Origin of the sequence: Xanthomonas sp. WHRI 8932A (genome assembly GCF_035012785.1) — a bacterium.
Lineage (GTDB): Bacteria > Pseudomonadota > Gammaproteobacteria > Xanthomonadales > Xanthomonadaceae > Xanthomonas.
Genome location: NZ_JAYGQQ010000002.1, coordinates 460,100 through 517,770 on the forward strand (window position 1 = coordinate 460,100; position 57,671 = coordinate 517,770).

The 57,671-nt window shown below is 64.8% G+C and carries 40 protein-coding genes and 1 other RNA gene (2 of these 41 running past the window's edge); 27 read left to right on the forward strand and 14 right to left on the reverse strand.

The annotated features are described in order from the left end of the window. Nucleotides 1-292 carry the end of a TonB-dependent receptor gene (locus tag VC212_RS04795; RefSeq protein ID WP_323514564.1) on the forward strand. It extends 2,285 nt beyond the left edge of the window, so the window shows 292 of its 2,577 coding nt (coding positions 2,286-2,577); its start codon lies off the left edge, out of view; it ends in the stop codon at nucleotides 290-292. A 56-nt stretch (nucleotides 293-348) separates the two neighbouring features. Here the strand turns inward: VC212_RS04795 and VC212_RS04800 are convergent, their stop codons facing one another. The 8 genes from VC212_RS04800 to VC212_RS04835 all read right to left on the reverse strand — a co-directional run bounded on the left by VC212_RS04800 (nucleotide 349) and on the right by VC212_RS04835 (nucleotide 13,057). Continuing rightward, on the reverse strand, nucleotides 349-2,076 hold the full coding sequence (locus tag VC212_RS04800; protein WP_323514321.1) for an ATP-binding cassette domain-containing protein: 1,728 nt from the start codon (nucleotides 2,074-2,076) through the stop codon (nucleotides 349-351). Between the two features lie 152 nt (nucleotides 2,077-2,228). Then, nucleotides 2,229-5,102: a type 2 lanthipeptide synthetase LanM family protein gene (locus tag VC212_RS04805; RefSeq protein ID WP_323514320.1), complete on the reverse strand. Its 2,874-nt coding sequence runs from the start codon at nucleotides 5,100-5,102 to the stop codon at nucleotides 2,229-2,231. Nucleotides 5,103-5,108: 6 nt separating this feature from the next. After that, complete coding sequence (locus VC212_RS04810) at nucleotides 5,109-5,294, reverse strand: DUF6229 family protein (RefSeq protein WP_055850733.1); 186 nt, start codon at nucleotides 5,292-5,294, stop codon at nucleotides 5,109-5,111. A gap of 154 nt (nucleotides 5,295-5,448) precedes the next feature. Beyond that, nucleotides 5,449-6,717: a multifunctional CCA addition/repair protein gene (locus VC212_RS04815; protein ID WP_323514319.1), complete on the reverse strand. Its 1,269-nt coding sequence runs from the start codon at nucleotides 6,715-6,717 to the stop codon at nucleotides 5,449-5,451. Between the two features lie 933 nt (nucleotides 6,718-7,650). Further along, nucleotides 7,651-10,587, reverse strand: a complete 2,937-nt coding sequence (locus tag VC212_RS04820; RefSeq protein ID WP_323514318.1) for a valine--tRNA ligase — start codon at nucleotides 10,585-10,587, stop codon at nucleotides 7,651-7,653. Nucleotides 10,588-10,789: 202 nt separating this feature from the next. Beyond that, nucleotides 10,790-11,215 carry a DNA polymerase III subunit chi gene (locus tag VC212_RS04825; protein ID WP_057673282.1) on the reverse strand — a complete coding sequence of 142 codons (426 nt, stop codon included), beginning with the start codon at nucleotides 11,213-11,215 and terminating at the stop codon, nucleotides 10,790-10,792. Nucleotides 11,216-11,222: 7 nt separating this feature from the next. Continuing rightward, on the reverse strand, nucleotides 11,223-11,585 hold the full coding sequence (locus VC212_RS04830; protein ID WP_115512566.1) for a hypothetical protein: 363 nt from the start codon (nucleotides 11,583-11,585) through the stop codon (nucleotides 11,223-11,225). Further along, nucleotides 11,585-13,057 carry a leucyl aminopeptidase gene (locus VC212_RS04835; protein WP_115552985.1) on the reverse strand — a complete coding sequence of 491 codons (1,473 nt, stop codon included), beginning with the start codon at nucleotides 13,055-13,057 and terminating at the stop codon, nucleotides 11,585-11,587. The genes VC212_RS04830 and VC212_RS04835 overlap by 1 nt, the downstream gene beginning before the upstream one ends. A 107-nt stretch (nucleotides 13,058-13,164) precedes the next feature. Here VC212_RS04835 and lptF point away from each other — a divergent pair, with 107 nt between their 5' ends. The 3 genes from lptF to VC212_RS04850 are packed head-to-tail and all read left to right on the forward strand — an operon-like array spanning nucleotide 13,165 to nucleotide 15,681. Beyond that, nucleotides 13,165-14,247, forward strand: a complete 1,083-nt coding sequence (gene lptF, locus VC212_RS04840; protein ID WP_055850748.1) for an LPS export ABC transporter permease LptF — start codon at nucleotides 13,165-13,167, stop codon at nucleotides 14,245-14,247. After that, complete coding sequence (lptG, locus tag VC212_RS04845) at nucleotides 14,244-15,350, forward strand: LPS export ABC transporter permease LptG (RefSeq protein ID WP_055850750.1); 1,107 nt, start codon at nucleotides 14,244-14,246, stop codon at nucleotides 15,348-15,350. The genes lptF and lptG overlap by 4 nt, the downstream gene beginning before the upstream one ends. Before the next feature lie 37 nt (nucleotides 15,351-15,387). Continuing rightward, the gene (locus tag VC212_RS04850; RefSeq protein WP_323514317.1) at nucleotides 15,388-15,681 is read left to right on the forward strand and encodes a hypothetical protein; all 294 of its coding nucleotides are present in this window, start codon (nucleotides 15,388-15,390) and stop codon (nucleotides 15,679-15,681) included. A 355-nt stretch (nucleotides 15,682-16,036) separates the two neighbouring features. On the opposite strand, the gene VC212_RS04855 is transcribed toward VC212_RS04850, so the two are convergent. Further along, on the reverse strand, nucleotides 16,037-16,504 hold the full coding sequence (locus tag VC212_RS04855) for an RDD family protein (RefSeq protein WP_323514316.1): 468 nt from the start codon (nucleotides 16,502-16,504) through the stop codon (nucleotides 16,037-16,039). 380 nt (nucleotides 16,505-16,884) lie between these two features. Next, nucleotides 16,885-17,856 (reverse strand): site-specific tyrosine recombinase XerD, encoded by a 972-nt coding sequence (gene xerD / locus VC212_RS04860; RefSeq protein ID WP_055851414.1) that lies wholly within the window; start codon nucleotides 17,854-17,856, stop codon nucleotides 16,885-16,887. 735 nt (nucleotides 17,857-18,591) lie between these two features. Here xerD and VC212_RS04865 point away from each other — a divergent pair. The 19 genes from VC212_RS04865 to VC212_RS04955 all read left to right on the forward strand — a co-directional run bounded on the left by VC212_RS04865 (nucleotide 18,592) and on the right by VC212_RS04955 (nucleotide 46,973). Continuing rightward, entirely contained in the window at nucleotides 18,592-19,395 is an 804-nt protein-coding gene (locus tag VC212_RS04865) for a DsbC family protein (RefSeq protein WP_055850758.1), read from the forward strand. A gap of 436 nt (nucleotides 19,396-19,831) precedes the next feature. Next, nucleotides 19,832-23,881 (forward strand): phosphoribosylformylglycinamidine synthase, encoded by a 4,050-nt coding sequence (purL, locus tag VC212_RS04870; RefSeq protein WP_323514315.1) that lies wholly within the window; start codon nucleotides 19,832-19,834, stop codon nucleotides 23,879-23,881. A 1,170-nt stretch (nucleotides 23,882-25,051) separates the two neighbouring features. Further along, nucleotides 25,052-25,225, forward strand: a complete 174-nt coding sequence (locus tag VC212_RS04875; protein WP_161964619.1) for a hypothetical protein — start codon at nucleotides 25,052-25,054, stop codon at nucleotides 25,223-25,225. Nucleotides 25,226-25,280: 55 nt separating this feature from the next. Further along, nucleotides 25,281-25,517: a hypothetical protein gene (locus VC212_RS04880; protein ID WP_323514313.1), complete on the forward strand. Its 237-nt coding sequence runs from the start codon at nucleotides 25,281-25,283 to the stop codon at nucleotides 25,515-25,517. Between the two features lie 560 nt (nucleotides 25,518-26,077). After that, nucleotides 26,078-32,665: an ESPR-type extended signal peptide-containing protein gene (locus tag VC212_RS04885; protein ID WP_323514312.1), complete on the forward strand. Its 6,588-nt coding sequence runs from the start codon at nucleotides 26,078-26,080 to the stop codon at nucleotides 32,663-32,665. Between the two features lie 233 nt (nucleotides 32,666-32,898). Next, nucleotides 32,899-34,782, forward strand: coding sequence for a S8 family serine peptidase (locus VC212_RS04890; protein ID WP_323514563.1), 1,884 nt, complete (start codon nucleotides 32,899-32,901; stop codon nucleotides 34,780-34,782). A gap of 129 nt (nucleotides 34,783-34,911) precedes the next feature. Beyond that, on the forward strand, nucleotides 34,912-36,639 hold the full coding sequence (gene gspE, locus VC212_RS04895; protein WP_055850769.1) for a type II secretion system ATPase GspE: 1,728 nt from the start codon (nucleotides 34,912-34,914) through the stop codon (nucleotides 36,637-36,639). A gap of 181 nt (nucleotides 36,640-36,820) precedes the next feature. Then, complete coding sequence (locus VC212_RS04900; RefSeq protein ID WP_115561277.1) at nucleotides 36,821-38,038, forward strand: type II secretion system F family protein; 1,218 nt, start codon at nucleotides 36,821-36,823, stop codon at nucleotides 38,036-38,038. Between the two features lie 227 nt (nucleotides 38,039-38,265). After that, complete coding sequence (gene gspG / locus VC212_RS04905) at nucleotides 38,266-38,697, forward strand: type II secretion system major pseudopilin GspG (protein ID WP_055850775.1); 432 nt, start codon at nucleotides 38,266-38,268, stop codon at nucleotides 38,695-38,697. Between the two features lie 9 nt (nucleotides 38,698-38,706). Then, the gene (locus VC212_RS04910) at nucleotides 38,707-39,213 is read left to right on the forward strand and encodes a GspH/FimT family pseudopilin (RefSeq protein ID WP_055850779.1); all 507 of its coding nucleotides are present in this window, start codon (nucleotides 38,707-38,709) and stop codon (nucleotides 39,211-39,213) included. Further along, on the forward strand, nucleotides 39,210-39,626 hold the full coding sequence (locus VC212_RS04915) for a prepilin-type N-terminal cleavage/methylation domain-containing protein (protein WP_055850781.1): 417 nt from the start codon (nucleotides 39,210-39,212) through the stop codon (nucleotides 39,624-39,626). The genes VC212_RS04910 and VC212_RS04915 overlap by 4 nt, the downstream gene beginning before the upstream one ends. Then, nucleotides 39,623-40,258 (forward strand): type II secretion system protein J, encoded by a 636-nt coding sequence (locus VC212_RS04920; protein WP_115527069.1) that lies wholly within the window; start codon nucleotides 39,623-39,625, stop codon nucleotides 40,256-40,258. Before VC212_RS04915 ends, VC212_RS04920 begins: the two co-directional genes overlap by 4 nt. Beyond that, entirely contained in the window at nucleotides 40,255-41,106 is an 852-nt protein-coding gene (locus VC212_RS04925; RefSeq protein WP_323514311.1) for a type II secretion system minor pseudopilin GspK, read from the forward strand. The genes VC212_RS04920 and VC212_RS04925 overlap by 4 nt, the downstream gene beginning before the upstream one ends. Further along, entirely contained in the window at nucleotides 41,103-42,224 is a 1,122-nt protein-coding gene (locus tag VC212_RS04930; RefSeq protein WP_323514310.1) for a PilN domain-containing protein, read from the forward strand. The genes VC212_RS04925 and VC212_RS04930 overlap by 4 nt, the downstream gene beginning before the upstream one ends. Next, the gene (gspM, locus tag VC212_RS04935) at nucleotides 42,208-42,864 is read left to right on the forward strand and encodes a type II secretion system protein GspM (RefSeq protein WP_323514309.1); all 657 of its coding nucleotides are present in this window, start codon (nucleotides 42,208-42,210) and stop codon (nucleotides 42,862-42,864) included. The genes VC212_RS04930 and gspM overlap by 17 nt, the downstream gene beginning before the upstream one ends. Continuing rightward, nucleotides 42,854-43,651, forward strand: coding sequence for a type II secretion system protein XpsN (xpsN, locus tag VC212_RS04940; RefSeq protein ID WP_323514308.1), 798 nt, complete (start codon nucleotides 42,854-42,856; stop codon nucleotides 43,649-43,651). Before gspM ends, xpsN begins: the two co-directional genes overlap by 11 nt. Next, nucleotides 43,648-45,987 carry a type II secretion system secretin GspD gene (gene gspD / locus VC212_RS04945; RefSeq protein ID WP_323514307.1) on the forward strand — a complete coding sequence of 780 codons (2,340 nt, stop codon included), beginning with the start codon at nucleotides 43,648-43,650 and terminating at the stop codon, nucleotides 45,985-45,987. Before xpsN ends, gspD begins: the two co-directional genes overlap by 4 nt. After that, complete coding sequence (locus VC212_RS04950; protein ID WP_323514306.1) at nucleotides 45,984-46,823, forward strand: glycosyltransferase; 840 nt, start codon at nucleotides 45,984-45,986, stop codon at nucleotides 46,821-46,823. Before gspD ends, VC212_RS04950 begins: the two co-directional genes overlap by 4 nt. A gap of 58 nt (nucleotides 46,824-46,881) precedes the next feature. Continuing rightward, a non-coding RNA gene (locus tag VC212_RS04955) (sX9 sRNA) lies at nucleotides 46,882-46,973 on the forward strand. Nucleotides 46,974-47,446: 473 nt separating this feature from the next. Here VC212_RS04955 and VC212_RS04960 read toward each other — a convergent pair. The 4 genes from VC212_RS04960 to VC212_RS04975 form a co-directional block, all read right to left on the reverse strand. Next, the gene (locus VC212_RS04960; RefSeq protein WP_115514459.1) at nucleotides 47,447-48,175 is read right to left on the reverse strand and encodes a UTRA domain-containing protein; all 729 of its coding nucleotides are present in this window, start codon (nucleotides 48,173-48,175) and stop codon (nucleotides 47,447-47,449) included. A 105-nt stretch (nucleotides 48,176-48,280) separates the two neighbouring features. Next, nucleotides 48,281-48,856: a nicotinamide riboside transporter PnuC gene (pnuC, locus tag VC212_RS04965; protein ID WP_323514305.1), complete on the reverse strand. Its 576-nt coding sequence runs from the start codon at nucleotides 48,854-48,856 to the stop codon at nucleotides 48,281-48,283. A 331-nt stretch (nucleotides 48,857-49,187) separates the two neighbouring features. After that, nucleotides 49,188-51,359 carry a TonB-dependent receptor gene (locus VC212_RS04970; RefSeq protein ID WP_323514304.1) on the reverse strand — a complete coding sequence of 724 codons (2,172 nt, stop codon included), beginning with the start codon at nucleotides 51,357-51,359 and terminating at the stop codon, nucleotides 49,188-49,190. 47 nt (nucleotides 51,360-51,406) lie between these two features. Further along, nucleotides 51,407-52,564: an aminoglycoside phosphotransferase family protein gene (locus VC212_RS04975; protein WP_323514303.1), complete on the reverse strand. Its 1,158-nt coding sequence runs from the start codon at nucleotides 52,562-52,564 to the stop codon at nucleotides 51,407-51,409. Nucleotides 52,565-52,919: 355 nt separating this feature from the next. On the opposite strand from VC212_RS04975, the gene VC212_RS04980 reads away from it, so the two are divergent. The 4 genes from VC212_RS04980 to VC212_RS04995 all read left to right on the forward strand — a co-directional run. Further along, entirely contained in the window at nucleotides 52,920-53,759 is an 840-nt protein-coding gene (locus VC212_RS04980) for a glycosyltransferase family 2 protein (protein ID WP_115512548.1), read from the forward strand. 131 nt (nucleotides 53,760-53,890) lie between these two features. Then, on the forward strand, nucleotides 53,891-54,919 hold the full coding sequence (locus VC212_RS04985; RefSeq protein WP_323514302.1) for a hypothetical protein: 1,029 nt from the start codon (nucleotides 53,891-53,893) through the stop codon (nucleotides 54,917-54,919). A 13-nt stretch (nucleotides 54,920-54,932) separates the two neighbouring features. Further along, nucleotides 54,933-56,840 carry a glycosyltransferase family 2 protein gene (locus VC212_RS04990; RefSeq protein WP_311239514.1) on the forward strand — a complete coding sequence of 636 codons (1,908 nt, stop codon included), beginning with the start codon at nucleotides 54,933-54,935 and terminating at the stop codon, nucleotides 56,838-56,840. Nucleotides 56,841-56,886: 46 nt separating this feature from the next. Next, nucleotides 56,887-57,671, forward strand: partial view of a hypothetical protein gene (locus VC212_RS04995; protein WP_323514562.1) — the 5' portion only. It continues 511 nt past the right edge of the window; 785 of the gene's 1,296 nt are visible here — the first part of the coding sequence; the start codon lies at nucleotides 56,887-56,889; its stop codon lies off the right edge, out of view.

Sequence of the window (57,671 nt, forward strand, 5' to 3'; positions counted from 1 at the left end):
CAACATCAGCCCGTACTACGAGCAGGGCAAGTGGAGTGCGCGCGTCAATCTGGGCTGGCGCTCGGAGTACTTCACCCAGATCGGTCGCCTCAACGGTCAGCAGATGACCGATGCGTTCACTCAGGTGGATGCATCGTTCGGCTACCAGGCCACCGAGCGGCTGCGCGTGGCGCTGGAAGCCACCAACCTGCTGGACGAAACCTACTTCAGCTACATCGGCAACAAGAACCAGCCGTACTACATCTACAAAAACGGCCGCTCCTTCATGCTGAGCCTGAATTTCAAGATGTAAGCGTTACCGCCGGAGCGGTTGCTGGAGCGCCGCCGCTTCGTTCGGTGTCGGCGCTTTCAGCCATTGGTGCCGTTATGTTGTGTCTGCAGACGATAGAGCTCTGCATAGGCGCGGCCGTAGTGCATCAGTTCCGTGTGAGTGCCCTGCTCGATTAATTGGCCTTCTTTCAGGAAGAAGATCCGGTCCGCTTCACGCACGCTGGCCAGACGATGGGTAATAAGCACCACGGTGCGCCCGCGGCCAAGTTCGCGCAAAGACTGAAAGACGACATGTTCGGCCTTTGCATCAAGAGGTGCAGTGGGTTCGTCCCAGATCACCAGGGGCGCATCGCGAAAAATGCCGCGCGCTACTGCAAGTCTCTGCCATTGACCACTTGATAGATCATGGCCACCAATGAACTCACGCGACAAAAGGCAGTTCCAGCCGCCGGGCAATTCCCCTATCACGTCAATTGCTTGAGCGCGTGCGGCTGCCCGATGCAGGTCTTCATCCATGGGGTCGTGACGTGAAGGCTGGCCTAGGCGGACGTTTTCGCGAACGGTGCCTGGCCAGCGCAGTGGATGCTGCGGGACGATACTTACCCGTTCGCGTAACGCATCTATCTGAAGTTGGTGGAGTTCGAAGCCATCCCAGCGGATCGTGCCGCTGGTTGGTCTATAGAGTCCTGCGATCAACTTGGCCAAAGTAGTTTTTCCGGAGCCATTTTCGCCAACCAATGCAACCGTCTGTCCTGCTTGAATACACAACGAGATGTCGTTCAGTGCAACACGTTCACTCATTCCAGGATAGCGGAATCCGACATCCTCCAGCACGATCTCATTCGGTTGTAGGGCGGGTATCACGCTGCCACCAATGGTGTGGTTTGCCATCGCCAATGCAAGAAAGTCGTGATAATCGTCTACATAGAGCGCGCGTTCCGAGATCTCGTGCAGCATGCGCAGGCACTGAGCGAATGCACTGGTTGTGACCTGGATGGCGACGACGGCAGTGCCGGCTAACGCCAGATTCAACCAGCCAGCATGCAGCATGGCGGCGAGGCAACCGAAGGTGAGTAGCAATCCAACTGCCGATAGCAGGCGGCCCCGCAATAGCGTTCGTGCTTCCAGGGTTGCCTGGGTAGTCAAATGCTCTTGTAACGGAATCGCACTGCGCCGATGTTGATCGAGGACGTAGTCCTGTGCCTGGCATGCGCGAATCTCCGCCGCTGCATCGCGCGATGTGGCAAGCTCGGAGATCATCCGCGCATGCCTGGTCAGCGCGATCGTCTTGTCCATTCCTGAATAGTGCAGCCTTGCCGCGGCAAGCGCGGCCCATCCCTCCGGGATGAAGGCCATCGACATGGCGAGAAGCAGCAGCGGATGCAGCCACAGCAAGGCGAGCGAGGCGGCGACAACCGACAGTAGCGCCGACAACGCTTCCGACAAGCAGACGGTCACACGCTCGATATGCAGCGCGCCGCGGTCGCGCGCGCGTTGCATACGATCGAAAAAATGAGGATCGTCGAATGCGGCCAGATCAATAGACAGGCTTGCAGCCAGAATCTGGTCGTCAGCCAGGTGCCGTACCTTGGGCACCAACTGCGCTTGTGCGGACAGACTGGCGGCGTGTGCACCGACTTTTAGCAAATGCGCGAGCAGCAATAAGGCACCGACAGGCAGGAGCTGCGCACCCCAATCTGCTGCAGAAACGCCAGAGAGCAGTACCGTCAACACCTGTCTGAGCAGTAGCAATCCCCATACCGAAGCTGCTGCCGACAACAGCTGGCTGGCGACAAGCAGACGCATGGCAGTTGGCGCAGCTTGGCGAGCGATACCAACGACGGGTCGGATTGCTCTGGTGAGTCGCACTAGGATCGCTCCCAAGTCCTGGGAGGAAGCGTCATCTGCGATACGCCAGTAGGGGCTCTGAATCTGTCCGGGATCGTGTGCCATAGACGTTAAATCTCCAGTCCTCCCTGTAGCAGAATCGATGGCACGCGATGCTGCGGATGCGCCCTGAGCAACTGATAGGCGATTCCACCCAGGCCAGGCATCAAGCCGGGGGATAGGGTGTCGCGCAGTAGTCCGCAGCATGCGCCATGTTCTTCAATACTGGTCAGCACGCTGCCCAGTAATTCGGTCGCCATTTCGCGGTGTTTCGCCGGTTGCAGACGCGCGGCTGTATCGAACAATTCCCATGCGCCAAGATCACCGTGGCAGGCGCAGTGATTCCATCCCAGCCCTTGGCGGCGTGTTGCGTCAGTGGCGATGCGCAGGACTTCGCGGGTCCGCGTATGTGTCAACTGTGGATCAAGGTCTGCGTGTGCAAGGCCGATTCCTACCGCACCGTGACACCACGCAGCGGCGGTTGGATTTCCAGCCAGCATACGTAGATCGCGCCAGTTGCGATGCGCATGGTCGTAGAGGCCATCCTCGAAGGCGAACGCCGCCTGCGCGCATTCGGTATGCAGCTGGCACCCGGTGGCTCGTGCAAGCTTGGTCAGCGCCCAGCCGATTCCTGTTACACCATGGGCGAAGCCGCCGACACCTTCGGGCCAACGGGTGTGGACCCAGTGCATGGCTTCACCATCGCGCGTTCCCGCTTCGCATATTCGGTTGCCGAGCAATACGGCCGTTTCAAGATGACGCTGGTCTTGGGTATGTCTGGCCAACGCAAGCATTGGAACGATCGCACCGGCGCAGCCGGTCAGGATATCGAAGACCTGGTCGGCCTGTGCTGCATCCGGAAGCTCCTGCGCAAGCGCTATCGCATGGTCCAGGGCCGCTTCGATACCGAAATCCGCAAGCACTAGATATGCCCAAAGCTGCGACCCCAGTCCGATGTACCCGCCAGGCGGCAGTGGGCGGAAGCGGATTCCATCGCGCATGAGCCGGCTCCGTTTTGCATCACCCATAATCATCGTGGTGATGCACGCTTGCAGGCAGTGCTCGATGCCATCGACCGGATCGGCACGGCCTTCGGCAGATTCCCTGCGGTAGGCCGCGAGCAACATCGCCATGCCGGCAATACCGTTGTAAACGTCTGGTCCGAGCGGCTGCACCGACCAGCCGTTGGCTGCCAGTACCGGTGCCAGCCACGCAATGCTGCCGTCCTTGCCGATGACCGCATTCCCGACCAGTTGACGCATGAGCACGCAGAGTTGCTGCCGCCGCCTTTGCTCGGCGTCTTCCTGTTGAGGTACCGCGGGCAATAACGAGCGGTCTTCCGGCATCCAGCCATCGTTGACGAATGCACTGATGAGCGACGCCTGGATCACTTCACGCTCAAGTGCGATGTCGGCATTGCGCCAATCGGCCAGTGCGTTGGCGATCAGGTTATCAGCGATCTTCCAGCGGGTATTTCCTGGGCCTGCTAGGCAGCCATCGTCGGTAGTCGCGGAGAAGTACGGGATGTCACCGCTTAGCAGATCGTCGATCTCGGCGTTGAGGACATCTGAATCCTTGGGCACAGATCCCATATTGTCGGCCATGCGCAGCATCAATGAGTAGGCACGCTGGCGTGCCTGTTCGGGATTGTGCAGCGACACTGGATGCCAAAGCATGCGGCCGATTTCTGCATAGGTTTCGGTCGGCCGCGCGACGAAGCGAACGACGCATCCCGCGAATCCTTCCAAATGCGGTCCTAATGCAGCACGGGCATCCATTTCTTGAAGTAACTGCGTCATTTCACCAAAGCCGGCCAACACGTCCGGCCAATAGCGTGCAAGCTCAGGGCGCGCATTCGGGAGATTCTGTGTCTCAAGCGTTCCGCGTGTCTCGCCAAGCCCGATGCGTGCCTTGTCCGTGCCTGCATCGATCATTTCAGGTCGTGCTATCTCTGGCTGTTGGCCGGGTATTGAGCCCAGTGCAGAATGATCCGCACCACGCCATCCAAGCCCGGTGGCGCGGCTAGGCAGCATCCCGATGTTGGCAGCGGTGCCTGCGATGGTGGCGGCAACACGATCCGCCGCTTCGCCAAGACCTGACGCAGGGGCAGGCAGACGCGGTGTAAAAAGTGTCTCGCAGTCGATGATGGTCGGTGCGGACCCATGTGCGATGAGGTTGCCTGCGTGCAGATCGGTGCCTGCAAGTAACCGCATGACCGCCAGCCAGTGGCCGCTGGCGCGATAGAAATCCCGCTGCGCGGAAGGTGTGTCTGCTTGCCGATGAGTGACGAATTCCACCCAGCCGTAGTGACCGCAATCGATGGCGTGGGGTACGTGCATGTTGGTTGCAATTTTCTCGCCTAGCGCTTGGACAAATTGTGCAAGTGCCAAATCGATTGCGACCGACCTAGGTTTGTAGACCAGGGGACCACCAGTGCAACGTACCAGCACCACGCTCTGCCCACCGCAATGGCTGTCGCCCGCTCCGAAAGTGACTTCTAGCAGCAAACCGCAAGTGGCATGCAGTAAGGTCGGCAACAGATGCCGGTCGTTGCACCATCGGTTCGCAAACATGAGCGCTGCGGCGCAGCGATGTGAAACTAAAGTATCGACGCGTTCTGCCAGCCCGGGATAATGCGGGGCCAATGACTGCCAGTAATCCGGCTTGCAAGTCAGTTGCTGGAATGCGGTCCAACGCTCTTCAGCGCTATCGCCATCGAGTCGGGCATTCACCCGGGCGGCATTCAGTTCCAGCAACAACAGACGGGTAAGTTTACCGTGGAGTACCGCCAACAGTGCTTGACGCGTTGCAGTGAGGATGGCCTCGCGTTCCACCTGTTGAAGTGCGACAACCTGGGTGAGCTGGACTGCCAGTTTCTCTAGGGGTGACGAAATCAGGCAATCCAGCGACGTGCCAAAGTCACCGCCTTGCTGGCCGGAGACCATGCCGCCTCAACAGCACTGGAAGGTGGCTGACCCTGTACAAATCGTACCGCACTGCTCGGTGACCGCGGCTGCCTCGCACACGATGTCGGCCTCCGCATAGGCACCGCTGACGAACAACGGACCGGCGGGATTGTCATCGCCGGCATGATTACGCCAATAGTCCACCAGATTGTTCCCAGTCTCTTCGCTCATGAGCAGATCCTTTGTCTTGAAGTGAGATGCGACATTTACGGTGCGGCAAACATGAAATTTCGGCACGAATACTAGATGTATTGATCCTTGAGTAATTGCGTGCAGATGCTGCCGCTTTCCGATGCTATCCGTGAGAGGGTTTGAAAACTGATACTTACGTCTGAAAATAGCCGCCATGATTGGCGGATTCGCCTCGGCCAGATACACGCGCCTGTGCAATCGCGGCGATGCGCGCCTTCGTCAGGGCCTCGCCGATTTGCGGGCCTTGCAAGCCTTCGGCGGCCAGGTCGCGTGCGTTGATCGCCAGGGCGGCGGCATGCAGGCGTTGGAGTTCGGCGCCTTGCGGGTATGCGGCGTCTTCGCTGCCGAGCCTGCCGCGCTTGTCGGCCTCGCAGACCAGCGCCAGTTGCGCGATGCGCTCCGGTCGACGAAATGCATCACAGCGCACCAGTAGTTCGTGCAGCGTGCGGTCGCGCAGTTCCGCCAGACGATGCACGTTGAGGTGCTCGCGGCAGGCGATGACGGCGAGCTGGCGATAGTCTTGCGGCAGCTTGAGCCGTTCGCACAGCGCCTGCAGCGGCGCAACGCCGCGCTGTTCGTGCATCACATGGCGCGGCCATTCGTCCGGCGGTGTCAGCGCCTTGCCCAGGTCGTGGGTCAACGCGGCAAAGCCGATCAGCGCGTCGCCAGGTGCCAGCCGCGCAGCCATGTCGCTGACCATTTCCTGATGGATGCCGGTATCCACTTCCGGATGAAATTCGGCACGTTGAGGGACGCCATACAGCGCATCGATTTCCGGCAGGATGACGCGCAGCGCATCGGTGTCGTGCAACGTGCGCAAAAACGCAGAGGGCTGTGCGCACGTCAGCGCACGACGCAGTTCCTGCCACACGCGTTCGGGCACCAGGCTGTCCAGCTCGCCGCTGGCGGCCATTTCGCGCATCAGTGCGGCAGTGTCCGGTGCGATGCTGAAACCCAGCGGTACCAGCCGTGCCATGAAGCGCGCCGCGCGCAAGACGCGCACGGGGTCTTCGACAAAGGCCGGGCCTACGTGGCGAAGCACGCGCGCTTGCAGATCGCGGGCACCGCCGTACGGGTCGACCAATGTGCCAGTGTCTTCGTCGCGCGCCATCGCGTTGATGGTGAAGTCGCGGCGCAGCAGATCTTCTTCCAGCGTCACCGACGGATCGGCATCCACCACAAACCCGCGGTAGCCGCGCCCGGATTTGCGCTCGGTGCGAGCCAATGCATATTCCTCGCCGCTGCGTGGATGCAGAAACACCGGGAAGTCCTTGCCCACCGGTTTGAAACCCTGTGCCTGCATCTGCGCCTGGTCGGCGCCAACCACCACCCAGTCACGGTCGCCGGCGGGTTGGCCAAGCAAGGCATCGCGGACTGCGCCGCCAACGAGATAGATCTTCATCGCTCCATGATGCCCGATGCGGTGCTTGCGTCGAAACAACTTGCGGCGAGTCCTTGGGGGAGTCTGCTTGCGTGTGGTACCAGGCAGGGTGCCGTTACGTAGTTCCTGGCGTCTGCAAGCGATTGCTGCAGATGGATGATGCGCAAGGCGTCTGGTCTGCGGGTTCGCTGCAGGGCCCTTGCCTGCGCACCATCGCGGGACACGCTGCAAGTACGTCCATGTAAGCTCTTACGCGGCATCCATGCCGCGTAAGGTCCCGCGACGGTGAGCGGGCAAAGGCCAGCCGTGCAGGTCGGTGTGCATGAGTGAGCGCTGCAGAACGTCGCTCTGCGGACCATTGGGGCGTTTTAGCTCTATCTCGCCAGTTCTGCGGCCACACTTGTCGAACGTGATAACGCAGCAAACCGCAGCAGCCCCTGGCACGACCTCGCAGCAATTGCTCCTCGTCCAAGCGCCGACCAACGTCATGATGCGGTGTCCTTGCCGCTTGCGGGACCCTGTGGCGGCATGGATGCCGCTACGGAGCCTCCATGGACGGATTCACGGCGTGTCCCGTAAGCGGTGAGGGCATCGCGCCCTCGACTAGCTGGAGCATGCCGCGCCGAAACTATGAGCCGCGCTCATGTCAGCTGTAGGATGCAACGTCGCGACGACCGAGCTGCGGGTTCGCTGCAGGGCCCTTGCCCGCCCACCATCGCGGGACACGCTGCAAGTACGTCCTTGTAAGCTCTTACGCGGCATCCATGCCGCGTAAGGTCCCGCGACGGTGAGCGGGCAAGGGCCGGTCACGATGGTCGGTGTGCACCATTGAAGCAGTGCATGATTTCATCGATCTGAGCGATACGCGCCGCGCCCGGCTAGGTGCCGCTGTTGAATCGCCGTTTGCACGGTGCGTGACCTTGCAGCTGCAGCGCATCTGGACGTTCCGCTGCGTCAGATCTTGGCGCGTTGTTCCCGCAGACCCGTCAATTGCACAGTCCAATCGTTCAAGCGCGCACGCTCTTGCTCGACGACCGCCGCCGGTGCGTTCTGCACGAAGGTGGCATTGCCAAGTTTGCCGTTGCACTTGCCGATCTCGCTTTCCACGCGCTTGATCTCCTTGTCCAGACGGGTGCGCTCGGCCTCCATGTCGACCAGGCCTTCCAGCGGTACTAGCAGGGTGAGTTCGCCCACGATGGCGGCAGCGGCTGGCGGGGTGTCCTGGCCGGCGTCCAGCCAGTCGATGGCTTCGAGCTTGAGCAAGAACGCCAGCTGCGATGCGAAGCGCGATACCCGCGTGCGGTCGTCGGCGGTGCCGGCCTGCAGCAGCAGCTGCACCTGCTTTGAGGGCGGCACGTTCAACTCGCTGCGTACGCGCCGCAAGGCCGACACCATCGACTTCAACCATTCGACATCGGCGTCTGCGCTGGCGTAGCTGCTGGTGTCCACGTCGCCGACTTGCGGGAACGTCTGCAGGGAGATCGTCGCGGTGGTGATGCCCAGGCGCGGAGCGACCTGTTGCCACAGCTCTTCGGTGACGAACGGGGTGAGCGGGTGCAGCAGGCGCAGCAGCGATTCGAGCACGTACAGCAGGGTGTGGCGCGTGCTGGCGGCAGCGTCGTTGTCCTGCACGGCACCGTTGAGCGCAGGCTTTGCCAGCTCCACGAACCAATCGCAGAAAGCATTCCAGGCGAATTCGTACAACGACTGCGTCAGCAGGTCGAAGCGGTAGTTGGCGTAATGCGCATGCGTTTCCGCAGTGACCTTGTCCAGCCGCGCGAGAATCCACTTCTCCGCTTCGGTACGCGGTTGCGGCACACCGGCAAAGCGCGCGCCTTCAGTGTTCATCAGGACAAAGCGCGTGGCGTTCCACAGCTTGTTGCAGAAATTCTTGTAACCCTCGGCGCGGCCCAGGTCGAACTTGATGTCACGACCATGGGTGGCGAGTGCGGCGATGGTGAAGCGCAGCGCGTCGGCGCCGTGGGCGATGATGCCGTCCGGGAATTCGCGACGCGTGGCTTTTTCGATCTTCTCGGCCATCCGCGGTTGCATCAGCCCGCTGGTGCGCTTGGCGACCAGGTCCTCGATGCTGATGCCGTCGATGATGTCCAGCGGGTCGAGCACATTGCCCTTGGACTTGGACATCTTCTGGCCCTGCGCATCGCGGATCAGGCCGGTGATGTAGACATCACGGAACGGCACCTGCCCGGTGAAGCTATCGGTGGCCATGATCATGCGCGCCACCCAGAAGAAGATGATGTCGAAGCCTGTGACCAGCACGCTAGAGGGCAGATAGCGCTCGAAACCGCGCTCGGCCATCGCATCGGCATCCGGCCAGCCCAGCGTGGAGAATGGCCACAGCTGCGAGGAGAACCAGGTTTCCAGCACGTCGCTGTCCTGATGCAACGCGATCTCTGTGCCCAGGCCGTGTTTCGCACGCACCTCGGCTTCGTCGTGGCCGACATAGCACTTGCCTGCGTCGTCGAACCACGCCGGAATGCGATGCCCCCACCACAGCTGACGGCTGATGCACCAATCCTGGATATTCTCCATCCAGTGGCGATAGGTGTTGATCCAGTTCGGCGGCACGAATTTGATCTGGCCGCTTTCGACCAGCTCCAGGCCACGCTTGGCCAGCGCGTCCATCTTCACGAACCACTGGTCGGTGAGATACGGCTCGATCACTTGGCCGGTGCGGTCGCCGCGGGGTACCTGCAGTTTGTGCGGCTTGGTTTCGACCAACAGGCCCAACTCTTCCAGCTCCGACAACACCAGCTTGCGTGCGTCGTAGCGATCAAGACCCCAGTATTTTTCTGGTATTCCGATATCCCCGGCCATATCGACAACATCAAAAACGCGCCCGCTGTTTTCAGCGGGATTAGATGTCGTCTGATTCATGTGCCAATCGGCAGCCGAATTGCTTACGATTTTTGCTTCTTTGGTCAAGATATTGATCAACGGCAAGTCGTGGCGCACACCCACCTGGTAATCGTTGAAATCATGCGCAGGCGTGACCTTGACCACGCCGGTACCGAAGGCGCGATCGACATAATCGTCGGTGATCACTGGCACTTGCCGGCCGGTCAGCGGCAGCACGATGCGCGCGTTGTGCAGTGTGGCGTAGCGCGCATCGTCCGGGTGCACCATCGCCGCGGTATCGCCCAGCATGGTTTCCGGACGCGTGGTGGCCACCACCAGGTAATCGCGGGTTTCGCGCAGGGTCTCATTGCCGTCGGCGTCGTGCTCGACGTGTTCGTAGGTCACGCCATCGGCCAGCGGGTAGCGGATCGACCACAAAAAACCGTCTTCTTCGACGTTTTCCACTTCCAGGTCGGAGATGGCGGTCTTCAGCACCGGGTCCCAGTTGACCAGCCGCTGGCCGCGATAGATCAGGCCCTGCTCGTACCAGCGCACGAAGGCTTCGTTGACCGCTGCCGACGGTTGCGGGTCCATGGTGAAGGTGCTGCGCGACCAATCGCTGGAGGTGCCCAGGCGACGCATCTGGCGCTCGATGATGTCGCCGGATTCGGCCTTCCATTCCCACACCTTGGCGATGAAACCGTCGCGCCCGAGCGAGTCGCGCGTTTCGCCGTTGCCTTCCAGCGCCAGATTGCGCGACACCACCATCTCGGTGGCAATGCCGGCGTGGTCGGTGCCCACCTGCCACAGCGTGTCGAAGCCGCGCATGCGGTGATAGCGCACCAGCGCATCCATCAGCGTCTGCTGAAACGCGTGGCCCATGTGCAGCGTGCCGGTGACATTGGGCGGCGGCAGCAACACGGTGTACGGCTCGCCCTTGCCGGACGGCACGAAGTAGCCGGCCGCCTCCCATTGCGCGTACAGGCGCGATTCGAAGGAAGAGGGTTCGTAGCTGGAGGCGAGGGTGGTCATAGTGGGGCGGGGATTCGTTGATTCGGGATTTGGGATTGGTTGCGTCATGGGGCCGGCGAGAATCACTGGCAATCCACTCATCAACGTCGGCGGTGGTGTTGTGGAGCGAAGATCGGCGATTCGGGATTCGTCGTTGGGTGCAGTCTTGGGATGCGCAAAAAATCCGCTTTTACCAATCCCCACTCTCCAATCCCCGCCCCACTCACATATCGTATTTGGTCAGTTCCAGGCCCAGGGCCTTGTACTGTTTCCAGCGTTCGCGCAGCGGTTCGCGGGCGGCGGGATCGGCGGGCACCACTTCCAGCACGCGGTCGCAGGCGCCCAGGTACGGGTCGTCGCGCAGGTTGATCACCAGCGGGCGCGAGGGCGCGGCGAACTCCGGCGCGGCGATCAGCACCGGCGCCAGTTCGTCTTCCTCATCGGTGCCGGCGATCTGGTGCGGCACATAGGCTTCGTCGTCGAACGCCCACAACAGGTCATCCAGCGCCTCGGCCTGCGCGGCATCGCGCGCCAGGATCAGCGTGGACAGGTTGGCGTCGTTGGCCTTGCGCGCCAGCTCGCAGACCAGCCGCAGCGGTTCGTCGAGGAAGCGCGGTTTGGCGATCAGGTAGAAATCGGCACGGGGCATGGGAAGGTCACGAAACAGAAGGGAAAACGGATTCAGCGATAAACACGCCGAGCATGAACAGCAGGCCGGAGGCCAGTATCGCCAGCACGAAGCCGCCCATTGCACGCAGGCGCCGGCCCACCGGCCGCGAGCGATACAGATAGATGGGGATGAACACCAGCCAGGCCAGCACCATCCCGATGTTGATCCACGTCGGGCGGTGAAAGCCCTGCCGGCGGCTGTCGGCCGCCAGCCAGACAAAGATCAGCGCCAGCAATAGTGCAAACCGCAGCAGATCGCTGCCAGTGCCGGTCCAGCCGGGCAGCGCGCAGGTGGCCCCGTCCGCCAGGGTGAACCCGGCGATCAGGGCCAGCGCGGCGCGCGGTGACATCAGGCCGCGCGATCCAGCAACCACTGCGTCAACAGACCGACCGGGCGACCGGTGGCCATGCCGCGCTTGCCTTCGTCGCTGGCCACGCCGGCGATGTCCAGATGCGCCCAGCGCTGGTTTTCGGTGAAGCGCGACAGGAAGCAGCCCGCGGTGATCGCGCCACCCCAGCGGCCGCCGATGTTGTAAACGTCGGCAAAGGTGGAATCCAGCAGGCCCTGGTATTCGTCCCACAAGGGCAGGCGCCAGGCGCGGTCGAACACATGCTCGCCGGCGGCCAGCAGTTCGTTGGCCAGGTCGTCGTGCTTGCTCATCAGGCCGGCAGTCTGGTGGCCCAGGGCCACCATGCAGGCGCCGGTCAGCGTGGCCACGTCCACCAGCGCTTCGGGATTGAAGCGCTCGGCGTAGGTCAGCGCATCGCACAGGATCAGGCGGCCTTCGGCATCGGTATTGCCCACTTCGATGGTCTTGCCGGACATGCTGGTGATCACGTCCGAGGGACGATAGGCATTGCCGTCGATGGCGTTTTCCACCGCCGGCACCACCACCACCAGATTGATCGGCAGCTCGGCCTTGACCGTGGCCACGAAGGTGCCGATGACGTTGGCGCCACCGCACATGTCGTACTTCATTTCCTCGATGCCGCCCTGCGTCTTGAGATTGACGCCGCCGGTATCGAAGGTGATGCCCTTGCCGACCAGCACATACGGGCGCGCGTCGCCGCCGCCATTCCACTTCAGCACGATCAGGCGCGGGCGGTTGGCCGAGCCGCGCGCCACCGACAGCAGCGAGCCCATGCCCAGCGCTTCCATCTGCGCCTCGTCCAGGATCTCGGCTTCGGCACCGGCGTACTTGCCGGCAAATGCGGCCGCGGTGTCGGCCAGGTAGGCCGGGGTGCAATAGTTCGGCGGCAGATTACCCAGCTCGCGGGCGAACTCCACGCCCTCGGCGGTCGCAATGCCCACGGCCAGCGCGCGGGCGTCGTCGCCGGCGATCGCAAGCGTGGTCAGGCCGGTCTCGTCGACCTTCTTTTTGCCCAGCGTGGCGGTGTAGCGATACGCCGCATGGTCGCTGACGATGACTGCCTGGCGGATATTCCAGGCCGCGTCGCGGGCCTTGACCGGCAGTTCGGTGAGGGTGAGCAGGGCGGTGCCGACGGCGCCGGTCTTCAGCGCGCGGGTCGCATCGCCGATGGCCTTGAGGTAGGGCGCCACGCCGAACTTGGCGGTCTCGCCCAGCCCGACCACCAACACGCGCGGGGCGGTCACGCCGGGCAGGTCGTGGACCAGGGTGGTGCTGCCGGTCTTGGCAACCACGTCGCCGCGTGTCACCAGGGCCGTCAGGCGGCCCTGGCTGGCGCTGTCCAGCGCCTGCGCGGCGGGCGACAGGGTCTTGTCGGCGAACACGCCAACCACGATGCAGTCGACGGCGGCGCTTGCCGGCGCGTCTTGGTTCAGGGTGAATTGCAGGGCCATTGATCAGATTCCGTAGGCAAATCCGTACAATCGCGGACTGTTTACGCCAACCTGATTAGGCTGGCGGCGCCGCGAACGAATCCGAGAGTTTAAAACAAGCCCACCCTATGCCGAAGCTCGATCGATATCTGCTTAGCGATTTCACCCAGAGCTTCCTGGCCACCTTGATCGTGCTGCTGGTCGTCAGCGTCGGCGGTGTGCTGGTGGATATCCTCGGCAATATCGCCGATGGCCGCATCCCAGCGCGCTTGCTGCTGTCTCAGGTGGGCCTGCAATTCGTGGCCTATCTGCCGATCATCCTGCCGCTGGCGTTGATGCTGGGCCTGTTATTGGCGCTGGCGCGGCTGTACCGCGATTCAGAAATGGCGGTCATTACCGCCATTGGCGTCGGCCCCAGGCGCATGTTGCGACCGATGCTGATGCTGGTGGTGCCGGTGGTGATCATCATCGGACTGTGCTCGCTGTGGCTGGGTCCCTGGGCCAGCCGTACCGCCGAAACCATGCTGGAAGACGCCAACCGCAGCGTGCTGATGGCTGGCCTGGAGTCGGGCAAGTTCACCCCGCTGTCCGGCGGTGGCGTGGTCTACCTGACCACCATCTCCGCCGATGGCAAGGGCCTGGGCAAGGTCTTCATGCAGCGCCAGAAGGACGACCGCATCGATGTGGTCACTGCCCAGCGCGGCGCGATGTTCTTCGAAGGCAAGACCGACCGTTACCTGCGTCTGGAGGATGGCTATCGCATCGAAGGCCCGGCCGCCGGCGACACCCTGGACTACCGCTTGATGAAGTTCGCCAGCAACGACGTGGCCTTGCCCGATCGCACCCGGACCCACGACGCCAACGACCCGGAAGTGATGTGGACCACGCAGCTGCTGTCCGATGAGCGTCCGGCTGCGCGTGCGCAGTTGCACGAGCGCCTGGCGCCGCCCTTGCTGGCGCTGGCCTTCGCGTTGCTGACCCTGCCGCTGTCGCGCAGCGCGCCACGGCAGCAGCGCTACGGCCGGATCATGCTGGCGTTCCTGGCCTACATGGTGGGCACCAATCTGATGATCGTCGGCACCCAGTGGATCGCCAACGGCAAGACCCCGGCTGCGCTGGGCTTGTGGTGGCTGACGCTGCCGCTGCTGGCGGTGGCGGTCTGGGCGTATGCACGCGATGGCCGCGTGCGTCGGCCGAGGGCGAACGCATGAGGCTGACCCCGCGGGTCCATGATTGGTACGTCGGTCGCGTGGTGTTGTTCACCGTGCTGCTGACCTGGGCGGTGCTGCTGGGTCTGGACCTGGTCAATGCCTTCGCCAGCGAGGCCAAGAACATCGGCCAAGGCAGCTACAGCTTCGGTCACGCGGTGGCCTTTGTGGCCTACACCGTGCCGCGTCGCGCTTACACCTTGTTCCCCACCGCCGCAGTGATCGGTGCCCTGATGGGCCTGGGGCAGCTGGCGGCCACATCCGAATTGACCGCCTTGCGCGCGCTGGGCGTGTCGCGCAAGCGCATGTCCGCCTCGGTGGTGGCAGCGATGGCGCTGTTGACCGCGAGCATGGTGATCAGCGGCGAAACCGTCGGGCCATGGGCGCAGAACCAGGCCGACACCCTCAAGGCCAGTGCCCGCTACAACAACAGCATGGCGTCCTCGCGCTATTCGGGCCTGTGGGCACGCGAAGGCGACACCTTCCTCAATGCGCTCAGCGGCGAAGAAAAGCTGCTCGACGGCGGCGGCACCGCGCTCGATCTGCACGATGTGCGGCTGTATCACCTGGATGCCAACGGCAGGCTGCAACAGCTGACCTACGCCTCCGTGGCCGAGCACCGCGATGGCCGCTGGACCTTGCGCCAGGTGCGTCGCGATACCTTCCAGGAACGTTCGGTGCAGCGCGAAACCTTCCCCGAGCTGCCATGGCAATCGCAGCTGAGTCCTGCGGCGCTGGCGGCTGGATTGGCCAAGCCGCGTAATCTCTCGGCGCACGAGCTGGAGCAGAGCATCGAATACCGTCGCCGCAACGGACTGGATGCGCGCGATTACGAAGATCAGTACTGGAGCCGCTGGTTCTACCCGCTCAACGTGTTGGCGTTGTGCATGGCGGCGATTCCGTTCTCGTTCGGTTCGCTGCGCAGCGGCGGCCTGGGCAAGCGCCTGTTTTTGGGCATCTTGTTCGCCCTCGGCTTCTGGCTGCTGCAGCTGTTCTTCGGCCGTATGGCGGGCGCGCTAAAGCTGGATTACCGCATCGCCTACGCACTGCCCCCGATGGTGATGCTGGGCGTGTCGGCGTGGTTGTTCCGGCGGCGCAGTAGTTGAGGTGCGCCGGCTGAGTCTGACCGGATTGGCGATGTGCGTGACGTATGCGGCGCTGACCGCGTTCTGTCTGCGGTTGGCGCACGATCCGGAGGTCAACTACAAGACCCAGCTGGTATGGCAGCAACTGCCAGTGATGTCGCAGATGATGATTGCGGACGCTCTGGGCCTGACGCGCTTGCCTTTCGAGCTACCCTGGGCTGTGGCCTATGTGCTGATGGTGGCGCCCATGCTCCTGGCGCTTTACCTGTTCGGTAGCGTGCTGGAGAGCACCTTCAAAGATTATCGCGCGATTTCGAAGGGCGCATCCAAAAAGGATGAGCGCGGACACTGAGATTCACACTCTTGCGCCGCCCATGCGGCTGTAATGCGACCGCGATTAGCAGAACTCGCACAGTCCGGTCCGTCGCCGCCTACTCCACATCCAACTATCAGGCTGGTGGCTCAAAACGTCGCAGTGGCCTGGTGTCAGTTGCGTGATCATCGTGCCCTGCGAATGAGGCGTTGTGCCATGACGTGGCGTGTGACATTCGGTACCACGTTGTGCCCGCTGACATCGGAATTGCTAGGAAAGCGTAGCGAGAATGCTCATGTGGGTGCGGACGGGCGCGGTCAGACCCTAAGCGTACGAGTGGTCCATGCCACACCAAGCACAGGCCGCGCCAGCATGGTGGCGCGCGCCGTAGCTTTTAGGCTTTGGGTCTGACCATTCGCTGCAATCTGGTTGCGCTTGCGCGGTCATGCCAGGTCAGCCGATCGCGATCGACCAACGCCCACCAGAATCCGAGTCCGCCCAGGGCCAGCGATAGCGTGCCTACCGCATAGCGGATCCACAATGCACGCCAGGAGGCTTGCGGGCCGACCAACCGTAGCCGCCAAGGACGCATGCCCAGGGTCTGGCCGCCGCGTCGCCAGCTCACCGTGGCGTACCCGCCGGCGGCGGCCCAGCAGCACAGCCAAAGCAGCCACTGCCAGGCACTGAACGGTGCGATGTTTTCGCGTGCGGGATGCCCGGCCAGGGTGAAGCCGAGCGTGAAGCCTGAGGAAATCAGCATCCACAGCGCCAGCACTGGCCAGGCGTCGTAGCACATGGACAGCAGCCGCCAGTGCAACAAGGCAGCTGGCCGTGGGGAATCGGATGCGGCGATCGACGTCATGGCGCGAGCATAGCTGGCGCCAGCGATCCGGCAACGCCGCGGTGCAGTAACACTTCCAACCCATCCAGTCGCGGCGTCTTGATGTCCAGCAGCACGGCGTATCGAACACGCGGCGGCCGATGCTGGCTGTGGTAACGGCAGAACGGCTGCGGCCGGTGTTTGGAGTTGGCTTTGATGCTGTTGCCGGTGCGGTGGAGGTTCTTCGGCAGATGTGCGGATTGGCACGTCTCGCGTTACCACGTCGCGCCTGCGTTTCGGGGCGCCCTTGGATGCGGCGGGTTTCTCGGCTACGGCGTCGCGCCCGGGTGCGCTCCTACGTGTGTGATGTGTGCGGATGGATGTGTCGTGGGCGCGCGCGATGGGTCTGCCGGCAACGTTCGTTAACCGCGTGGGTGATGCGTGGCATGCAGCTTCTGCAGGTGCTGCCTGGCCACCAACGTGTAGATCTGGGTGGTCGACAGCGAGCTGTGGCCCAGCAGCATCTGCAGCGCGCGCAGGTCTGCACCATGGTTGAGCAGGTGGGTCGCAAAACTGTGTCGCAGGCCGTGCGGGCTGACCGTTGCCGGGTCGATGCCGGCCACCGCCGCATAGCGTTTGACCAAGGCCCAGAAGTGCTGACGGCTGGGCGGCTGGCGTGCTGCATCGATGAATAGCGGCACCTGGCCGTCCACCGCCGCCACGGCCTTGTGATCGGCCAGCAACGGGCGTGCCTCGTGCAGATAGCGCTCCAGCCAATGCTGCGACTCTTCGCCCAGCGGCACCAGGCGTTCCTTGCTGCCCTTGCCGGTCACGCGCAGCACGCCCTGGCGCAGATTGACGCCCACCGCCGGCAGATTGACCAACTCGCTGACACGCAGCCCCGCGGCGTACATCAACTCGAGCATGGCGCGGTCGCGCAGGCCAAGCGGTGTCTGGATATCCGGCGCCGCCAGCAAGGCCTCGATCTGGGTTTCGGTCAGCGCCTTGGGCAGCGAGCGCGGCAATCGGGGTGGATCCAGCAGGGCGGTGGGGTCATCGCTGCGCACGCCATCGCGCAGGCACAGGCCGTAGAAGGCGCGCAAGGTCGACAACAGCCGGGCATTGCTGCGCGGCGAATATCTGGCCTCGGTCCGCCAGCGCAGGTAATCGAACAACACCGAACGATCGATGCCCAGCAAGCCGCCGCCGGCACCATCGCGCCAGCGTGCCAAGCCTTCCAGATCGCGCCGGTAACTGTCCAGCGTCTGCCGCGCCACACCTTGCTCGGCCCACAAGCGATCCAGAAAGCGCTCGATGGCGGCGGCATCGGCCGCCTGCACCGGCGGCAGCTGTTGGGTGAGTTGGCGACGTTCGGCGGGACTGCTGGCTGACATCGCCACAGCATAGAGCGTGCCGCGCATATTGCGAGGCGCCACGGTGGTGATCGGCCACCTATCGCCAGCGCGTGCCTTGCCGTATCGCGCCTAAGGGTTTGGCGCCCCCAAGGGCAGTCGCATACCGCGCCTGATGCTGCTCGCCAGCGTGGCGGCCAGCTCACGGATCGTGGCAAACCACACTCAGGACAACATGCAAAGGCACACCCGATCACATACGTAGGAGCGCACCCGGGCGCGAGGCCGTTGGCCAGGAAAAACCCGCCGCACCCAATCCCGCTCCGGTGCTCTCCAAGCGCTGCCTTGGCAGCACCAGCGTGACAAGCCCTACGTCTGACCTCGCAGCGCCATGGATCACGCACGTAGGAGCGCACCCGGGCGCGAGGCCGTTGGCCGGGAAAACCCGCCGCACCCAATCCCGCTCCGGTGCTCTCCAAGCGCTGCCTTGGCAGCACCAGGCGTAACAAAGCCCTACGTCTGACCTCGCAGCGCCATGGATCACACACGTAGGAGCGCACCCGGGCGCGACGGCCTTCACCGGAAATCCCGCCGCACCCAATCCCGCTTCAATGCGCCAAACGCTGACTTGGCAGTGCCAAGCGCAACAATCCGCTCGTCTGCACTGGAGGCGCCACGAACCCACCGGCCGGCGAACGAACAAACTGTCGCGGCCGCTGCCTGGCTTCATCCGCCCTGTGCGAGAATCCAATCACCCCGATTCCACTGGATGCGTGAATGTATCGTCTTGTTATCGCCGCGCTGCTGGGCGCGCTCAGCCTTACCGCCTGCGCACAATCGTCGCAGCCTGCGGCAAGCGCCGCCGGCGCCAAGCCAGCCGCCGCTGCCCCCGCCGCCGCGACTGGCAATGTGGATCAGCGCGTCGGCGCCGCCCTCAAGGCACTGGATCCGGACTTCAAGCCGGATTACATCGGCGCCGCGCCGTTCCCCGGGTTCCGCGAGGTGGTGGTCGGTGGACAGGTGCTGTACGTCAGCGATGACGGCCGTTATCTGATCCAGGCGCAGCCGTTCGACATCCAGAACAAGCAGTTTGCCGCTAGCCCGGGCCTGCTGGCGTACCGCCGCAAGCAGCTGGACACCGTGCCCAAGGCCGACCGCATCGTGTTCGCACCGGCCAACCCCAAGTACACCGTCACCGTGTTCACCGACGTGGAATGCGGCTACTGCCGCAAGCTGCACAGCGAGATCGGCGAGCTCAACAAGCAGGGCATCGCGGTCGAATATCTGGCCTTCCCGCGCATGGGCCTGGGTAGCCAGGACCACAAGGAAATGATCGCCGTGTGGTGCGCGGCCGACCGCAAGCAGGCCTTGACGGCGGCCAAGTCGGGCCAGCCAGTCAATGCCAAGGACTGCAAGAACCCGGTGTCGATGGAATACACGCTGGGTCAGCGTCTTGGCGTCAACGGCACCCCGGCGATCTTTGCGCCCGACGGCACCCAGCTGGGTGGTTACCTGCCGCCGGCGCAGCTGCGCGAAGCGTTGGAAAAGCGCGCCGTCACCACCGCCGGTGGCAGCCGCTAAGCTGGAATATGTGAGTCTGGCAGTAGTGGCGCGCCGGTAAGGCGCGTCGCCACGACGGGACACGCTTGAGGAAGGGCTGGATGCGCATGCATCCGGCCCTTCGTCGTTTTAGCGGCATTGCCGTGCGGAAAAAGGCAGTGGTCAGTGGCTGACTGGAGCGATGCCAGGCAAGCATCCAGCCTGGAAGCCGACTTCCAACTACCCAGACCCAGACCCAGACCCAGACCCAGACCACAGACCACAGACCACAGACCACAGACCACAGACCACAGACCACAGACCACAGACCACAGATCCCAATCCCCAATCCCCAATCCCCAATCCCCAATCCCCAATCCCCAATCCCCAATCCCCAATCCCCAATCCCCAATCCCGGCCCGCACCGACCAACCTCCGCTACAATGATCGGCCCCGTTTCTGACACGGTTCCCCGGACATGATGGTCCTCGAGGGCGCTTCCGCCCTTTCGCCGTTCCGCCGCGCTCGGCTCGAAACCCGCCTGCAAACCCTCGTCCCCGCGCTGCGCATTACCGGCGCCTGGCACGTGTATTTCATCCGCGCCGAGGCCGGGCAGTCGCCCGATCAGGCCACCTTGCAGCGGATCCTGCAGGCCGAAGCGGACCCCGCGCCGCGCGACGAACAGGCGTCCTCGCATTACGTGGTGCCGCGTCTGGGCACGCTGTCGCCGTGGTCGAGCAAGGCCACCGAACTGGTGCGCGGTGCCGGGCAGCCGATCCAGCGCGTAGAGCGCGGCACCCGCATCGATCTGGTCGGTTGGCCGGACGACGCAGCTACCAGGGCCGCCGTGGCCAAGCTGCTGCACGACCCGATGACGCAATCGCTGCTCGGCTCGGCCGCCGCCGCCGAGGCGCTATTCAACGTGCCCGACCCGGGCCATCTGCAGCGCGTGCCGCTGGATGGGCTGGAGCAGGCCAACCGCGACCTGGGCCTGGCCCTGGCGCAGGACGAGATCGACTACCTGCGCGAGCGCTTCGCCGAACTGGGGCGCGACCCGGCCGATGTCGAGCTGATGATGTTTGCGCAGGCCAATTCCGAGCACTGCCGGCACAAGATCTTCAACGCCAGCTGGACCATCGACGGCAAGCCGCAGGAACGCTCGCTGTTCCGCATGATCAAGCACACCCACCAGCAGACCCCGCAAAACACGTTGTCGGCCTATAGCGACAATGCGGCGGTGGTGGAAGGCGTGCCGGCCGCGCGCTATCGCCCGGATCCGGCCACCGGCCAGTACCGCAGTGAAGCGGTGCTGCCGTCGGCATTCGCCATTAAGGTGGAAACGCATAATCACCCGACCGCGATCGCGCCGTTTCCCGGTGCGGCCACCGGTGCCGGTGGCGAGATCCGCGACGAAGGCGCCACCGGACGCGGCGGCAAGCCCAAGGCTGGCCTGACCGGTTTCACGGTGTCGCACCTGCGTATTCCGACCCTGCCTCAGCCGTGGGAAGCGCCGCGCGCGCTGAACCCGCGCATGGCTCCGGCCCTGGACATCATGCTCGACGGCCCGCTGGGCGGCGCCGCATTCAACAACGAATTCGGCCGGCCGAATCTGCTCGGGTATTTCCGCAGCTTCGAACTGGCCGAAGGCCCGGGCCTGACCCGCGCCTACGACAAGCCGATCATGCTGGCCGGCGGCCTGGGCGCGATCGATCGCAATCAGGTCGAAAAGCTGCGCCTGCAGCCAGGCGATGCGGTGATCGTGCTGGGCGGCCCGGCGATGCTGATCGGCCTGGGCGGCGGTGCGGCCAGTTCAGTGGCCGCCGGCGATAGCGCCGAGGCGCTGGATTTTGCCAGCGTGCAGCGCGAGAACCCGGAAATGGAGCGCCGCTGCCAGGAGGTCATCGACCGCTGCGTGGCGCTGGGCATCGACAACCCGATCCGCTGGTTCCACGACGTAGGTGCAGGCGGCCTGTCCAACGCGATTCCCGAGCTGCTGCATGACTCCGGCGTGGGCGGCATCATCGACCTGGGCCGCGTGCTCAGCGACGACCCGTCGTTGTCGCCGCTGGAACTGTGGTGCAACGAATCGCAGGAACGCTACGTGCTGGGCGTGCCGCAGGTGCGTCTGCAGGAGTTTGCCGCGATCTGCGCCCGCGAACGCTGCCCGTTCGCCGCCGTCGGCATCGCCACGGCCGAGGAGCGGCTGGTGGTGGGATACGGCGTCCTTGACGCCGGGAATCGGGAATCGGGAATCGGGAATGGCAACGGCGCCACGCCGGTTGCCGACGCTGCTGCTTCAAACCATTCCCGATTCTCCAATCCCGATTCCCAGCTCCCCATCGACCTGCCCATGGACGTGCTTTTCGGCAAGGCGCCGAAGATGCATCGCGATGCGGTGCATCCGCCGGCACCACAGTGGCCGGTGTTGCAGACGGCGACGCTGGATCTGCAGCAGGCCGGTTTGCGCGTGCTGGCGCATCCCACGGTGGCGTCCAAGAGCTTTCTGGTCACCATCGGCGACCGCAGCGTGGGTGGCTTGACCGCGCGCGAACAGATGATCGGCCCGTGGCAGCTGCCGCTGGCTGACTGCGCGATCACCCTGGCCGGGTTCGAGACGTTTTCCGGCGAGGCGATGTCGATCGGCGAGCGCACGCCGCTGGCGCTGTTGAACGCTGCCGCGTCCGCGCGCATGGCGGTGGGCGAAGCGATCACCAATCTGTGCGCTGCTCCGGTGCAGTCGCTGGACAGCATCAAGCTGTCGGCCAACTGGATGGCCGCCGCCGGCCACGCTGGCGAAGACGCCTTGTTGTACGACGCGGTACGTGCGATCGGCATGGAACTGTGCCCCGCGCTGGAGCTGAGCGTGCCGGTGGGCAAGGACTCGCTGTCGATGCAGGCGCAGTGGGTTGCCGGGAATGGGGAATCGGGAATTGGGAATGGTGAACTGCCAGAGCCCTCCGCTTCTTCCATTCCCGATTCCCGATTCCCGATTCCCGGTGAAACGCTGAAAAGCGTTTCACCTGTGTCGCTGATCATCAGCGCCTTCGCGCCGGTCGGCGATGTGCGGACGCAGCTGACGCCGTTGTTGCGCAACGACGAAGAAAGCGAGCTGTGGTTGATCGGGCTGGGCGGGGGCAAGCAGCGTTTGGGTGGGTCGGTGCTGGCGCAGGTGTATGCCGACGATGCGGCCTTGCCGGCGTTCGGCGGCGACGTGCCGGATCTGGAGGACGCACAACGGCTGCGCAGTTTCTTTGAATTGATCCGCGATGCGCGCGAAAGCGGCCTGTTGCTGGCGTATCACGATCGCAGCGATGGCGGTGCGTTTGCGGCGCTGTGCGAGATGGCCTTTGCCTCGCGCCAGGGCCTGGATATCACGCTGGATGCGTGGGGCGACGACGCGTTCCGCAGCCTGTTCAATGAAGAACTCGGTGCGGTGGTGCAGATCGCCAGCGAAGATCGCGCCGCGTTTGCGGATCTGGTCGAACGCCATGCACTGACCGAGTGCGCGCAACGTATCGCGCGTCCAACCGGCGCGCCGCGCGTGCGGGTGAGCGGGCAGGGGCGGGTGCTGGCGGAATGGCGTTGGGAGGAGTTGTTCGATGCGTGGTGGTCGGTGACCCATGCCATGCAGAAGCTGCGCGACAACCCGGACAGTGCCGACGAAGAGCGCGCGCTGGCGCGCGATTTCCAGGCGCCCGGGCTGCGTCCCACGTTGGTGTTCGACCCGTCCGAGGATGTGGCCGCGCCGTTCGTGGCGACCGGCGCGCGGCCCAAGGTGGCGATCCTGCGCGAGCAGGGCGTCAACGGGCAGATCGAAATGGCCTACAACTTCGAGCGCGCCGGGTTCAGTGCATTCGATGTGCACATGAGCGACCTGATCGAAGGGCGCGTGGATCTGGCGCAATTTTCCGGCTTCGCCGCCTGTGGCGGTTTCAGCTACGGCGACGTGCTGGGCGCCGGCCGCGGCTGGGCCACCTCGATCCTGGAGCGCACCGCGTTGCGCGATGCGTTTGCCGCGTTTTTCGCACGTAGCGATACGTTCGCGCTGGGTGTGTGCAACGGCTGCCAGATGCTCAGCCAGCTCAAGGACATCATTCCCGGTGCCGGGCATTGGCCGCGTTTCTTGCGTAATCGCAGCGAGCAGTTTGAAGCGCGCACCGCGCTGCTGGAAGTGGTGGAGTCGCCGTCGATCTTCCTGCGCGGCATGGCGGGCTCGCGGATTCCGGTGGCGGTGGCGCATGGCGAAGGCCGTGCGGAGTTCGAGACTGCCGTGGACCAGGCCGCCGCACGCGTGGCGCTGCGCTTCATCGATGGCAACGGCGCGGTGGCATCGCAGTATCCGCTCAACCCGAACGGGTCGCCGGACGGCATCACCGGGCTGACCAGCACCGATGGCCGCGCCACCATCCTGATGCCGCATCCCGAGCGCACGCCGCGCACGGCAAACCTGAGTTGGCATCCGGCCGACTGGGGCGACGACTCGCCGTGGCTGCGCATGTTCCGTAATGCGCGGGTGTGGTGCGGTTGAGTGAGGTGATCCCGAGCCGCGTGCGCTAAGCGCGCGTCACGCGTCTCCCTGACGGCCGTGTGCAGCGATGCACACGGCCGTTTTCGTTTGTGCCCACGGTCTGATGCCACCGCGTCGCAAGGTGGCTGCGCGACGGTCTGGATGGATTGGGTTGCATCGCGCATCGCCATGCAGCGGTGCGGCGATGCTGTCGCTGAAAGAGGCGTGCACTCGGTGCGTTCTAGCCGGCTGCTGGCGCGTACGGGTCGGTCTATCCATGTGTTCCGGGCGGTGCGTTGCGGCAACGCGGCCCAGCAACTCGGCGATCGACACAGTGTCGCGCCTGGTCATGCCGACTTGGCTGTGCAGTCGCGGCTAGGTTTCGTAAAGACAATAACGTTTTCTTGAAGTAAATTTGAGGGTTGCTAGTTATTCGCATCAAAGGTTTTTTGCGTGCGTGATGCGCTCCGTATTTAGTTGTTTGGGTGTTCAATAAACTCATCTAGCGTTACGTCTTTAGTGTAAGCAGCACGTCTGTCACGCACTCGGAGGCGCTTATTTTTCAAGGTAAGTCTCGGTGAAGGGAGGCTGCTGCGCTCGATAAAACCTTGGCGTGACGCACGCAAATCAGGTGTGCGGTGGTCGGTTATCACACGCCCGGAAATGCTGAAGAGTAAGTGTTCAATGAGGAGTATCGAAAATGCCGAGGGTGGCCGCCCTCCGATAAGACGATGCATTATTCGATTATCTCGAACATGCCGGCGCGGGGCCGTCTGCCTGTGTGCCGCGGCCTGGTCGCTGCCATCTGCGTAGTGCTGGTGGGCAGTGCCATCACATTCACCGCAATGGCGCAGGCGCGTAGTCCGACGACGCCGTACAGCGTGGTCGATGGCTAACGTCTGTGTGCGCAGTGACCGGCTGTCGCTGACGCGTCGACGGGTTCGGTTGCCGTTGCGGTGGAGCCGGCGCTCTCGTCCAGCGCGGCGATGTTGGTCGAAGACGACACCGGCGTACTTCCATTCGTCGACGCGCGCGATGTCATTGCTCTTGGGGCAGCAAGCAATGCGCTTGCCGATGGCGCCAGCGCGCTGGGAGCGGGCAGCCCGGCATTGGCGCGCGATGCGACCGCGGTGGGGTGCAAATGCGATGGCGATCGGCACATCTGCAGTGGTGGTTAGCGGAGTTGCAACGGTGCACGACTACGACGCGTTCTGCTTTGTTGTCGGCAGCAACGAGCAAACCACCGAGGCCGCCGGTGTTGTGTCCAGCGCGATCGGTGGCGGTGCCAATGCGGTCGACGCGCTCATGACGGCAATAGTCGGCACCGGCGGTGACACGTGCGCTGCGGCGTTGCGACGCCGATGATCTGAACTGCAGGCAGGATGCCCAAGTCCTGCAAAACGGCACGATCCAGCGCGGCGTGTCCACTGGGGCCAGGACTGCGGGTGTGCTCACCTTCCAGGCGTCCGCAGGCCAGTTACTGAGCTTTCTCAGCGTCGGTGGCAGCGGGCAGGCGTCGCTGTATGGCGCACTGGGCCGCGCGCCCAGCGCCGACGACAACGACAACGCCTCCATGCGCAGCAGCACCAGCCAGGCATTGCGCTTCACCGCGCCGCGCGCAGGTTCAAACGTGAGGACGCCATCTTCGACGGCGTGAGCCTGCTGGAGCGCCAAGGAGCCGACGTCTGGCATCGATGCAGGGCGCGGTCGTCATTTCCTTGGCGCAAATGGATCCAGCGCTGCTAGCGGCGAAGCTGCCGGACAACAACGGCCGACACGCAGCGGGCTGACCCGTCATCTGACCTGCTCCTGGTGTGTTTTTGCGCAACCAAGCCCCTTGGCGTCTCGCCAGCGGGTTTTTTTGTCTGCAAAAGACATGGCTATTCAGCTTGGAAATGTCTTGAGAGACATGATCTAGGTCGCTGTTTTCCAAAGAATTATCAAAAATCTAATAAAAGCAAGCAGAAGTGTGACGAAAAGCACTCTTATCTTCGCTTTCTGTCAAAAACTTGACGCCAGATTTGACGGCTGTTAACACTTCGCGCAGTTCTATGGTTGGGTAGCGTTCACTTTTTGACTATCCAGGGTGCAGGCGCAAGCCGTCCATCGCCGCAAGGCCCATAGGCGCACAACCACGGGGAATCGCGTGGCCGAAAGGCCTTCCGAGGGTGGGCGCTCGCCAAAAACCAGTCCCAACAACTCAGGAGTAGTGCGTCGATGAATCGGATTTATCGCAAGGTCTGGAACAAGTCATTGGGTGTGTGGGCCGTGGCCTCGGAATTGGCCAGCGGTGACAGCACCGGAGCCGTTGCTCCAGCCTCGCTCATCGACCGCCGCCAAAGCCTGGCATTGGCCGCCGCCATCACCCTGGCGCTCGGCGGCGCCGGATTCGTCACGCCACTCCCCGCCAGCGCGCAATCGGTCGAAGTCGGCCGCGGTGCCTCCGCACCTGCCGCCAAGGCGACCGCCATCGGTGCCGGCAGCACGGCCAGCGCCACCGGCGCGGTCGCTACCGGTGCCGACAGCAGCGCCAGCGGTGTGAATAGCAGCGCGATTGGTCGCCAGACCAACGCCATCGGCGAAAACGCCGTGGCCATCGGCTACAACAGTTTTGTGCGCCAGGCAGGCGAAAACGGCGTGGCGCTGGGCGCCAATGCCGGCGTCACCGGTGCCAATTCGGTGGCGCTGGGCGCAGGCTCGCGCACGCACGAAGACGACGTGGTGTCGGTGGGTAGCGGCAATGGTCGCGGCGGCCCGGCAACGCGTCGCATCACCAACGTCGGTGCCGGCATCAACGCCACCGATGCGGTCAACGTGGCGCAGCTGCGCGACGTGGCCGATGTGGCCGAAGAAACCGCGCTGTTCTTCAAGGCAAGCCCGGGCGACGACAGCGTCGGCGCCTATGTCGATGGCAATAGCGCACTGGCCGCAGGCGATGCCGCCAATGCGATCGGTACCGCAACCACCGCGCTCGGCACCGGCGCCAATGCCACCGCTGAGAACGCGACGGCCGTGGGCGCCAATGCACTGGCCTCCGGCCAGAACAGCGCAGCGTTCGGCCATAACGCGCAGGCCAATGGCCCGGCCAGCGTGGCTGTGGGCGGCGCTGCGGTCAACGAAGATGGCCAGCCGTTGATCACCAATGGCGGTGTGCCGGTCACCACCGGTGCCACCAGCGCCGGCGTTGGCGGAACGGCGGTCGGCGCCAGCGCCAATGCCGACGGTTTCGCGGCGTCCTCGTTCGGCGTCGGCGCATATGCCGCCGGTGCGCAGGCATCGGCATTCGGTGCAGTGGCCAACGCCGGTGGCGATTACGCCACTGCCGTCGGCACCCAGACCAGCGCCAGCGGCACCAGCAGCACGGCTGTGGGCGGCCCGGTGGATCTGATTCCCGGACTGGGCTTCTTCGTGCAGACCCAGGCCAGCGGCGACGCGTCTACTGCGCTCGGCGCCGGTGCGATTGCATCGGGCACCTACACCACCGCTGTCGGCACGTTGAGCGAGGCGTCGGGCACCGAAGCCACGGCAGTGGGCTACTTCGCCTACGCACCGGGCGAAGGCGCAACCGCGGTCGGTCCGGAATCCTGGGCCAGCGGTGAGCTGAGCACGGCGCTGGGCTACTACAGCACCGCACGCGGCGCCAACTCGGTGGCGCTGGGCGCCAATTCGGTCGCCACGCGCGCCGACACCGTGTCGGTCGGCGCAGCCGGCGCAGAGCGTCAGATCACCAGCGTCGCTGCCGGTACCGAAGCCACCGATGCAGTGAATCTCGGCCAGCTCACCGCCGTCTCCGATGTCGCCTCCACCACCGCGCGCACGTTCGTCGCCACCGGTGAGGGCGCTGCAGTTGTCGAAGGCGTGGACAGCGTCGCGGCAGGGTCCAATGCATCAGCGCTTGCCGATTACAGCACTGCGCTGGGTTCCAGCAGCATTGCATCGGACATCAACACCACTGCCGTGGGCAGCGGTGCAGTTGCGAACGTCAACAACGCCACGGCGGTGGGTTTCAACAGCATCGCCAGCGACCGTTATGCCACTGCGCTGGGCGCAGACAGCACCGCGTCGGGCTTCTACGGCACCGCACTTGGCAGCACCAGCGTGGCCGTCGGCCGCGGTGCGACTGCGGTCGGTTTCGAAAGCATCGGCAACGGGCTTGAATCCACGGCGCTGGGGTTTGCCAGCGTGGCGTTCGGCGACACCAGCACCGCGATCGGTGCGGAAAGCACCGCGTATGGCACAGGCAGCGTGGCAGTTGGCATCACCTCGGCCGCAGGTGGCGATGCTTCGATTGCCATCGGCGATACCACATTCACCGGTGGCAATCGTGCAGTTGCGATTGGGTCGCAGGCCAATGCTTACGGCGATCGTTCGCTTGCGCTGGGTGCCAACACCTTCGTCGAAGGCACCGATAGCGTTGCGATCGGCGATGGTGCGCAAGTTGCGGTGGACAACAGCGTTGCGCTTGGCGTGAACGCTGTTGCCGATCGCGCCAACACGGTGTCGGTGGGCACGGTCGGCGGCGAGCGTCAGATCACCAATGTCGCTGCCGGTACCGAAGGCACCGATGCGGTGAATCTGGATCAGCTCAACGCAGTGGCCGGCACCGCCGAAACCACCGCGCGCCTGTATGCAGGCACCGGCGACGGCACTGCCGTCGCACAGGGTGAAGATGCAACGGCGGCCGGTTCCAATGCCACCGCTGAAGGCGATTACAGCAGCGCGTTCGGTGCCAGCAGCAATGCCACCGCGATCAGTGCAGTGGCCATCGGCAGCGGCGCCAACGCAACGGCGCAGTACGCCAATGCCGCCGGTTACAACGCAGCAGCCAGCGGCTTTGGCAGCGTGTCCAACGGCGCCTTCAGCCAGGCCAGCGGCGACTATGCCGTGGCCGTGGGGGGCGAGAGCGAAGCAGCCGGCGCGCAGAGCACCGCGCTCGGTGCAGCGGCAGGCGCCTATGGCGATGGCTCGCTGGCGGTTGGTGCGCTGAGCGAGGCACAGGGCAGCGAATCCACCGCGATGGGTTACTTCGCCAGCGCCAGCGGCGAATCGGCCACGGCAATCGGCGCAGAAAGCGTCGCCGATGGCACCACCGCAGCAGCACTGGGCTTCGGCGCACAGGCGACGGCCAATTACGCCACCGCCGTCGGTGGGTATTCCACCGCGAGCGGCTTCAACAGCACCGCGTTGGGTAACTTCAGCACCGCCAGCGGCTCCAACACGGTCGCCGTGGGCAGTGACGCCACCGCCACTGGCGCCTACAGCGTTGCAGCCGGCCAGGGCAGTGTGGCCAGCGGCTATAACAGCGTGTCGGTCGGCGGCGCCTTGCTCGGCCTGTTGCCCACCGAAGCTTCCGGCGATTTCTCCACCGCCGTGGGTGGTGCTGCATGGGCACCGGGCCTCAACAGCACCGCGTTGGGTAACTTTGCCGAATCCACCGGCGAAAGCAGCGTGGCATTGGGTGCCGATTCGGTCGCCGATCGCGACTTTGCGGTGTCCGTCGGTAGCGCCGGCAACGAGCGTCAGATCACCAACGTGGCGGCCGGCACCCAGGGTACCGATGCGGTGAATCTGGATCAGCTCAATGCGGTTGCCGAAGCCGGTGCAACCACCAGCAAGTACTTCCAGGCCAGCGGCAGCGACGACAGCGATGCCGGTGCGTACGTCGCAGGCGATAACGCATTGGCTGCAGGCGAGGGCGCCAACGCCACCGCCAACGGCACCACTGCATTGGGCGCAGGTGCACAGGCAGTGGCCGATGCAGCCACCGCAGTCGGCTTGAATGCGCTGGCGAGCGGCACCAGTGCCGCAGCGGTCGGCAGCAACGCGCAGGCGTTGGCCGAAAACAGCAGCGCATTCGGCAGCAATGCACAGGCCAGCGCTATCGGCGCCACCGCAAATGGCGCTGGCGCGCAGGCAAGCTCCACCTACACCACCGCGCTCGGCAGCGAGGCAGTGGCATCGGACAACCAGGCCACCGCCGCGGGCTTCCGCAGTGCGGCGTCCAACGTCGGCAGCGCGGCATTTGGCGGCTACAGCGAATCCAGCGGCCGGCTGTCGTCGGCACTGGGTTACGGCGCGGTGGCGTCCAGCGATTACAGCACCGCCGTCGGTGCGGCATCGCTGGCCTCCGGCGCCAGCGCGGTAGCCGTGGGTGAGTTCAGCGAAGCCACCGGCGACGAAAGCGTTGCGGTCGGTGGCAGCACGTTCTTCGGCTTCATCCCGGCGCGTGCCTCGGGAACCGGCGCAGCCGCCTTCGGTGCGGGTGCGTGGGCAACCGCGGACTACACCACCGCGATCGGCTGGAACTCGTATGCGGACGGCACCAATGCCACCGCGCTGGGTCAGAGCGCTGCGGCGTTGGCCAACAACACGCTGGCACTGGGTGGTAACAGCCGCGCCGATGCGGTCGGCGCCAGCGTGATCGGCGTGGATGCGTCGGCCACCGGCATCAACAGCACCGGTGTCGGTCGTCAGGTCAATGTGATCGGCGAAAACGCGGTCTCGGTGGGCTACAACTCGTTCGTCCGCCAGAGCGCTGTCAACGGTGTGGCGCTGGGTGCCAACGCCGGCGCAACCGGTGCCGATTCGGTGGCATTGGGCTCGGGTTCGCGCACCTATGAAGCCGACACGGTGTCGATCGGTAGCGGCAATGGCCGCGGTGGTCCGGCGACGCGTCGCATCGTCAATGTCAGCGATGGCCAGACCGCGACTGATGCGGTCAACAAGGGTCAGCTGGATGCGGTGTCGGCCGATGTGCAGAACACCAGCAGCAAGTTCAAGACCACCGGCGATACGGTGGCCACCGCAACCGGCGAGCGCAGCACGGCTGCGGGCTCTGGTGCTATTGCCACGGGTGCACGCAGTGTTGCCATCGCTTCCGGCAGCAGCGCGTCGGCGACCGGTGCCAGCGCGATGGGTGTGGACAGCAGCGCCAGCGGCGTGAACAGCACCGCGATGGGCCGTCAGACCAATTCCATCGGCGAAAATGGTGTGGCGCTGGGCTATAACTCCTTCGTGCGCGAGAGCGGCAGCAATGCGGTGGCCCTGGGTGCGAATGCCGGTGCCAGCGGTGCCGATTCGGTCGCCTTGGGCTCGGGCTCGCGCACCTACGACGCCAATACGGTGTCGGTGGGTAGCGGCAATGGTCGCGGCGGCCCGGCAACGCGTCGCATCGTCAACGTCAGCGACGGCCAGACCGCCAGCGATGCCGTCAACAAGGGGCAGCTGGACGCATTGGCGGCCGATGTGCAGACCACCAGCGGCATGGTCAAGACCACCGGCACCGGCGTAGCCGTGGCAACCGGTGATCGCGCAACCGCTGCAGGTGCGGGTGCCACTGCCAGTGGTGCACGCAGTGTCGCCATTGCTTCCGGCAGCAGCGCCACCGGCACTGGTGCCAGTGCGGTGGGCGTGGACAGCAGCGCCAGCGGCATGAACAGCACCGCGATGGGTCAACAGACCAATGCCATCGGCGAGAAGAGCGTGGCGCTGGGCTACAACTCCTTCGTCCGCCAGAGTGCGGTCAACAGCGTGGCGTTGGGCGCCAATGCCGGTGCAACCGGCGCCGATTCGGTGGCGTTGGGCTCGGGTTCGCGCACCTACGAGGCCAATACGGTGTCGGTGGGTAGCGGCAATGGCCGCGGTGGTCCGGCAACGCGTCGCATCGTCAACGTGGGCGCCGGCGCGATTGCCGATGCCAGCGCCGATGCCATCAACGGCGGTCAGTTGTTCCAGTCGCTCAGCAATGCCGCCAGCTTCCTTGGTGGCGGTGCGGCGATCGGCGCGCAAGGCGTCTTCGTTGCGCCGACCTACGTGATTCAAGGCGCCAGCTACAACAACGTGGGCGCGGCATTGACCGCGCTGGACACCAAGGTCACCCAACTGGATGCACGTGGTGGCACTGCGGTTGCCAGCACCACGGCATCGCTGCGGACCGCCACGGTGCCGGCTGTCGCTGCACCTGCTGCTAGCGATGCAGCAAGCAACGTCAGCACCGCCACTGCGACTGCCGGCGTGCAAGGCACGCCGACGGCAGCCGTGGTCGGCAGCATCACGCCGGCGGCAACCTCGACGGCAGTCGGTACAGCGGCGGTGGCCAACCATGTCACCGGTACCGCGATTGGCGGCAGCGCTTACGCGCACGGCCCCAACGACACCGCCATCGGCAGCAATGCGCGCGTCAATGCCGACGGCAGTACGGCGGTCGGCGCCAACACGCAGATTGCGGCGGTGGCCACCAATGCGGTGGCGATGGGCGAGGGTGCGCAGGTCAGCGCCGCATCCGGTACCGCCATCGGCCAGGGCGCACGTGCCAGTGCACAGGGTGCGGTCGCGTTGGGTCAGGGCTCTGTGGCCGACCGCGCCAACACGGTGTCGGTGGGCAGTGTCGGCGGCGAGCGGCAGGTGGCCAATGTGGCGGCCGGTACGCGCGCCACCGATGCGGTGAACAAGGGCCAGTTGGATGGCGGTATTGCGACGGCCAACAGCTACACCGACAGCCGCTACAGCGCGATGGCCGATAGCTTCGAAAGCTATCAGGGCGATATCGAAGACCGTCTGCGTCGGCAGAACCGTCGTCTGGATCGTCAGGGCGCGATGAGCTCGGCGATGTTGAACATGTCTGCCAGCGTGGCCGGTATTGCCTCGCAGAACCGCGTCGGTGCCGGCGTCGGTTTCCAGAACGGCGAGTCGGCGTTGTCGGTGGGCTACCAGCGTGCGATCAGCCCGCGCGCCACGTTGACCGTGGGCGGTGCGCTGAGCGGCGATGACAGCTCGATCGGCGTGGGTGCCGGTTTCGGCTGGTAACCCTCAGCAACAGCGTACTCAGTTGCATCAAACGCGGCGGCGCCGATGTGCGCCGCCGCGGTAAGGCCTGAGGGGGCGGGCAAGGACCGTGGCTAGGCCAGCCAACGGATTCGCATGGAGTGATGGCCGTACCAGGAGCGATCGATCAACTGCCGCAGGCCGGCTCACGGCTGCGCGGCGTTGTCGACCCCGTTCCAAGCCTGATTCACGAAAAACACGAAGAGGATTTCACCGTGATCGACAAGACCTTCCGCCTCACCCCGCTGACCGGCGCCATCCTGATGATGGCCCTTGGTGCATCCGGCACCCTGGCAGCCGCACCGAAACTGCTGGTCAAGGAACCGACCCAGTCCGCTTCGGCCGGCGCCCAATTCAGTAGCCGCCTGATCGTGCGCTACAAGGACAACACTGCCGCTGCGACCGATCGCAGCAGCAAGCTCAATGCCGTGCAGGCCGCTGTCGGCCGCGTCGGTGCCAGTACCGGCGCACGTAGCAGCGCAGCCGCCGCCAAGGCGACGTATGTGCGCAAGCTCGGTATCGGCTCGGACCTGATCAAGCTGTCCAGCACGTTGACCGCCGCGCAGGTGGACAAGGTGGTGGTCGAGCTGAAGAACGATCCGTCCGTGGTCGACGTGCAGATCGATCGCATGCTGCGTCCGGTCGAGATCAAGAAAAGCGTTGCGGCCACCGATGTGAGCCCGCAGCTGGTTCCCAACGACCCGCTGTATGCGCAGTACCAGTGGCACCTGAGCAACCCCAACGGCGGTATCAATGCGCCGGCCGCATGGGATCTGTCGCAGGGCGCTGGCGTGGTGGTGGCGGTGCTGGATACCGGCATCCTGCCGGGCCATCCCGATTTTGCCGGCAACCTGCTGCAGGGCTATGACTTCATCAGCGATGCCGAAGTCTCGCGTCGTCCGACCGATGCCCGCGTCCCCGGTGCACTGGATTACGGCGACTGGGAAGAAGCCGACAACGTCTGCTACACCGGCTCGGTGGCGCAGGAGAGCTCCTGGCACGGCACCCATGTCTCGGGCACCGTGGCCGAAGCGACCAATAACGGCATCGGCATGGCCGGCGTCGCACCCAAGTCGTCCATCCTGCCGGTGCGCGTGCTCGGCCGTTGCGGCGGGTATACCTCCGACATCGCCGACGCCATCGTGTGGGCATCCGGCGGCACGGTCGAAGGCGTCCCCGCCAACACCAACCCGGCCGAAGTGATCAACATGAGCCTGGGCGGCGGTGGGGCTTGCGATTCGGCCACCCAGCTGGCGATCAACGGTGCGGTGGCGCGCGGCACCACTGTCGTGGTCGCTGCCGGCAACGATGGCGATGACGCGGCCAACCATTCGCCGGCCAGCTGCAACAACACCGTCACCGTCGGTGCCACCCGCATCACCGGCGGCATCACCTACTACTCCAACTACGGCAGCAAGGTCGATTTGTCCGGCCCGGGCGGCGGTGGCAGTGTGGACGGCAATCCGGGCGGCTACATCTGGCAGGCCGGCTACGACGGTGCGACCACGCCGACCTCCGGTAGCTATAGCTACATGGGCATGGGCGGAACCTCGATGGCGTCCCCGCATGTGGCTGGCGTCGTGGCGCTGGTGCAGAGCGCGGCGATCGGTCTGGGCGACGGCCCGCTGACCCCGGCCGCGGTCGAAGCGTTGCTCAAGCAGACCAGCCGCCGTTTCCCGGTGACCCCGCCGGCCAGCACCCCGATCGGCAGCGGCATCGTCGACGCCAAGGCCGCGCTGGAAGCGGTGTTGGTGGAGCCGTGCGATCCGGCCACCGAGTCCTGCGCACCGACCGCCGTCGCGTTGACCAACAAGGCGCCGCTGACCGGCCTGAGTGGCACCTTCGGCAGCTCCACGTTGTACAGCTTCGAAGCCAAGGCCGGTGCGGTGCTGAGCTTCATGACCTACGGCGGTACCGGCGATGTGTCGGTGTACGTCAGCTATGAAGCCGAGCCCAGCGCCAGCAGTTTCGATGCCAAGTCGACGCGTCCGGGCAACAGCGAAACCGTCCGCTTCACTGCCCCCAAGGCAGGCACGTACTACATCAAGTTGGTGGGTGCATCCGATTACGCGAAGCTGACCCTCGTTGCACGACAGTAAGTAGTGAAATAGTGTGACCAATGCCCCCGGCTAATCACCGGGGGCATTGTTTTTCAGGACGATTCAGATGCGTGCGGTTGATCGTCGCGGCAAACTGCTACAGTCGGCGCCGAACCAGTGGAGACGAGTGTGAACGCGGTTGCCGTCGATCCAATTGAGCATCGAAGTGCGGAAACGCGCATCGTCGAAGCATTGCTTGAACGCCGTCGTCTGAAGGACTCCGACCTGCTGCGCGCGCGCCAGTTGCAGGCCGAATCCGGCATGGGCTTGCTGGCCCTGCTCGGCCGCCTGGGCCTGGTGTCCGAGCGCGATCATGCAGAGACCTGCGCCGATGTGCTCGGCCTGCCGTTGGTGGATGCACGCCAACTCGGCGATACCCCGCCGGAAATGCTGCCCGACGTGCAGGGCTTGTCGCTGCGCTTTCTCAAACAATTTCATCTGTGCCCGGTGGGCGAACACGATGGCCGGCTGGATCTTTGGATCGCCGATCCATACGACGATTACGCCATTGATGCGGTGCGTCTTGCCACTGGCTGTGCATTGTTCCTGCAGGTCGGCCTGCGTTCGGAGATCGACGATCTGATCGAGCGCTGGTATGGCCAGGGCCGCAGTGCGATGGGCACCATTGTCGAAACCGCCGATGGCGATGCCAACAGCAGCGACGATATCGAAGCGCTGCGCGATCTGGCCTCCGAAGCGCCGGTGATTCGCCTGGTGAATCTGGTGATCCAGCACGCGGTGGAATTGCGCGCCTCGGATATCCATATCGAACCGTTCGAGAGCCGCCTCAAGGTGCGTTACCGCGTCGATGGCGTGCTGGTGGAAGGCGAAAGCCCGCCGGCCAAACTCACCGCCGCGGTGATCAGCCGCATCAAGATCATGGCCAAGCTCAATATCGCCGAGCGCCGCCTGCCGCAGGACGGTCGCATCATGTTGCGCGTGCAGGGCAAGGAGCTGGATCTGCGCGTCAGCACCGTGCCCACCGCGCATGGCGAGAGCGTGGTGATGCGTCTGCTCGATCGCGAAACGGTGGTGTTCGACTTCTACAAGCTGGGCTTTACCGAAGACTTTCTGCCGCAGTTCCGCAAGGTGCTGGAGCAACCGCACGGCATCATGCTGGTCACCGGCCCCACCGGCTCGGGCAAGACCACCACGCTGTACACCGCGCTGAGCCAGCTCAATACCTCCGACGTCAAGATCATCACCGTCGAAGACCCGGTGGAATACCAGATCGAAGGCATCAACCAGATCCAGGCCAAGCCGCAGATCGGGCTGGATTTTGCCAATGCGCTGCGCAGCATCGTGCGTCAGGACCCGGACATCATCATGATCGGCGAAATGCGCGATCTGGAAACCGCGCGCATTGCGATCCAGTCCGCGCTCACCGGCCATCTGGTGCTGTCCACGCTGCACACCAACAATGCCGCCGGCGGCATCACCCGTTTGCTGGACATGGGCGTGGAGGATTACCTGCTCACCTCCACCATTAACGGCATTCTGGCGCAGCGCCTGGTGCGCAAACTCGACCTGGCCAACGCCGAACGCTACCCCGCATCGCCGGAAGAAATCGAACGTTTCAACCTGCGTCGCCTGCAGCCGGAGGGCGAGATCTTCCTGTATCGCCCGCGTGCCTCGGCGGCCGCGCCGACCGGCTATCTGGGCCGTACCACCATCGTCGAATTCCTGGTGATGAACGACGAATTGCGGCGCGCGGTGATGCGTCGTGCCGGCATGGGCGAGATCGAACAACTCGCCCGCAAGGCCGGCATGCGCACCATGTACGAAGACGGCCTGTCCAAGGCCTTGCGCGGCGAAACCACCATCGAAGAAGTCCTGCGTGTGACGGAGGATGCATGATCGGTGAAGTGACCGGGTGGTCGGGACCGGGGACCCGGGACCGGGGACCCGGGAACAGCCAAGGCAAGTGCTTGGTCGTCGCTGTCGTATGCGCCGATCGACGTGCTGCCGGATTCCAGTACTGCGGTACGCCGCTTTCCTCGGGTCCCGGGTCCCGGGTCCCCGGTCCCGGCCGTTCCTGATGCCGCTCTACCGCTACAAAGCGCTCGACGCTCACGGCGAAATGCTCGACGGCCAGATGGAAGCGGGCAGCGATGCCGAGGTGGCGCTGCGTCTGCAGGAGCAGGGCCATCTGCCGGTGGAAACGCGGCTTGCCACCGGCGAAAACGATTCGCCATCACTGCGCATGCTGCTGCGCAAGAAGCCGTTCGACAATGCCGCGCTGGTGCAATTCACCCAGCAGCTGGCCACCTTGATTGGGGCCGGGCAACCGTTGGATCGCGCGTTGTCGATCCTGATGGATCTGCCGGAAGACGAAAAAAGCCGGCGCGTCATCGGCGACATCCGCGACACCGTGCGCGGCGGTGCGCCGCTGTCGTCTGCGTTGGAACGTCAGCATGGGCTGTTCTCCAAGCTGTACATCAACATGGTGCGTGCCGGCGAAGCCGGCGGCAGCATGCAGGACACCTTGCAACGGTTGGCCGATTACCTGGAGCGCAGCCGCGCGCTCAAGGGCAAGGTGATCAATGCGTTGATCTACCCGGCGATTCTGCTGGCGGTGGTCGGGTGCGCCTTGTTGTTTTTGCTGGGCTACGTGGTGCCGCAATTCGCGCAGATGTACGAAAGCCTGGATGTCGCGCTGCCCTGGTTCACCCAGGCGGTGTTGAGCGTGGGATTGCTGGTACGCGACTGGTGGCTTGTGCTGATCGTGGTGCCGGGTGTGCTCGGGCTGTGGCTGGATCGCAAGCGTCGCAATGCCGCTTTCCGTGCAGCGCTGGACGAATGGTTGCTGCGCCAGAAAGTGGTCGGCAGCCTGATCGCGCGGCTGGAAACCGCACGGCTGACGCGCACCCTGGGCACCTTATTGCGCAACGGCGTGCCGTTGCTGGCCGCGATCGGCATCGCGCGCAACGTCATGTCCAATCTGGCGTTGGTCGAGGATGTCGCCAACGCTGCCGACGATGTCAAGAACGGGCATGGCCTGGCGATATCGCTGGCGCGCGGCAAGCGCTTTCCGCGATTGGCCCTGCAGATGATCCAGGTGGGCGAAGAATCCGGCGCGTTGGACACGATGTTGCTCAAGACCGCTGACACCTTCGAGCTGGAAACTGCACAAGCCATCGACCGTGCGCTGGCTGCATTGGTACCGCTGATCACGCTGGTCCTGGCCTCAGTGGTGGGGCTTGTCATCATTTCGGTACTGGTACCGCTGTATGACCTCACCAATGCGATCGGTTGAGCGCGCGAGCAACGCGCCTGCGCAGCTGCAAGGCGGGCGCAAGCGGGACTCGGCATCGGCATGCATCGCTCGTACACTCTATTAACGGCACGCGGCGCTTTTCATTAGGCGGCGTCTTCACAACAACGTTCCGGTGACCGCACGACACCTACGCGGGAACCAATGCAATGGCCGCCATGTCATCTAGTGGCGGCAGCATCCTTCATCGACGTGCAAGGAAATCGTTCATGATCAAGCGTTCCATCACCCGTAGTCCGTCGCGCGCAGGCCAGGCCGGCATGAGCTTGCTGGAAATCATCATCGTCATCGTGCTGATCGGCGCGGTGCTCACCTTGGTCGGCAGCCGCGTGCTTGGTGGCGCCGATCGCGGCAAGGCCAATCTGGCCAAGTCGCAGATCCAGACCCTGGCCGGCAAGATCGAAAACTTTCAGCTCGACACCGGCAAGTTGCCGAGCAAGCTCGATGACCTGGTGACCCAGCCCGGCGGCAGCAGCGGCTGGCTGGGCCCGTACGCCAAGGCGGTGGAGCTTAACGATCCGTGGGGTCACACCATCGAGTACCGCGCGCCGGGCGATGGCCAGCCGTTCGATCTGATCAGCCTGGGCAAGGATGGTCGCCCCGGTGGTAGCAGCTACGACTCGGATATCAAGTACCAATAAGTCCTCGCCATGCGCGTTGCGTGTCAGCCGTTGCGTCATCCGCATGGAGTCGGTCCTGGCCGTACCCGCACGCGTGGCAGCTCGCTGCTCGAAATGCTGCTGGTCATCGCGTTGATCGCAATGGCCGGCGTGCTGGCCGCAGCCGCATTGAACGGCGGTATCGATGGTATGCGCCTGCGCACCGCCGGCAAGGCGATCGCCTCGCAACTGCGCTACACGCGCACCCAGGCGATTGCCACCGGCACCCCGCAACGCTTTCTGATCGACCCGCTGCAGCGCCGTTGGGAAGCGCCCGGCGGCCATCACGGCGACCTGCCGTCGTCGCTGCAGGTGCGCTTCACCGGCGCGCGCCAGGTGCAGTCGCGGGAAGATCAGGGCGCCATCCAATTCTTCCCCGATGGGGCGTCCACGGGCGGTCGCATCGATCTGCAGGTCAAGGACGCGCGCTGGCGCGTGGACGTGGGCTGGATCACCGGCGAAGTGCGTTCGGGTCCGCTACGGACGCCTGCGCCATGAAGCGGCAACGTGGTTACACCCTGATCGAGGTGATCGTCGCTTTTGCCTTGCTCGCCTTGGCATTGAGCCTGTTGCTGGGGTCGTTGTCCGGTGCGGCACGTCAGGTGCGCGCGGCCGATGACAGCACGCGTGCGACCTTGCACGCGCAATCGCTGCTGGCGTTGCAAGGCATGGACAAGCCGCTGGTGCCCGAGCAACAACAAGGCACCTTCGAAGCCGGGCATTTCCGTTGGTCGATGGATGTGCGTCCCTACGACGAACCACGGCGTAATCCGCAGGCGCCGGTGGCCCCTGGCGCGCACAAACTGCTGCAACTGACCCTGGTGGTGCGTTGGGGCGAGGCGCCCAATCAAATGCTGCAATGGCGCACCTTGCGCCTGGTGGCCGCCACCGCACAGGACAGCGCGCTGTGATTCGTTCGCGCAGCGCCGGCTTCACCCTGATCGAAGTGCTGCTGGCCACGATGCTGTTGGTCGGCGGGCTGGCGTTGGCCTTCGCCACATTGCGCTCGGCCAGCGCGGTGAGTCAGCGTGGCGAGGCGATTGCCCAGCGCAGCGAGCGTGTGCGTGCGGTGGAAGAATTCCTGCGCCGTCGGTTGGCTGCCGCATTGCCGCTGGCAATGAGCATCGACCCGCAAAGCCAGCAACCGATGTTGTTTGTCGGCGAACCGCAGCGCATGCGCTTTGCCGCCGATGTGCCGGATTATCTGGGACGCGGTGGCCCGTATCTGCACGAGTTGTCGGTGGTCGGCGATGGCGAGCAACGCACCTTGCAGATTGCGTTGACCATGCTGCAATCGGGCAAATCGATCGAGGAAGGCAGTAAATTGCCGCCGGAGCCGCTGGCGCAAGGCGTGCAGCAGGTGAGCTTTCGTTACCGTGGCATGGATCCGCAGAACGGCCGCCTGAGCGCCTGGTTGCCGCAGTGGGAATGGCACGACCGCCTGCCGCTGCTGGTGCGGATCGAGATCCGTAGTGGCGACGCTGCATGGCCGCCGCTGGTCGTGGCGTTGCCGCAATCCAGCAACCCCGGAGCGGGGCAATGAGCCGGATACGTGGCGCTGCCTTGGTGCTGGTGTTGTGGTTGATCGCCTTGCTCACCGCGATGATCGGTGCGTTTGCGCTCACCGCGCGCGTGGAAGCCTTGCAAGGCACTATGCTGCGCAATGGCGCGCAGGCGCAGGAATACGCACGCGCTGGCCTGGAATACGCACTGTCCCGCTTGCAGAGCGCCGATACCCAGGCACGCTGGCGCGCAGATGGCCGACGGTATCGTTGGCAGATGGACGATGCCACGGTGGAGATTCGTATCACTGACGAAAGCGGCAAGGTGGATCTGAACATGGCCGAGCCGGCGCTGTTGGCCGGGCTGGTGCGTGCCGTGGGCGGCGAACAAGGCCGCGATACGCGCATTGCCGGTGCCATCGTCGATTGGCGCGATGGCGACTCGCTGAGCCAGCCCGGCGGTGGAGCAGAAGACCGCGATTACGCCGATGCCGGCTTGCCCTATGGCGCAAAGGACAGCCCATTCGAAACGTTGGGCGAACTGCGCCTGGTGCTGGGCATGGACAGCGAGTTGTATCGCAAGTTGCTGCCCAACATCACCTTGTACAGCGGCCGCTCGCGGCCAGAAGCGCGTTTTGCACCCGGCCCGGTGTTGACTGCGATGGGCCTGGATGCGCGGGAACTGCTGGCGCAGCGTGACGCGCCGCTGGGTTTGCCGGGCAGCGAGGCGACGGTCGGTGGGTCTGACACTTATAGTATCGAGAGCCGGGCGCGACTGAGTCAGGGACGCGAGGCTGTGTTGCGCGCGGTCGTGTCGACAAGCGCGTCCGCAGTACCGGGATCGGCCTACACCGTGTTGCGTTGGGAACAGGGAGCAGCAGTGCAATGACCGCATGGCGGGATACCTTGGGTCGTATCGGCGTACGCGCCATGCCGGGAGCCGGAGGCTTCTGGCGTTGGTGGCAGCAATCGCTGCTGGCGTGGCTGCCGCAGCGCTGGCAGTGGCAATTGGGCCTGTCGCAGGCGCGCCTGTTGTTGCAGCTCGATGGCGACACGTTGCAGTTGCTGCGCCAACGCGATCAGAGCCGTGAGGCGATCGCCAGCCTGCCGTGGCCGGTGCAGCCGCAGGAAGTCAATGCCGTGCTGCCGACTGCGCTGGATGGTCTACCGCGGCATTGGTTGTTGCCGTCGGCGCATGCATTGCGGCGGCCGTTGCGGCTGCCGGCAGCGGCTGCCGCGCGGCTGCAGGATGTAGCGCGTTTCGAAATCGACCGGCAAACCCCGTTCACCGCCGACCAGGTGTATTTCGACGCACGCGTGCTCGATGTGCGCGAAGACGGCCAGCTGGATGCGGAACTGGTCGTGGTGCCACGGCGCATGATCGATGGCCCGGCCGGTGTGCCCGATGCCTGGACCAACGCGCTGTCCGGCATCGATGTGGCCGATGCGCAGGGCGCTCCATTGGGAGTGAATCTGCTGCCGCCGGCACGCCGGCTGCGGCGTAGCGACCCGATGCAACGCTGGAACCTGCTACTCACCGCCACCGCGGTGGCGTTGTTGGCTGTGGCCGGTTGGCTGCTGTTGGATAATCGCCGCCAGGCCGCCGACGATCTGCGCGCGCAGGTGCAGGCCAATGCCGCGCGCGCGCGCCAGGTGGCTGCGGAACGCCAGCAGCTGATGGATCTGGTCGAAGGCGCTACCTTCTTCCAGAAGCAACGCGCCACGCGCCCGACCTCGGTGGAAATCTGGGACGAGTTGAGCCGGCGTCTGCCGGGCGGCACCTATCTGGAAAAATTCTCGGTCGAAGGCGGGCAATTGCAGCTGATCGGTTTGAGCAACGAAGCCTCGTCGCTGGTGCGTCGCCTGGAAGGTTCGCCGCTATGGCGTACGCCGTCGCTGACCGGCGTGCTGCAGAGCGATGCCGGTCGCAACGTCGACCGTTTCACCATCACCGCCGAGCTGGCTGGCCCCGATGGGAAGGAGGGGGCCGATGCCACGCAGCGTTAAGCGCGATCGCTGGATCGCTTTGGGTCTGCTGCTGCTGGTGCTCGGCGTGGCGTATCTGGTGCTGGTGCACCCGTGGTTCACCCAGCCGATGATCGCCATGCAGGACGAACTGCAATCGCTGCGCGAGCGCGAGCTGCGCGTGCGCGTGCAATTGCAGCAGGCGCCGCAGGTCAGCCAGCGGCTGCGCCAGGCGCGGCAGACGCTGGAAAGCCGCCCTGGCTTTTTGCCGGAAACCTCCGCCGAGCTGGCCTCGGCCGGACTGGTGCAGCGGCTGGAACGCGCAGTGGTGGAAGCCAGCCCCGGCAACCGCAGCTGTGCCATCAGCAACCGCTCGCCGCTGCAGCCGGAGAGCAAGGGCCGCTTCACCCGCGTGGCGGTGCAGGTGCGCTTGCGCTGCGGCACGCCGGAACTGGCTTCGGTGTTGTACAGCCTGGAAAACGGCACTCCGCGGCTGTTCGTGGACAACCTCAACGTGATGGCGCAGCGCTACCAACTCTCGCCCAACGAAAGCGGCAACGGCCTGGACATCGCGTTCGAACTGGCCGGCTATCTGCGCCCCGGCGCCAGCGCTGCGCCGTTGAACACCGATGCCGCGCCCGCCGCCGCAGCCGCCGCCGGGGAGGCCAGCAATGCGCCTTGACCTGATCGGTTTGCGCACCTGGTTGCTGGCCACCGTGGTCGGCTGGGCGCTGCTGGTGTGCATCCTGGCCGTGGCTGGCTTAGGCAAGCGCGTGGAACTGCTGCCGGACGACCCGGCACTGGTGCAGCGCCTGCCCACGCTACCGGCGCCCGCGCCGGAACGGTTGGGCGCCTTCGAAAAATATTCGGAGATCGCCGCGCATCCCGCATTCGCCGAAGACCGCTTGCCGCATCCGTTCTTCCTGTCCGGCACCGACGGTAGCGGCGCGGCTTCGACGGTGCGCCTGACCGGCGTGCTGCTGACCGAGAACTTCAAGATGGCCACGCTGACCCTGGACCCGCAGGATTCGGTGCGCGTGCAGCTGGGCGGCGACGCGGTCAAGGGCTGGCGCCTGCTGGCCCTGCAGCCGCGCAGTGCCACCATCGAAGGCCCCGGCGGCACCCAGACGCTGGAGCTGCACGTGTTCAATGGCCAGGGCGGTCAACCGCCGACCGCCAATGCCGCCGCGCGTGGTGCGCCGGGCACGCTGCCGCCATTGCCGCCGGTGCCGCCGTCGCCCGATGCTGCTGCGGTCGCGCAACCGCAGCCGCAGCCTGCCACCCCGCCGGCGCAACAACCTGGCGGGCAAGCCCCGCCGACGGTGCCGCCGCAGCGCAGCGATGGCGCGCAGGAAGCTCCACGCCCCTCCGACGATCAGATGCGTGCCATCCGCGAACGTATCGAAGCCCGACGCCGCCAGCTGCAACAGCAGCGCCAGAGCGGCTCTACCCCCGGTCAGACCCAATGAGTGAACGCATGACGCCGCGCCTGTTTCCCGTGTCCCTGCTGATTGGCCTGTTGGCCGGTTGCGCCACCACTCCGCCGCCGGACGTGCGCCGCGACGCGCGCCTGGATCCACAAGTCGGCGCTGCCGGCGCCACCCAGACCGTTGCCGACCAACGCGCCGACGGCAATGCCGCCACCAGCGCCAAGCCCAGCCCGGTGATCCGGCGCGGCAGCGGCACTATGATCAACCAGAGCGCGGCGTCGTCGCCGTCGCCCACGCTGGGCATGGCCAGCAGCGGCAGCGCCACCTTCAACTTCGAAGGCGAGTCGGTACAGGCGGTGGTCAAGGCAATCCTGGGCGACATGCTCGGCCAGAACTACGTCATCGCGCCCGGCGTGCAGGGCACCGTGACCCTGGCCACGCCCAATCCAGTTTCGCCGGCGCAAGCCTTGAACCTGCTGGAAATGGTGCTGGGCTGGAACAACGCGCGCATGGTGTTCAGCGGTGGCCGCTACAACATCGTGCCGGCCGACCAGGCGCTGGCCGGCACCGTCGCGCCCAGCACCGCCTCGCCGTCTGCCGCACGCGGTTTTGAAGTGCGCGTGGTGCCGTTGAAGTTCATTTCCGCCAGTGAAATGAAAAAGGTGCTGGAGCCGTACGCACGGCCCAACGCCATCGTCGGCACCGACAACGCGCGCAACGTGATCACCCTTGGCGGCACCCGCGCCGAACTCGAAAACTACCTGCGCACCGTGCAAATCTTCGACGTGGACTGGTTGTCGGGCATGTCGGTGGGCGTGTTCCCGATCCAGTCCGGCAAGGCCGAAAAGGTCAGCGCCGATCTGGAAAAGGTCTTCGGCGAACAGAGCAAGACGCCCAGCGCCGGCATGTTCCGTTTCATGCCGCTGGAAAACGCCAATGCGGTGCTGGTGATCACTCCGCAGCCGCGCTATCTGGATCAGATCCAGCAGTGGCTGGACCGCATCGACAGCGCCGGCGGCGGCGTGCGCTTGTTCTCGTATGAATTGAAGTACATCAAGGCCAAGGACCTGGCCGATCGGTTGTCGGAAGTGTTCGGTGGGCGCGGTGGTGGCGGCGATTCCAACGCCTCGCTGGCGCCGGGTGCCGAGAGCAGCGTGCTCGGCGGCGCGCTGGGCAATCGCGACAGCAGCATGGGCGCCAGCTCCGGCATGACCGGAGGCAGCCTCGGCGAAAGCGGCGACAGCAGTGGCTCGGGCAGCAGTTTCGGTGGAAGCAGCGGCGTCGGTGGAAGCAGTGGTAGCAGCAGCGGTGGCCTGGGCAACGGCAGCTTGCAGCTCTCGCCGCGCAGCAACGGCAACGGCGCAGTGACACTGGAGGTGGAAGGCGACAAGGTCGGCGTGTCGGCTGTGGCCGAAACCAACACCTTGCTGGTGCGCTCCACGCCGCAATCGTGGGCGTCCATCCGCGACGTCATCGAAAAGCTCGACGTGATGCCGATGCAGGTGCATATCGAAGCGCAGGTGGCTGAGGTGAATTTGACCGGTGACCTGAGCTACGGCGTCAATTGGTATTTCGAAAACGCTGTGAATGCTTCGAGAGATCCAGCGACTGCATTAGCGAATGCGACTGGTATCGGTGTTGGCGCTGGCCTTACCAACGCTGCAGGTCGGAACATCTGGGGAGATATTGCCGGAAGCGTTACTAGTAATGGGTTGGGTTGGACATTTCTTGGAAAGAATGCCGCGGCCATCATCACAGCCTTGGATCGGGTGACAAATGTGCGACTGCTCCAAACGCCGTCGGTGTTTGTGCGAAACAATGCAGAAGCAACGCTCAACGTCGGCTCGCGTATCGCAATCAATTCAACCTCGATCAACACCGGTCTTGGGAGCGACAGTAGTTTCTCTTCTGTGCAATACATTGATACCGGCGTGATTTTGAAGGTGCGTCCTCGTGTGACCAAGGACGGGATGGTGTTTTTGGATATCGTCCAGGAAGTAAGTAGCCCGGGTGATCGGCCTGCGGCATGTACGTCCGCGACCGCAACGGTGAACGCAGCGGCCTGTAACGTCGACATCAATACCCGTCGTGTCAAAACAGAGGCCGCTGTGCAAAGTGGCGATACGATCATGCTGGCCGGTTTGATTGATGACACAACCACCGATACGAGCGATGGTGTGCCCTTCCTGAGCAAGCTTCCTGTAGTGGGTGCGTTGTTCGGAACCAAGGGAAAGAGCAACACCCGCCGCGAAGTCATCGTGCTGATCACTCCATCGATCGTGCGCAACCCGCAGGAAGCGCGCAACCTCACCGACGAATACGGTCAGAAGTTCAAGGTCATGGAGCCGCTGAAACCCAGCCAGAAGCCGCAATGAGTGCGGCACTGCCCGTCGTGCTGGTGCCGGTCGGCACCGACGACGAGGCGCTGGATGCGTGCCTGGGCGCATTGGATGCGGCCACGCCTGCGGGCACGCGGGTGTGGCTGGCCGACGATGCGCAGGCCGGCCCGCGCGGCCGCGCGGTGATCGATCACTGGCTGGCGCGGACGCAGCTGCAGGCGCATCACACCCGGCGCCAGCGCATGCTCGGCGAGGTGGCGCATCTGGATGAAATGCTCGCCGCCTGCGGCGATGCCGACGTGGTGGTGCTGGGGGTGGATGCCTGCCCGCTGCCCGGTTGGTTGCGGCAGCTCACCGCGTGTTTTGCGCGCGATGCGGCGATTGCCACGGCCACGCCCTGGAGCAATGTGGGCGAAGCCTGCAGCTGGCCGCGGCTGGGCGAACTCAACCCACTGCCGGACGCGCCGGAGCGGTTGGCCGCTGCCTGTGCGGCGATGCCGCCGCTGCATCCGGAGTTGCCATCGGCGGTCGGGCACGCGGTGCTGCTGCGGGGCGCCGCACGCCGCAAGGCCGGTGGGCTGGATGCCAGTAGTTATGGCTCCTGGTATGCCGCGCTGGTGGACCTCAGCCTACGCATGGGCGGGCTGGGATGGCGCAATGTGTTGTGCGACACAGCCTTCGTCGCCTCGCCGCACGAAGGTCGCCCGGCCGATGGCGACATGGATGCACTGGCCACACGCTGGCCGGCCTGGCACGCGCGGCTGGCCAACTTTCTGATGCACGACCCCTTGCGTGCGCAACGCGACCAGTTAGGTCAGTTGCTCGCCGACCTGCCACCGCCGGACCCGCAGCGCATGCTGTTCGACGCGTAGCGCAGCTGCCAAGTGGCATGCTCATCGCTAGGCGGGCGCAGCCGGTGTTCGGTGCGGCATGTAGCACGCGTGCAGTGCGGTTCCTTGAGCGCTGTCCCTTGCAAGCTGACGACTGCTCGCCGTGCGCTGATTGCAGGGGTGTTGTCGGCCGCATCCTGGTGGATGCCGTCGGAAGTTAGGTCAAACGCATCGGAAGTCTGGATCAAACGCTGAGTGGGTCGAGTGCGCGGTGCGCTCGCCGCTCGCGGGACACGCCGTAAATCCGTCCGTGGACGCTCGGTGGCGGCATCCATGCCGCCACACGGTCCCGCAAGCGGCGAGGACACCGCACCAGGACGTTGGTCGGTAGCTGCATAAAAGAGCTGGTCGTCTCGCGAGTCGCAGTGGCCTGCTGATGCGGATCGCACACACATGTGAGCTAGCAAAGTAGAGGCACATCACGCATTGCTTGCACCATGCACACCGACCATCTCGACTGGTCCTTGCCTGCCCACCGTCGCGTGAGCTTACAAGGACGTACTTGCAGCGTGTCCCGCGAGGGTTGGCGGGCAAGGGGCCTGCAGCCAGGCAGCAGATCAGCCGGCCTGCAGTAGACCGGCGTGACGTAGTTTTGTTAGCCCCTCTTAAGAAGCCGACCGCATCGGCGCATCGGTGCGCACCACCACGTCCAGTGCGTCGTGACGCCAGGATTCGATATCCAGTTCCACCGCGCGGCCGTCTTCGGCAAAGCTGATCCGCTGCAGGCGGAAACACGGCGTGCCGGTGGTGGACTGCAGCAGGATCGCCTGGGTGGCATCCAGGCCGGCCGGATGCATCGACACCTGTGCGCGGCTCAGGAATAGCCCCAACTTTTGGTTGAACACGCTCGACAGCGAGCCGGCCATGTCGTGTTCGAGCAGGCCCGGTGCCCACGCTGCCAGCACGACGTTGGTTTCCAGCAGCACGGCGCGGCGGTCGATCCAGCGTCGGCGTTGCAGCACGAAGACGTCTTCATACGGCGTGTCCAGTCGCAGCGCCGCTGCAAACGCGGCGCCCGCGGCCTGGCGGGTGGCGCTCAATAACTCGGTGCGCGGCTTGCGCCCTTGCGCGGCCACGTACTGCATGAAGCCGGCGATGCTGGTGGGGTCGTAGCGCACGCGTGGTGCGCTGACGAACCAGCCACGGCGGTTTTCGCGGTAGATGCGGCCTTCGGCTTCAAGGTGCTGCAAGGCTTCGCGCAGGGTGATGCGGGTGCAGTCGAAGCGCTCGGCAAGCGCGCGCTCCACCGGCAGGCGCTGGTCCGGGCCCCATTCGCCGGCGGCAATCTGCGCGGCGATGATTTCAGTGATGGCGTGCTGGCGCGACGCAGTCATACGGCGCACCGCCAATCGGAGATGCGGGCCATGGGCGAGACAATGAGAGGAAGATCGTGCATGCCGCGATGGTAAAGAAGAACGCGCACGCAAACTGCGCCGGGCTTAGCGTGGCGTTGTCAGGTTCCGGTTCTGTTGGGTTTTCCAACTGCGCCATCCGTAGATCGCCAACGCCACGAAGCCGGCGTAGAGCAGGGCGGTGGGATACAACTCCTTGCTGACGAACACGCCGACATAAATGCAATCGAGCACGATCCATAGCACCCAGTTAGCGAGGCGTTTGCGCGCGGCCCACACGCTGGCGACCAGGCTGAAGCTGGCCAGCGCCGCGTCCAGCCATGGCAGTGCGGCATCGGTGCGGTGATGCATGTATGCGCCCAGCGCAGCAGCGAATGCAGCGCCGATAGAGAGTGAGAGCCACAGTTCACGCTGCGGCATCGGCAAGGGGCGGATGCGCGCGTCCACGCTGTTGCCGCGTTGCCACTGCCACCACCCGTAGAGTTGGGTCAGCACATACACGCCTTGCAGCAGCATGTCCGAGTACAGCTTCCACTGATAGAACAGCCACGCATACAGCGCGACCGCCACGATGCCGACCGGCCAGCACCAGCGGATGCGCTGTGCGGTCAGCCACACGCCCAGCAGGTTGATCACAACGGCGATGGATTCGAGCAAGGACATGCAAGGCCTGATGGAAAGTGGAGAGCGTTGTGAGAGGCGCAACTGGTGCAAAGCGAGTGGTGCAGTTGGGAGTGGATGCTGCGCGGTGCCCCGTACCGACGTGCACTGCAAGCGCGGCAGCGCCCGCACCGCTGAGCCCCTGCCTTCAGCTGGTGCCTGCGGCCTTCAGTCAGTGCCTGAAACACGCACAAGCACAGGTAATTTCGCTTCGACGTCCTTCTCCCTCCTGCGGACGTTTCGATGTCCTGCCCCCCCCCGTTTGCTTACGCTCCGACATCCTTCCCCCGCCTGCGGGGGAAGGTGCCCGAAGGGCGGATGGGGGTTGCAGACCTCAAAAATCCAACTGCACGCTCAGGCGCGCAGTGCGCGGCGCACCCGGAAACAGATACGCATCGCCCTGGTATTCGCCCGAATCGCGCCAATAGCGTTTGTCGAACACGTTGTCCACGTTCAAACGCCAGGTGGTCGCCAGGCCGCCCAGCGCGGTGGCGTAGCGCGCCCCCAGGTTGGCCACGGTGTATGCCGGCACGCTGGCATTGCCGAGCCGGTCGGCGAACTTGCGCCCGCTGTATTGCACACCGGCCAGCACCGCCAGGCCATCGACGCCGGGCACGCTGTAGTCGGCCTGCACGCTGGCACGCAGCTTGGGCACATTGATCGCCTGATGGCCTTCGTATTCGGCAATGTCGGTCTCTTCTGCGCGCGCGCGGATGGCGGCGACACTGGCGAACAGGCGCAGTTGCTCGGTGGCCGCGCCGTCGGCCGACAGTTCCAGCCCGCGGTTGTGCAACCGGCCTTGTTGCACGAACAACAGACCTCCATCGGCCTGCGGTTGGGTGAATTGATAGGCCTGGCGGATGTCGAACAGCGCCGCGCCCAGGCGCAGGCCATCCAGCTCAAGCTTGGCGCCGGTTTCCAGCTGGTAGGCCTTGGTCGGCGGCAGGATTTCATCGGCGTTGTCGGCAAACCATGGGGCCGTGCCACCGGCGGCAAGACTCTTGGCGTAGCTGGCATACAGCGACACGTTTTGCTGCGGCTTGAACAACAGCGCGGCCTGCGGCAACACCGCATCCTTGCGGGTGCGTCGTTCCAGCAGCCCGTCGCGGTCGAAGGCGCGCTCGTCCAAGCGGACAGCGCGTGCGCCGAGCGACAGTTCCCACAGGGCACCCAGGCCGATGCGGTCGGTCAGCACCAACGCGCGTTGGCGACTATCCAGGCGGCGTTGCTTGGGGTCCAGCGCCACATCGGTCTGTGCGAAAACCTCCGGGTCGCGATCGATGCTGCCGCTGCCGATGAATTCGTTGACCGAGCCAAAGCGGTCGATGGTGCGGCGTAGCCAGTCGCCGCCGATGCTCAGATGATGCTCCAGCGCGCCGGTGACCACGTGGCCTTCGACGGTGGCGCGCAGTTGATCGTGCACGCGGGTGTCGTCGGGGCTGCGGTAGTCGTAAACGTCGTACTCGCCTTGCGCACTGAAGAAGTTGGGCGTGAAGATCTCGGCACAGCTCGCGGCGCCATAGCAGCCCCAGGCGAATGTGGAGAAATCGTTGATCACTGCGCGGCTGCGCGAGGCCTCGACAGTAGCGCGCCAGTCGTCGTTGAACTGATACGCATAGCGCAGCTGCGCGTTGAGCGAATCCATCTCCACCGGCCGCGCCCACGGCTGGTAACCGAGCAGGCGGTGCACATCGATTTCGCGCGGCACCTGCGTGCCATCGAGCAATTGGTAGCCGGGCACCGAGCGCTGTTGCCGATGCTGATACTCCACATCCAGCTGCAACAACGATTGCGCGGTGATCTTCCAGTCACCGGCCAGCGACAGAAAGTTGCGGTAACCATCGGCGTGATCGACATAGCTGTTGATGTCTTCGCGCGCGGCATTCACGCGCAGGCCCAGCGTGCGCTCGGCGCCGAACCAGTCGCCTAAATCGGCGGCGACATAGCGCGAGCCCTGCTCGTCGGTGCCCAGGGTCACGCTGCGCACATGCTCGGGGCGTTTGGTGCGGTAGTCGATCAACCCGGCCGGTTCGTTGATGCCCGACTGCAGCCCGGTCAGGCCCTTGAGAATCTGCACCTGCTGCTTGTTTTCCAGCGCAATCGACTGCTCGCCCACCGCGCTCAGCCCGTTGATGCGATAGCTGTTGGCGGCATTGAGCGAGTAGCCGCGGACCACGAAGTTTTCGTAATAGCCGATCGGTGCATACGCATCGCCGGCGGAGGCATCGGCGCGCAGCACCTCGCTAAGCACGCGCGCCTGGCGATCGAGCAATTGCTGGCGCTCGATCACCGCGATGGAGGCCGGCGCATCGAGCAGGGGCGTTGCGCCGAAGCCGGTCAGCGCCGTGTTGCTATCGCTGCGCTCGCCCAGCACATTGACCGTATCCAGCTGCACGGCGGATTCGCCGGGTTGCTGCTGTTGCGCCAATGCAGGGGCGGCCAGGCTCAGCGCCAGGGCAAGCGTCAGCGGGCGATGGGGACGTGCGGCTAACGACAGACGGGACATGCAAGCAACTCGTAAAGAAGGGAAGAGGAAAGACACGGTGTTGCCGCTCATCGCAGCAGGGCTGCGCGCGCATGCAGATGCGCCAGCAGCGCTTGACCATCGGTGCTGGCAAACCAGTCCGCATGACCCAGCAGATAGCGGTGATAGGCGATGTCCACGTTGTCGGGCGAACGCGTGATGCCGGCGAAGTACTCGATCTCGCTCAAGGCGAAATCGGCATGCACGATCGGCAACAGGGCGGCCAGGCAGCGCAGTTGTGTGGCGCTGATTGGGCGATACAGCGCATAGCCATCCAGTAAGGCATCAAGTTGTTGCAGGTCCGCCTGCGCACGCGCGCCGGTATCCAGCTGCAGCCACGGGATCAGGTTGCGTTCGATGGCGGTGGCCAGATCGAACAAGGCGCTGCTGCGATCGCTCAATCCGAAATCGAAGATCGCGCTGACGTCGGTGTCGCCGTGATCGGTGTTCCAGAGCAGATTGGACGCATGCCAGTCGCCATGCGTCCACAGCGGCGGCATCGCACCTGGCGCAGACAGCAACGGCCAGGCGCGCGCATGCCAGGGCAGCACGTGGGTGGCCAGATCGTGCTGCCAGGAAAACTCCTTCAACGCTGCGGCCAGATGCGGCCGCGCGGGTAACGCGCGCTGCAGCGCCTGCACCGGGTCTTGCTGTGCAAACAGCCGTAGATTGGCGACCAGCACCGTGGTGGAGCGTGGTGGTGCATCGAAGCCCTGCGCGGCGTGATGCAGTCGCGCGAGCGCAGCCCCTGCGGCCTGCGCGTGCGCAACGTTGTTAAACGGTGTCCACGACAAGGCATCGCGATACAGGTCGCGCCCCGCGCCGACGCGTTGCACCTCGTAGACCCACTGGTCCTGCGCGAGTGCGGTCTGGCCGCCAGCCGCGTACAGCACCTCCACCACCGGCGCGCCGGCCCAGCGCAGATGGGCCATGAAGCTATGTTCTTCGCGCAAGGCAGCGACACTGCGCACGCTGCGGTGATGGCGCTTGACGATCACCGGGCCGGACGCGGTCTGCACGCAGGCGGCGGCGGAGAACGGACGCGCGCTGTGCCAGTGCACGCCGTGGTCAGACCCGAGCCCGGAGAACCGCTGCAGCACGTGGCGGATTTCATCCACGGTCAGTGCCGGCCAGTCGGGCAGCGCCAACTCCAGGCTCATGCCATGGACCTGATGCGTCGCGCTCATGCGCACACCCTCTGCAGACATGTCGAGGAGAGGATGAGTGGTATAGACCAATTGCGCGCAGCCGATTCAACGGGGCCGGTACGCAGGCCGGTAACAACACAGACGGCGCTGCCGGGCCGTCGTTGTCGCGCTGACGCCATCAGGCGGTCGCGCGACATGGAGTGGAAGGGCAGCGCGAAACCGAAAGGTCGCTGGCCGTCATCTCAAGAATCAAGTGTGGGAGTGCCGCAGGCGGCGCCGACCTAGGCCGCGTGGCGGCCGTCGGGCGCGCAGTATGCCCCGTGCCGCCGTCGGCCGCCATGCCGGGCCGTCGCTGCGATGGCGCTGCGTGGTCCCGGCACCGGATAATGGCCGGATGACTCCAGTCCAGATCGCCGCCGTCGTCGTCACCTATCAGAGCAGCAGCACCATCGATGCCTGCCTGTCGCGGCTGCGTGCGGCCGATGGCATCAGCGAGATCCGGGTGGTCGACAACGCGTCCAGCGACGACACCCTGGACGTGGTGCAACGGCATGCGCTGGCCGATGCCCGGGTGCACTTCATCGCCAACCCGGACAACCCCGGCTTTGCTACTGCCTGCAATCAGGGCGCGCGCGACTCGCAGGCGCCCTGGCTGGTCTTCATCAACCCGGATCTGATGGTCGAAGCCGACACCCTGGTGCAGCTGTGCGCGCGCGCCACCGGGCATGCCGCAGTGCTGCTGGGGGTGGAGCAGGTGGACGAGCAGGGCCGGCCGGATGCGGCCGTGCGCCGCCGCGACCCGGACTTTGCCGCGATGCTGCGCGCCCCGCGTGCCGCTGCCCAGCTGGCGGTGCCCGCCAATCCGTCGGTTGCCCTGCAGCCGGTGGATGCGATCTCCGGTGCCTTGATGCTGATGCAGCGCAGCCTGTTCGATCGGCTGGACGGCTGGGACGGCAGGTATCGCCTGCACGCCGAGGACCTGGACCTGTGCCGGCGCGCCCGCCAGGCCGGCGCACTGGTGGCGGTGGCCAACGATCTGCAAGTGGTGCACGTGCGCGGCGTGTCCAGCCGCTCGCGCCCGTTCTTCGTGGAATGGCACAAGCACCGCGGGTTATGGCGCTATTTCCGCAAGTTCGAGGCCGGCCAGCGCGGGCCGTTGACCCAGCTCGGGGTATGGCTGGCGATCTGGACCCATGCAGCTGCCCAGGTGCCGCGATTGTTGCGCCGGAAATAGTGGTCGCTAGTGTTAAATTAGTGATAAATCCGTGATGTGGAACTGTCCGGAACTGTGATACGTTTCGCAGTGAAGTGTGACCTAGCCCGTGCTTCCTGTCCCTAACGGGTCCCCCATCAGGAATCGTACAAATGTCTTTACAGAACGACCCGCGCTCGCGGGTACGTCCGTCGTGCCTTACCTCCGTGCAGTCCAGCCCGGTTGCCAGATCGTCTACCCCGTCCAGTAACGCCCGCCGCACGCCGGTGGCCGCGCTGTCTGCGCTCGCCTTGAGTTGCGCGCTGGCTGCGTTGCCGGGTAGCGCCATTGCCGGTGCCTGGACCCAGCCGCAGGGCGATACGTTAGTGATCGTCAAGGCGCTGCATAGCGATGGCCGTGGCTGGTTCGACGACAGTCACCGCCGCACGACCTTTGGCGATGGCCAGCAATTCGATGGCAACGGCCGCAGTCGCCAGGACCAGCTCAACGTCTATGTCGAGCATGGTGTGACTGACACGCTCAGCGTGATCGGCAATTTCTATTTCACCGACGTCGGTTTCAGCAATTACGGCGGAAGTGGCCGTACGCGCACTAGCACGACCGGCTTTGCCGATCAGGAAATCGGGCTGCGTTATGCCCTGCCGAGTGCTGCTGACGATGTCTGGCGGAGTTCGGTGCAAGCGCTGGTCAGCATCCCGGCTTATGGCCGCAGCAAGACCTACCACCCGAGCAATCCTGGACGCGACCCGGCACTCGGTCTCGGCGATTACGGACTGGAGCTGCGTTACAGCCGTGGCCGTGGTTACACGCTGGGCGGGCGCAACGGCTACGTCGATTTGGGTGGCGCGGTGCGTCTGCGTGGCAGCGCTGCCTCCGATGAAGTGCGAGTGGATGCGTCCACCGGTCTGAGCCTGACCTCGAGCTGGCTGTTGCTGGGCGAACTCAATGTGATCCAGGGGCTGGGCAACGGGCGTAACGACGCGTTTGTCAACGGCGAGACACCTAGCGATTCCGGCTTCGTTGCCACCGGCACCAACTACGACCTCACCAAGCTGCAGCTGTCGACGCTGTACACCGCGCCGGGCGGCAGCCAGTGGCAGCTGGGTTACCAGCAGCCGGTGATGGGCCGCAACACCGGTGCCGCAGGCGGGCCGTTCGTGGCCGCCTGGTGGCGGTTCTAAGGACGCCACGACAATGACGGTCACCTGCGAAATGGAGGCGCTGGGACGGGCGCCAGACATCGGCCGCGAACGCGGTCTGTTGGGTCGTGCGTTGGTGACGGCAGGCGTCATCACCGACGAACAGCTGCGCTCGGCGCTGGCGTTGCAGCAGCGCTGGAACTCGCGCCTGGGCGATGTGATCCTGGCCCAGCGCGGCGTGCCGGCGCAGCGCTTTTACGCCATCGTTGCCGCGCACTTCGGGCTGGAGTTCATCGATCTGGTGCAGCAGCCGCCGGACGCCGAGCTGCTCACCGCCGCCGACCTGGACAGCTATGCGCAGCGTCTGCTGCTGCCGTGGCGTCGCGAGGACGGTGTGCTGGTGTTGGCGGTGGCCGACCCCGACCCGGCGGTGTTTGCCTGGGCGCGCGCGCACTACGGCGAAGACGTGCGCTTTGTCGGCACCGCCAAGTTCGACGTGATCTGGAGCCTGCAGCGCTACGCCGACGAGCAGCTCACCGACAACGCCTTGAACCTGCTCGCCTCGCACGCACCGACCTACTCGGCGCGCCAGGTGGTCACGCGCGGGCAGAAATTCACCTTGTGGGCGATCGCGGCGGTGTTGCTGATCGCGATGGTGCTGTTCCCGGTGCCTGCGCTGATCACCGTCAACGTGCTGGTGGCGCTGGGCTTTTTGGCGACGTTCGGTTTGAAGCTGTTGCTGGTGTGGTTCGGCTCGCGCCACCGCATCGACATCAAGGTCACCGAAGACGAAGTGGCCGCGCTGCGCGACGACGACCTGCCGGTCTATACCGTGCTGGTGCCGATGTACAAGGAACCGGAGGTGTTGCCGATCCTGGCCAACGCGCTGCGCAAGCTGGATTACCCGATCAGCAAGCTCGACGTGAAGCTGGTGCTGGAAGCCGACGACTTCGAGACCATCGACGCGGCCAAGAAACTTGGTCTGGAAGCGTTCTTCGAAATCATCCGGGTGCCGCCGTCGCAGCCCAAGACCAAGCCCAAGGCCTGCAACTACGCGCTGCATTTTGCGCGTGGCGAACTGCTCACCATCTACGACGCCGAAGACAAGCCCGAGCCGGATCAGCTCAAGCGCGTGGTGGCCGCCTTCCGCAAGGCAGAAAAGGATGTGGTGTGCATCCAGGCGCGGCTGAACTACTACAACGCCGACGAAAACTGGCTGACGCGGATGTTCACGCTGGAGTACACGCTCTGGTTCGACTTCTACCTGCCGGCGCTGGAATACCTGCGTATCCCGATTCCGCTGGGCGGCACCTCCAATCACTTCCGTTTGGACGTGTTGCGCCAGGTGCGCGCGTGGGACCCGTACAACGTCACCGAAGACGCCGATTTGGGCGTGCGGCTGATCCAGAACGGCTACCGCGTCAACGTAGTCAATTCCACCACGTTCGAAGAGGCCAACGTCAGCATTCCCAACTGGATCCGGCAGCGCTCGCGCTGGCTCAAGGGCTACATGCAGACCTGGCTGGTGCATATGCGCGACCCGGTGCATCTGTATCGCAGCACCGGGTTCAAGGGGTTCTGGGGCTTTCAGTTTTTTATCGGCGGCAATTTCTTCATCGCACTGGGTGTGCCGGTGATGTGGACGTTGTGCCTGGTCAGTGTGCTGAGCGGCGCGCGCGTGTTCGATGCCATCTTTCCGCCGTGGCTCGCCGCGGTCTCGATGGTCAATCTACTGCTGGCCAATGCGTTCTTCATCTACATCACACTGGTGGCCGCGTTCAAGCGCGACTACTTCAAGTTGGCGCCGTACGCGCTGACGGTGCCGTTTTACTGGGTGCTGCAATCGATCGCCGCCTACAAGGGTCTTTGGCAGCTGATCCACAATCCGTTCTATTGGGAGAAGACCACGCATGGCATCAGCAAGCATTCGGAAAACGAACGCCGCGCCGCACTCGAAGAGTGAGCCGGCAGCGCGTCGCGACAGCGGCTTGCCGGCGTTTCTGGTGGCCGTGGTGGCGCTGTCGCTGCTGAGCCAGCCGTTGTTGGTGCAGTCGATGGGCGGTGTTGCGCCGACCAGCGCGCCCGGCATCGGTGTGCCGGCCAGCGGCCTGCTGGCGTGGGCCGTCGATCTGGCGTTGCATCGTTGGGATCTGCCGTTTCAGGTATGGCCGTTTTTGGCGGTGGCTGCCAACGCCTTGTTCCTGTCGCTGCTGTGGCGCGATCTGGCCGGCGTGTTCGGGCGTGGCTGGGCCAGCGGGCTGACCCTGCTGGTGGGCTGCAACCCGCTGTTCCTGCTGCCGATCGCCGCTGGCGGCAGCCAGGCGGTGGGCCTGCTGGCGTTCTACGGCTTGTGCCGCACGCTGCGCCGCCTGCAGGCGCCGGTGGAAGCCTTCACCTATCTGCGTATCGCCGGGTGGCTGTGCATTTTGCTGTGCCTGGATCTGCAGACATTGGCGTTGTCGACCATGGTCGCGCCGTGGCTGCTGCTGGTGATGCCGCCGCAGATGCTGCGCAAGGCGCCGGGCTCGTTCTACCTGGTGTGCTATCTGCCGTTCGCGTTTCTGGTCGGCATGTGGGCCTACGTCAATCTGACCGTGTTCAATGCGCCGTGGCCGACCCTGTCGAGCATCTCGCAAGGGGCCAGTCCGCTGCCGTTGCCGCTGGCTGCACAGGCCGAAGGCTGGTTGCCGGCGGTGCGTTGGGGTGTGGCGGCGCTGGCCTGCTTCCCGGTATTGGCGTTGGTGATGCGTGCGCGTAATGGTGCGCTTGCGCGTGGTGTGGTGACCAGCGTCGG

Excerpts from the sequence above, each read along its gene's own strand:
- VC212_RS04830 (WP_115512566.1), bottom strand. The coding sequence starts at position 11,585 with ATGTCACCGCGCGCCGCGCTGGCCCTGATCGCCGGGTTCACCCTGGCG.
- gspD (WP_323514307.1), top strand. The coding sequence starts at position 43,648 with ATGAGTGAACGCATGACGCCGCGCCTGTTTCCCGTGTCCCTGCTGATT.
- VC212_RS04990 (WP_311239514.1), top strand. The coding sequence starts at position 54,933 with ATGACGGTCACCTGCGAAATGGAGGCGCTGGGACGGGCGCCAGACATC.
- pnuC (WP_323514305.1), bottom strand. The coding sequence starts at position 48,856 with ATGTCCTTGCTCGAATCCATCGCCGTTGTGATCAACCTGCTGGGCGTG.
- VC212_RS04975 (WP_323514303.1), bottom strand. The coding sequence starts at position 52,564 with ATGAGCGCGACGCATCAGGTCCATGGCATGAGCCTGGAGTTGGCGCTG.
- VC212_RS04950 (WP_323514306.1), top strand. The coding sequence starts at position 45,984 with ATGAGTGCGGCACTGCCCGTCGTGCTGGTGCCGGTCGGCACCGACGAC.
- VC212_RS04960 (WP_115514459.1), bottom strand. The coding sequence starts at position 48,175 with ATGACTGCGTCGCGCCAGCACGCCATCACTGAAATCATCGCCGCGCAG.
- VC212_RS04855 (WP_323514316.1), bottom strand. The coding sequence starts at position 16,504 with ATGACGTCGATCGCCGCATCCGATTCCCCACGGCCAGCTGCCTTGTTG.
- VC212_RS04980 (WP_115512548.1), top strand. The coding sequence starts at position 52,920 with ATGACTCCAGTCCAGATCGCCGCCGTCGTCGTCACCTATCAGAGCAGC.
- VC212_RS04900 (WP_115561277.1), top strand. The coding sequence starts at position 36,821 with ATGCCGCTCTACCGCTACAAAGCGCTCGACGCTCACGGCGAAATGCTC.
- xerD (WP_055851414.1), bottom strand. The coding sequence starts at position 17,856 with ATGTCAGCCAGCAGTCCCGCCGAACGTCGCCAACTCACCCAACAGCTG.
- lptF (WP_055850748.1), top strand. The coding sequence starts at position 13,165 with ATGCCGAAGCTCGATCGATATCTGCTTAGCGATTTCACCCAGAGCTTC.
- VC212_RS04820 (WP_323514318.1), bottom strand. The coding sequence starts at position 10,587 with ATGACCACCCTCGCCTCCAGCTACGAACCCTCTTCCTTCGAATCGCGC.
- VC212_RS04835 (WP_115552985.1), bottom strand. The coding sequence starts at position 13,057 with ATGGCCCTGCAATTCACCCTGAACCAAGACGCGCCGGCAAGCGCCGCC.
- gspM (WP_323514309.1), top strand. The coding sequence starts at position 42,208 with ATGCCACGCAGCGTTAAGCGCGATCGCTGGATCGCTTTGGGTCTGCTG.
- VC212_RS04885 (WP_323514312.1), top strand. The coding sequence starts at position 26,078 with ATGAATCGGATTTATCGCAAGGTCTGGAACAAGTCATTGGGTGTGTGG.
- purL (WP_323514315.1), top strand. The coding sequence starts at position 19,832 with ATGATGGTCCTCGAGGGCGCTTCCGCCCTTTCGCCGTTCCGCCGCGCT.
- VC212_RS04805 (WP_323514320.1), bottom strand. The coding sequence starts at position 5,102 with ATGGTCTCCGGCCAGCAAGGCGGTGACTTTGGCACGTCGCTGGATTGC.
- VC212_RS04865 (WP_055850758.1), top strand. The coding sequence starts at position 18,592 with ATGTATCGTCTTGTTATCGCCGCGCTGCTGGGCGCGCTCAGCCTTACC.
- VC212_RS04970 (WP_323514304.1), bottom strand. The coding sequence starts at position 51,359 with ATGTCCCGTCTGTCGTTAGCCGCACGTCCCCATCGCCCGCTGACGCTT.
- VC212_RS04825 (WP_057673282.1), bottom strand. The coding sequence starts at position 11,215 with ATGCCCCGTGCCGATTTCTACCTGATCGCCAAACCGCGCTTCCTCGAC.
- VC212_RS04910 (WP_055850779.1), top strand. The coding sequence starts at position 38,707 with ATGCGCGTTGCGTGTCAGCCGTTGCGTCATCCGCATGGAGTCGGTCCT.
- VC212_RS04810 (WP_055850733.1), bottom strand. The coding sequence starts at position 5,294 with ATGAGCGAAGAGACTGGGAACAATCTGGTGGACTATTGGCGTAATCAT.
- VC212_RS04985 (WP_323514302.1), top strand. The coding sequence starts at position 53,891 with ATGTCTTTACAGAACGACCCGCGCTCGCGGGTACGTCCGTCGTGCCTT.
- gspG (WP_055850775.1), top strand. The coding sequence starts at position 38,266 with ATGATCAAGCGTTCCATCACCCGTAGTCCGTCGCGCGCAGGCCAGGCC.
- VC212_RS04925 (WP_323514311.1), top strand. The coding sequence starts at position 40,255 with ATGAGCCGGATACGTGGCGCTGCCTTGGTGCTGGTGTTGTGGTTGATC.
- VC212_RS04800 (WP_323514321.1), bottom strand. The coding sequence starts at position 2,076 with ATGCGTCTGCTTGTCGCCAGCCAGCTGTTGTCGGCAGCAGCTTCGGTA.
- xpsN (WP_323514308.1), top strand. The coding sequence starts at position 42,854 with ATGCGCCTTGACCTGATCGGTTTGCGCACCTGGTTGCTGGCCACCGTG.
- VC212_RS04930 (WP_323514310.1), top strand. The coding sequence starts at position 41,103 with ATGACCGCATGGCGGGATACCTTGGGTCGTATCGGCGTACGCGCCATG.
- VC212_RS04815 (WP_323514319.1), bottom strand. The coding sequence starts at position 6,717 with ATGAAGATCTATCTCGTTGGCGGCGCAGTCCGCGATGCCTTGCTTGGC.
- lptG (WP_055850750.1), top strand. The coding sequence starts at position 14,244 with ATGAGGCTGACCCCGCGGGTCCATGATTGGTACGTCGGTCGCGTGGTG.
- VC212_RS04915 (WP_055850781.1), top strand. The coding sequence starts at position 39,210 with ATGAAGCGGCAACGTGGTTACACCCTGATCGAGGTGATCGTCGCTTTT.